The organism is Haloarcula sp. CBA1129, assembly GCF_008729015.1.
GTDB lineage: Archaea > Halobacteriota > Halobacteria > Halobacteriales > Haloarculaceae > Haloarcula.
The window spans coordinates 1,409,341-1,466,197 of the sequence record NZ_RKSM01000001.1 but is presented as its reverse complement, the minus strand read 5'-3'; the positions used below and the strand labels follow the sequence as shown (position 1 = coordinate 1,466,197).

Genomic DNA, 56,857 nt, shown 5'->3' with positions numbered 1-56,857 from the left:
AGGCACCGCCACCCGACGTTCCGAAACAGCAACTGAACGACGGCGGCTGGACGCGAACGGACCAGTCCGCAGAAACGGTGTTCGACAGAAACTATGGCCCGGTATCAGTCGAAGCCGTCTCCAGTACGGTCCAGTACGTCGACGAACAGTTACAGGCGCGTGTCGCCGACCGAACCCTCGATCAGGTGCAGACTGCGCTTTCGGTGTTTTTCGCCACGCGGGTGGATTTCAGCCCCAATCTGGACAACCTTCCAGCCGGCGTGGGCCGCAAAGAACTGCTGGCCGAAGTCAGAACAAATGCCCGCGACAGCTTCGAACAGCAGATGGAGGCACAGGGGCTGACCGACATCGAGAAATCCGGCGAGGGCACAATCGATATCGATACCGGTGAGACAGCCGAGACGGTGGCACTGTCTGCCGTGTACCCATTCGAGGGGATTTCCTTCGACGTGACGGAGAACGAGGTCGTCGAGATTCCGGCAAGTGACATCGATATCTCGGCGATGTTTGCCGTCTGGCACCACGGCGACTTCGTCATCATCTCCGGCGGTGCGTACCCGGCACAGAACTTCGCACAGACCGTCGAAACCGACCTGAGCGACGGGATTACAGTCACCGTCGATGTCGACCTCGGCCTCCAGCCAGACACCTACCAGACCGAAGTTCGGAGTCTCGTCGCTGGCGTCCAGTAACCGTTCCGTACGCTCTTACTCAGGGGCAGCATCGTCGGGGACGCGACCCTCAACGAGTGATTCGTCGGCGTACTCGTCACGGAGCGACTTCTTGTCGAACTTGCCGGTCGCCGTCTTCGGGACCTCGTCGATGGTAATGAAGTTGTCCGGGACCCACCACTTGGGGTAGGAATCGAGGATGTGCTCCCGGAGCTCATCACCGAGCGTGTCTTCGTCGGCGTCGGCTGCCGGAACGATCATCGCGAGGGGGCGCTCCTGCCAGCGCTCGTGTGGGACACCGATGACTGCCGCTTCGTTCACGCCGTCATGTGCTATCAGCTCGTTTTCCAGTTCGAGCGAGGAGATCCACTCTCCGCCGCTCTTGATAACGTCTTTTGCCCGGTCGACGATCTTGATGTAACCGTCCTCGTCGACGGAGACCACATCACCAGTTTTCAGATACCCGTCCTCGAACTCCTGTTCGTTCGCTTCCGGCCGCTTGAAGTACTCCGTCGTCACCCACGGCCCGCGGATGTGTAGCTCACCGAAGTCCTCGCCGTTGTGTGGGACCTCGTTGCCGTCGTCGTCAATGACACGGAACTCCAGCCCGGGCGTGATAAGCCCCTGTTTCGAGCGCTTGTCCAGTTGCGTCTGGTAGTCGGCGTCCTCTAAATCACTTCGCAGGGACGCTACCGCACCCACCGGTGCCGTCTCGGTCATCCCCCACGCATGGACGAGCTCCACGTCGTGGTCATCGAAGAACCGGATCATCGCCTCTGGGGCGGCACTTCCGCCGACAATCAGCCGCTCAAGCGAAGAGAGGTCGACGTCGTTCTCTTTGATGTACTCCATTAGCCCCAACCAGACGGTCGGGACGCCAGCGGTAACGGTGACGTTCTCCTCCTCGATGAGCTTCGCGAGGTCTGCGGGCTCGGGCTGTGGGCCGGGGTAGACGTGTTTGGCCCCGCCTGCAGTTGTCGAAAACGGGAGGCCCCACGCGTTGACGTGGAACATCGGGACGACGGGCATTACAACGTCGTCGTCGTCGACTGGGATGCCCTGTGGCGACTGAATGCCCATCGTGTGGCTCCACAGCATCTGCTGGGTGTACTCGACGCCTTTCGGTCGCCCAGTCGTGCCCGATGTGTAACAGAGGCCTGCAGGGCGGTCCCCCTCCAGTTCGGGCCAGTCGTACTCCGTCGGCTGGTCGGCGATGAACGACTCGTAGGCGACGGCGTCAAGGTCCGTCTCCGGGACGGACTCGCTCATCACGATGAACTGCTCGACCGTCTCGAAGGACTCCGGATCTTCTGTCGCCGCGCCCTCGAGCTTCGGCAGGAGCGATTCGTCGACGAAAATGAGCTCGTCCTGTGCGTCGCTGACGATGTACTGGATGTGTTCGTCGGGCAGGAGCGGGTTGATAGTGTGTAACTGCGCCCCGGTTCCCGGTATCCCGAAGTAGGTCTCGAAGTGACGGCTATGGTTCCAGCAGAACGTCCCGAGCCGCTCGCCGTCGCCGTAGCCGGCCTCCTCGACTGCGTTCGCTAACTGCGCCGTCCGCTCGGCATATTCCGCGTAGTCGTGACGGACGATACCCTCGTGGGTACGAGAGACGACTTCTGTGTCCGGATACAGTGTCTCTGCACGCCACAGGAACGGTCGTAGAGTTTGCGGGCTTCCTCCTGGCATATCATGACGCAGGGGCTCACGGTACAAGAAACACTGCTAAATCTTTCATGAGGGAAAAGGAGTTCATCAGCAGTGCTCGCCGCCCTTCTCTCGTAATACTGCTTACACTTCGATTTCCTGCATCAGGTCGACCAGTTCTTCGAGTTCCGGGAACGTGTACACTTTCACGTTGATGTCGGATTCCAGTGCGTGGACGCGGGAGTCGAACATCAGTGCCATCTCGTTGTCGCGGTCGCCGACGAGCTGGTCCACCATCCCACTTCCGGGGCCGAACGTGAAGTTCGGCGTGGAGATGTCGATTGTCGTATCGAGGACGTTCGCCCAGCCGTCGATGAAGCCACTGGTCATGATGTTCCCGATCTCCTGAATCGCCGAGCGCTCCATGTCGGTGAAGCCGCTCGCGTTCGGGTCCGTTTCACCCATATCCCCGATCATCCCGGTGGCGAGGTCCTTCGCACTGGCGGCGTTGAACAGGAACAGGATGTGACCGTGAGGCTTTTCGACCATTTCGATACTGATACCGATCTGTTTCTCGTCGCCGACGTGTGTCTTGATATCCGGGATATCGATGAAGTTGATCTTCGTGATCTCCATCTCCGTCTCCATCCCCGTCATCTGGCTGAGGTGGTTCGCAACGGTGTTTCCGCCCTCTTTAGCCATCTGATTGAACAACCCGAGCTTCCGAATATCTATCATCAGACTCATTCGTTAGGACCAGCGTTGCCGCTGAGTTGTGCGTCCTCATACATAAGCTATGCACCCGCATTTTCGTCGGCGAGAATCAGAGCGTGTCGGTACTGCTTTGCTTACTCCACACGGACGCTCACAGCGACACCCTCACCGAGCGGCAGCAGTCCGGTCTCGAACGCCGGGTCGTCGCCGACGCGTTCGAGATAGGTGGCGATCCCGCGACTCGTCTTGTTGGCGTCGATGTCGTCGCCCTCCAGCAACGCCTGTACCGCCTCGAACTCCAGCGGCCCGGCCTCGATCATGTTATCGGCGACTACGGCTCCACCGACTGGCACCTTCTCACGGACGGCCTCGAACGCCTCCGCGTACCGGTGCTTCTCGTTGTCGATGAGCACCACGTCGAACGGGCCGTCGTAGCGTTCGATGGTCTCGATTGCGTCCCCATGCTCGAAGGCGGCCCGGTCGGCGAACCCGCCGCGGTCAAGGAACTCGCGGGCTTCCGCCAGTTCGTCGGCATCGATCTCCGTCAGGACGATCTGACCGTTGTCGGGCACAGCGGGTGCCATCCAGTACGCCGAGTAGCCAAACCCCGAGCCGAACTCGAAGACACGGTCGGCGTCGACCATCCGGGTGACGAGGCGGAGCCACCCGCCGACTGCGGGGCCGACCGTCGGGAACCCTTCTCGGTCGGCTTTGGCGTCCATCTCCTCGATGATTGCATCGCTGGCCGGCGCCAGTGTCCGGGCGAACTGTTCTGTCACTCCCGGGAGCGGGGTTTCGTCCATATCGGGCTATGCCGGTAGCGGTGACATAAATGAGTGGGTCCGGGCCGGAGCTACCCGAGTTCGAGGCGTTCGACGTACTGAATCACTGATTCCAGCGCGGGATTGGGGTAGTACTCGACGGTGTTTCCCGCTGTCTCGTATGAGAGAATTCCGAGATCGTCCAGCCGCGGCAGGTGATTGTGTGCCAGCGACACGCCAACTTCGTCGCGTGACTTGGGCGTCGCCCTAGCCGGGATGGCCTTCTCGCGTTCGTAGACCCGGTCGACGAGGTCGTCCAGCGGGACTTCGGCTTCCGAGCGGTCTTTCAAGTGATACAGGAGACTGCGGCGCCGTGGGGCGGAGATCAGTTCCAGAACTTGGTCAAACGAGTAGGGAATCGGAATCGTTTCGGGCTCCTCCGGGTCGCCCTTCTTGACGCCGCCGGGTGGGGTGACGGTGTTCCGGAACGTCGGTGTCTCGTCCGTGTCCTTCGACCCCGTGACGGTCCAGCCGTGGTCCGGGAGGTACTCGTACACGACATCATACAGCGGTCGGAACATCTCGACTGTCTCTTCCGTGTGGGCCTCTGGGTCCATGTGGTGATGGCTCGAGACATCCATTTCGGCACATTGTCGGTTCAACGCAGTCACCAGCGCGATGACGCGGTTACGTTCCCATGACTCAAGTAGTCCAGTTAGCGAATGCAGGCATAGAAGTAGCGGCGCATCTGCCTGTTCCAGTCGACCGAGATGGCGAGAGACAGTCGCGCCGATGTCTATCGGTTCCACTGTCGCGGGAAGGGTATCAAGCGTTAATGAGGGAAATGCGCCAGACGCCGCTGCCTGTGAGTTAGCCGGTAACTCGCTGCCGGCATCGATGATGATCGCCTCTTCGGGCATCTCGTCGTCGAGGTGCTGTTGCCACAGGGAGAGGCGTGAATCGGGGGACTCAGACATCGTGACACAGATCGCCTTCGACTCACTGACCCCCTGCTCAGCCAAGAAGCCGGCACATCCCTCTCGTTCGGCGTCGCTTGAACCGCGTGCAAGCACCAATACCGACGCAGCTTCTTTCAGAGGCTGGTCTACTGTCCCACTCCCGGAGTTCATTGCGTACTGTATCGTATCAGGAACCATAAAGCCATCAACAAATAAGCGTTCCCTTGACACATGATAACATCCACTGGCAAACGCTTGATCTGAGACCGTGCCTGTATCGCCTTCCACGGTGTGGCCCGTTCCCAGTGTGTGACAGACAGCCTCGAGTCCGAGGATTTTTGCAGTACTACGCCGTATTACTGTCCATGCCCATTATGGCGAGTGGCGACTTTTCTATCCACATCGAAGAGTGTGATGAATTTGACGACGGGATGCCGATAAGTTCGCTTCCGGACGAGGTCACATCCATCGACGACCTCGACTGTGAGTGCTGGAGTGGGTTCGAGTCGCTAGACGATATCTGACACTGCTTCTCACTGTCCGGGTTTCGGGTGCGGGTCCTGTCACTCCCAGATAGCTGCTATCCACATCACGTTCACACAACCACGAGCTCGTTTTCAGCTAAAAACGCTGTTCACTCTGGACGCCCCACTCAGACGTCCCAGTACGCCGGTTCGTTACCGGATTTCCACTTTATCGAGCAGCCTCTGGACGGTTTCTCGACGGCCGTTATCTGGTCGCCAGTCAGTAACGTCTCGACGTGTCCGGCCATCTCCCGCTCGCTTGGTTCGTCATCGGGGTTCGGGGCGTCATCGAGGCGGCCGTGGTATGCCAGCTTGAACGTCTCATCGTCGTTTCGGAACAGGAACGGATCGGGGGTACAGCGGGCGCCGTACGCGGCTGCGACATCTTGTGACTCGTCGAACAGGTACGCGTCGTACTGTACCTCTCCGCGCTCGACGAGCTCCTGCATTCGATCGAAAGAGTCGTCGGGGTACTCCTCGGGGTCGTTGGCATTGACACCGACGACGGCGAGATCGTTGTACTCCGTTGCGAGGCGATTCAATTCATCAACCTTCGCCTTCGCGTACGGACAGTGGTTACACGTAAATACGAGCAGCAGTGCGTCCTTGTCCGCAAAATCCGACAGTGAGTACGTCGCCCCGTCCGCTCCCGGGAGTTCGAACGTCGGTGCTTCGTCCCCACGCCCGAGCACGTCGGATTCCGAATCGAGTGAAACCATCGACCTTCACTACGACTGTCGGCGCTAAAAGTCCACGGACGCGCTAGGCTCCCTTTACAATCGCTACTTTCTGCTCACCTGTCGACTTCGCTCGACGTCGCTGCCGCCGTATCGAAGGCTTTCGCTGCCTCGAACGCTGCGCTCCCATCATCGACCGAGAACAACGTCTCTTCCCCCTCCGCTTCGTGTTTTTCCAGTAGCCCGACCGTCACCAGCTCTTCGAGCGTCCCGTCGAGATACAACGTCTTCAGCGGCACGCCGGCCGCTTCACTCAGGGCTGTTTTCGTATACCTCTCGTCCGCATCCAGACGGAGTAGCGTGTTAATAACTGTCGCCGCCTTGTCGTGGTTCGCGACGTGTGCCCATCCTGTGTCAGAATCAGCCCGCTGGCCACCCTCTTCGAACATTAGTCGACACCTAACCGGCAGAGATACTAAAACTGTCTGGTGTATCTCGGTCCCAATGATGTGACGCTCTCTCACTATTGAGCAAGGCTTTTGTCCGCGTCACTCTGCTGGCACTGTATGAGCAGTCGCCGCGAGATACTCGACCTGCTACGGGAGAACGCCCGCTACACGACCGAGGACATCGCTCGGTTGACCGATTACTCTGAAACCGAGGTAGCTGAGATCATCGATGAGTTCGAGGAGGCAGGCATCATCCGCGGCTACCAAGCAGTCGTCGACTGGAATGCGGTCGAAAGCGACGAAGAGCGCGTCCGCGCCACCGTTGAACTCAACGTTACGCTGGACCGTGAGACCAGCTACGACGACATCTCCGACCGAATCGCGAAGTTCCCCGAAGTGACGTCACTTCGACTCGTCAGTGGTGACTACGACTTCGATCTGGAGGTCGAGGGCGATTCGATGCGTGAAGTGTCACACTTCATCAGCGACAAAATCGCGCCGATTCCCGAGATCACACAGACGGTCACCCACTACATCATGGAGTCGTACAAGGAGCAGGGGATGGAGTTCGACGACCACGACGACGACGACCGGCTGTCCGTCTCACCATGACGTTCGAACCAGCAGACAGGGTCGACAGCGTGCCGCCCTCGGGCATCCGACGGTTCTTCGAACTGGCCGAAGAGATGGACGACATCATCTCGCTCGGGGTCGGCGAACCGGATTTCTCAGCTCCATGGGCGGCCCGTGAAGCGGCTATCGCGTCGCTCGAACGCGGCCAGACCTCCTACACCGCCAACCGCGGCAAGCGGGAGCTCAGGGAACGCATCGCGGACTACGAGGCCGCCACGCACAGTCTACAGTACGACCCCGACGAGGAGATTCTCGTCACTGCGGGCGCGAGCGAGGGCCTCGATCTCGCCTTTCGAGCGCTGCTGAACCCCGGTGACTCCATCGCGATAGCCCAACCCTGTTACGTCTCCTATGTCCCCGGTGCGACGTTCGCCGGCATCGACGTCATCGACGTGCCGACGCGCGCAGAAGACGAGTTCAAACTCACCCGGGAGGTACTAGAATCGTCCGGTGCGGCCGACGCCGACGCCCTCGTGTACTGCTATCCGAACAACCCCACCGGAGCGACGATGACGGCCGAAGAGATGGCGTCTGTTGCGGCTTTCTGTCGCGAAAACGACCTTCTCGTCTTCGCCGACGAAATCTACGCCGACCTCACGTACGAACACGACCACACGTCTATCGCTACCCTTCCCGGGATGCGTGAGCGGACCGTCGTCTTCAACGGCTTCTCGAAGGCCTTTGCGATGACTGGGTTCAGGCTGGGGTACGCGATGGCCCCGCCGAAAGCCATTGAAGCGATGAATCGCATCCATCAGTACTCGATGCTTTCGGCCCCGACGACGGCCCAACACGCCGCCATCGAGGCACTCGACAACTGCCGCGACGAGGTAACCGAGATGGCCGCCCAGTATGACCGCCGCCGGAAGTACGTCCTCACACGGTTCGACGAGATGGGGCTGGACTGCTTCCCGGCGGCTGGGGCGTTCTACGCATTCCCGGAATGTCCATGGGATGATGCCGGTGAGTTTGCCGAGAGTCTGCTTCAGGAAAAGCGGGTCGCAGTCGTGCCCGGAACCGCTTTCGGTGAGGGCGGGTCGGGCCACCTTCGAGTGTCGTACGCGACTGGTCTCGATGATCTCAAAGAAGCGATGGCCCGGATAGAATCGTTCCTTAATTGATAATTACCCTCGGCGAAACATTCAGTATGGTCCACTTACTACCGTAACGAGACCGTGGTACAAACAGCCGAAAACTCTTTTTCAGTGATAATTGGTGGGGGTAAAGTTTTTTCCTGCCTAACGGGAGATGAATAACAATGGCTATCGATGAGACTGGGGGAGGTGAGTCAGAGCAGGTCAACAGTGGGGGACACCTGACTGACGAGCCTGTACGGGTCGGCGAATACACATGGGATGATCTCCGCCGGGAGATACACGATGGGGGGCGGTTCGACCGGAGCGCATACCTCGGCTTCGAGCCGAGAGAACTCAGTCAGCGACTCGAAGACGCGGCGAGTGCCGGCAAAACGCTGCAAGCGCCGTTCGAAGAGTATCTTGACCCAACCACGACGCCGGTTGCGAAAGATATCTACACATGGGAGCATTTCAAACAGGAGTACTACTACGAGGACGGCAGTCTCCCCCGTGACAGTGACGGCGAAGTTATTCCCTTTGATGAGAGTGAGTATCTGAACTTCGAGCCCGAACACACGGCAAACAACCTGTCTGCCGCCGAAGACATTGCGAGTGAACTCCACGAGTATGTCGATCAAAACACCGTCGACGTGAACTCGGAACTGGACGAAGACGAATTCTTCTCGACGCGAGACGGCCACACGACGGTCGTCAACCGCTACGACCTCGAAAAAGCCGTTCCGCAGTCGAAGAAGTCTCATTTCAACGAACTGGAACGGTACTGGGTCAACAAGCCCTACGCCTGCGTCATCATCTTCCACTCTCGGAAAGAGAACGAGAAGAAGTACTACGTCATCGAGCCGTATCTCACCGATATCGAGATCGACCTTCGGGAGTTCCTCTCGGGCAAACTCAAGACAGCGATCAAGTATTCCGAGGATGACGTGATCGTTCAGGGGACCGACGCCGACCGGGCACAGGTCATCCAGCGAGAGGCCGAACAACTCCTCTCGCGGTACGACCTCTACAACGGCTCAGTCACCAGTAGCGGTGAAGAGAGCGTTCTCGGACAAGTCAAGGAACTGTTCGGACTGGACGAGGAAACACAAAGTGAAACTGCGGGACAACTCTCCGGAATTTCGACACGTCCTGAGCCGGCTATTCTCGAAGACGATGACCCGAAACTGAACGAGTATCAGGTCGAGAAGCTGCTGTACATGCTCAAGCGGGATTTCGTCGGCTACGCCCGCATCGACGGCGTCAAACATGATATCAACGTTGAGGACATCTCCTGTGACGGGTACAATTCCCGGGTGTTCGTCTATCACACCGACTACGAGCAGATAATTTCGAACGTCGAACACGGCGAAGGTGAACTCGACGACTTCGTCGTGAAACTCGCCCAGCGTTCCGGAAAGGGCATCTCGAAGCGCCAGCCACAGGTCGACGCGACGCTGCCAGACGGGTCGCGTGCTCAGTTGACACTGGGCCGAGAAGTGTCCGACCACGGGACCAACTACACTATCCGGCAGTTCAAGGACGTCCCCTTTACGCCAATTGACCTCATCAACTGGAATACCTTCTCACTGGACGAGATGGCGTTCCTCTGGCTCTGTATCGAGAACAACAAGAGCCTCATCTTCGCTGGCGGTACTGCCTCGGGGAAGACGACGAGCCTGAACGCCGTTTCACTGTTCATCCCGTCGAATTCCAAGATTGTCTCCATCGAGGACACGCGTGAGGTCGAATTGCCACAGCGGAACTGGGTGGCAAGTGTCACGCGGCCATCCTTTGGTGAAGACGACAAGGGTGATGTCGACGAGTTCGATCTGCTTGAGGCCGCACTCCGTCAGCGCCCGGACTACATCGTTATGGGTGAGATCCGTGGTGAGGAGGGCCGGACGCTGTTTCAGGTCATGTCGACGGGCCACACCACCTACACCACGTTCCACGCCGACTCCGTCGGCGAGGTCATCAAGCGGTTCACCACCGAACCGATCAACGTCTCGAAGACGCTGTTTACGGCACTCGACCTAGTGTCGATTCAGACCCAGACGCGGGTCGACGGCAACAAGGTCCGCCGGAACAAGTCCCTGACTGAAATCAACGAGTACTCCGCCGAGAACGACGAGATCAACGTTCGGGACGTGTATGAGTGGCGCGCCGAGACGGACGAGTACATTCAGATGGGGAACTCGAACACGCTCGAAGAGATCAAGTTCGACCGCGGGTGGACGCAGGATAAACTCGACGAGGAACTGTTCAAGCGAAAGGTCGTTCTCGCGTATCTCATCGAAAAGGGGCTGAACACCTACACGCAGGTCGCGGCAACCATCCAAGCCTTCATCAACGATCCCGACACCATCCTCACGCTCATCGCGAACGACCAGCTCGAACTGTCACTCGAGGACCTCCGGGAGATGGAATCTGTCAAAATCGACATCGACCCGGAGAAAGAGGAGATGGTGCCCCGGCCGGACGCGCCACCGGAAATGGTCGAGGAGACCAAGCAGGTGCTCGATAACGCCCAGCCGCTGTTTAATACCTACAAGAGCCGCGAAACGCCGGATATCGTCTCAGCGCTGATGGACGACTCCGAGGAGAGTGCTGACGAAGACAGCATCGACTTCGGCCAGTTCGTTCCAAAAGCCGGGGCGGAGGCAGATAGCGAATGAGCCTCGATACACCGAGTCAGCAACAGGTGGGCAGCGGCGGTGCGCTCGGTGACACGTTCTACCCTGCGTACCAGATGGTGTTCGACGACGAGGGGGACTTCGTCAGCAGCGTCGAGAACAAGCTCGCGGAGGCCCGGATGGCCGACAACGTTGAAATGTTCCTCGCACGCGCACTCGCGGTCGGCGTCATTGCGGGACTCGCGCTGTGGCTCGTCGGCACGTTCCTCGGGTATCTGCTGGTCCAGTTGCTGTTTGCCGGTGGAGAAGCGCCGACGCTTATCGGGATTCCAGTGTCCGAAAGCGTCTCAGAGATTCTCGCCGTACTGAAACTCCCCTTCCTCGTCATCGTGACTGGCCTCGTCTTCGGTGCCATCGGGTTTGGTATCGGGTTCGGGTCGCTGGTCTCGATTCCGTACTTCCGTGCGAGCGCGCGCGAGCGCGAGATTAATGTTCTGTTGTCCGACTCGATTTCTTTTATGTATGCGCTGTCCGTGGGCGGGCTCAATCAACTCGAAATCCTGCAGTCGATGGGGAAGGCCGAAGACACGTACGGCGAGGTCGCAAAGGAGTTCCAGTCCATCGTGCTGGAGACGGAGTATTTCGACACTGACTACCGGACCGCCGTCCGTAACCAAGCGCTCCAGACGCCGTCTGACGAACTGTCGCAGTTCCTGACTGATATGCTCTCTATCATCAACTCCGGCGGTGACATGACCTCCTTCCTTGAAGACCAGAAGGAAAAACACATGCGGACCGCCCGACAGGAACAGGAGAAGATGCTGGAGACGCTGGAGTTGTTCGGCGAGATGTACATGACGCTCTCGCTGTTCCCACTGCTTCTCATCATCATTCTGGTCATCATGTCGATGATGGGGAACGCCCAGAAGTCACTTATTTACGGCACCGTGTACGGGCTGATTCCCCTGACCGGCCTCGGTTTTCTCGTCCTCGTCTCGACTGTCACGCAGGACTCCATTGGGGACGGGTATCTGCGTTCGAGCCCCGGTGAGAAGGAGCTCGTCGTCGACGAGGGTGTCGGCGTGTTCAACCTCGGGCTCATCGAGAGCTACACGGGGACCTACAGCGTCTTCGACCGGATCAAGAGCCGGGAGGGGACCCACGAACTCCTCGCGATCCTCACACGGCCCGACCTGTTCTTCCGTGACCACCCGCTGTTGGTGCTGTGGCTGACGGTCCCGCTGTCGATTCTCGCCATCGTCGCAGCTATCGTCATCGGTTGGGCCCCGTTATCTTTGGATGGGATGATTGCAGTCCCGGTTCGCTCGACGTTTTTCTGGGTGTACGTCCCGATGTACATCAACTTCATCCCACTGATGATCTTCTACGAGTGGAACCAGCGTTCACGGAAAGCTATCATCGGGAAACTCTCCGAGAACCTCCGCAAACTTGCATCCGCCAACGACACCGGCATGACGTTGCTAGAGTCCGTCAAGGTGGTCTCGGAAACGTCCTCCGGAAAGCTCTCCGAGGAGTTCGAGACCATCCACGCAAAGGTCAACTACGGGACGAGCCTGAAAGACGCGCTCCGGGAATTTAACAACAAGTACAACGTCCCGCGACTGGCGCGGACGGTCAAGCTTATCGCGGAGGCACAGGAGGCCTCCAGCCAGATTCAGGACGTGCTCTCGACGGCCGCTCAGGCCTCGGAGAATCAGGACGACATCGAACGGGAGCGTAAATCCCGGACGCGGATGCAGACGGTCATCATCTTGATGACGTACCTGACGTTGCTGGGCGTGATGGCGTTGCTGAAGACGCAGTTCCTCGATGTGATGTCGGGGCTGGCGACGCAGGCCTCCGGGTCGAGCAGTTCGAGCGCGCCCGGTGGCGGCTTCGGGGGCAGCGTCGACACGGAGCTGCTGTCGATGCTGTTCTTCCACGCGGTGACGCTGCAGGCGCTGCTGTCGTCGTTCATCGCCGGATACATTCGGGAAGTGAAACTCGTTGCCGGCGTGAAGTTCGCCGTCGTCCTGTCGACGATTGCACTGGTGGTGTGGATCGCCGTGGGATAACAGTCTCCCCGCGGCTCGACAGTGGACGTATCAGACAGACAATAGGGTGTGTGGGACATGGATACAAGAGCACAAACACCGCAGGACTTCGCCGTGGGGGTGAGCGTCCTGCTCGTGACGATAATCGGGGTGTTAGCGTTCGTACAAGGCAGTGCGGTCGGCGTGTACGAATCCCCAGACGTACAGCGTAACCAACCAATTGCGGATAGGGCGGCGACGCATCTCGTCGAGAACTATTCCGTCAACGGGACGCGGAATCATATCCGCTACAACACGAGCGGTGGGATCAATGCGTCCCTCAACGCGGACACAGACGACCTCCGTGGTCTCAAGGAGAAAGCCGGCCTCATCGTTGCGACAGAGCGCCGTGTGAACCCACGGGTGAACGTCACGGTTGTCAACGCATCCTCGCTCAAAACAGGGACACGGAACCCGGCAGTCGATGGCCACGGACAGCGGCTCGCTTGGGGGCCGTCGGCTGACGGTCGGACGAACATCGCGACGACGTCCCGCGTGGTGAAGCTGACTAACGCAACTGGCCAGTGCGATCCGGTCTGCTGGCTCGTCGTGAGGGTGTGGTAACGATGCGTGGCCAAGCCTACACCTTGGAAGGCGTCCTCGCGGCGATTGTCGTCGTGACGGCGACCGTCTACGGCCTGTCGGCAGTCGACACCGGCCCGTTCCAGACCGGCACTCAACAGCGGATAGAGACACTGGAAACTCGCGCGAGCGACACGCTATCATTGGCAGCAGAAACCGGAGCGCTGCACAACGCGACGGCGTGTTACAGCGTTGGAACGCCGACGCTCAACGGCAATCAGACGGGCAGCTCCACTGAGTTCGAGTTGATGTTGAACCGGACTTTTGACCGCCAAGGCGACCAGTACAATCTCTACTTCAGTTACTCGGATTCGGGTGCGCGCCAGACAACTCTCGTCTCGCAAGATTCACCTGAGAATGTCGCTGAGAGACCGGCCGACGCGGCTGTCGCGACTGAAACGGTAACGCTGACTGACGATATGCCCGCTCGAATCGGTGACTGCAGCGGCACCGGCCCGTCCCTCTCGGCCGTCGACGGGTATTTCGCTCCCGATGCGGAACCGGACTCTCTCGTCTACAACGTTGTGGAGGTGCGTCTGGTCGTATGGTAGCCAACGACCGCGGACAACTGCTGTTGATCGGCGGCATCGCCGTCGCTATCGTTGTGTTCAGCACAATACTGTTTGCACATAGTCTCGCCGTCACTGACGGCATCACGACCACCGGGAGCGCCGATACTATCGAACGCTCGGCCGACCGCGAGGCCTCCGTTGAACGGGACCTCAGGCGGCTTGCAACTGAAACGCGCGGTGACGATCTCGATGGATTCGAGGAGCGATACGGACATGCGCTGCGGAACTACACGCGGACACACAACCGCGTCGTCGGGTCACGTGAAGGGACCTACCTTAATGCAACGCTGAACGAGTCGGCGTCGCTCGGGACTACAGTGAATCAGACTGACACCCCTGCGGAGAAATTCAAGAAGCCGGGTGGTGGTGGCGGAAACAAGTGGAGTCTGGTAAACGAAAGTACCCGTATAGCGGTATTCAACGTCACGTACGTTAATCTCGACGGTGGTGGGAACCCAACGACGATCGTCGTCGAGAATGAAACGGACCGATGGACCATGACACTCGCCGGGACGCCACCGGGACCGAACAAAGAGATACTGGTCAATGGCGTCACGCGATGCTCTGGGAGTGCGAATATCGACGCTGACTTGCTGGCTGGGACGTGTGAGACTCCGGGCACCAGTCAAACCTACCCGACCTTTCTCGACGAACTTGAAGGCCCATACAATATCACGATAAAACACGGCCCGCAATCACGTGTCACGTATCTATTTGCTGCCGTCGGGGACTTCTCAGACATCGATTCCAGCGAAAAAACCTCATACCCTGTCGTCCCTGCCGTCGACACCACCTATGACACCCCGTCTGCGAGCTACAACCGAACAGTACTCGTGGAGGTGGGCGACGGATGAGCCTCGACCATCTCCTGTCTGATCGCCGCGGCGTCTCGCCGGCAGTCACGCAGGCACTCACTATCGGAATCACGTCGCTACTGGTGACCGGTCTCCTCATCGGCGGGAGCCAGATGGTCGACTCACAGCGCGAACGTGTGACGGAAGAAGCTCTGGAGAATGTCGGCGACGGTATCGCGCGTGACCTGATTCGTTTAGATGCGTTCGACACTGAGACTCTCAACTCGACAGTATCGTTCCGCGCGACGTATCCCGAACGGATCGCCGATCAGTCGTACAACGTCGAGGTAGCCGCCAGTACTTCACACACGCGCGTATACGTGAATGCGTCAGGATTGGATCGCTACGCAGTCGTCCAGTTCAGAAACGAGACCAGCGTCTGTTCCTCGGTCGTATCCAGCGGTCCACTGGCAGTCTCGTACAACGCGACAGCCGACTGTATGGAGGTGACACGTGGATGAGAGCCAACCTATTCGACCGCCGCAGTCGCGACCGCGGCGTGTCCGACTTGCTCGCGTTTACGCTCACGTTCAGTATCATCATCACTGGCATTGCGCTGGTGACACTCGGTGGGCTTGGGGCGTTTGACGCCATTCAAGAGGGAGCGACAACCGACGTCGCCGAAACGTCGATGATTGGGTTTGCGGAGACCACGGACGACCACATTCAGGGCGATGCCCCGCGACGGACTACGAGTATGAAACTTCAGGGCCATGGACTCTCCATCCGCTCGTCAACACTGAATGTAACTGTTGACGGGCAGTCAACGAATATCTCGACCGGAGCGTTTGTTCGGGAGACTGATTCGGGGACTGATATCGTCTACACCAGTGGTGCTGTGTACCGGGTCCAGCAGGAAGGACTGGTCGCCTCACGGAAGCCCAGCTTTCGGTGTACCCCTAGCAGTGACAGTGCATATCTCTCTGTCCTTTCGCTTGACGGACAGACGGATTTCTCGTCGTCTGGCCGTGTCACAATCGAGACTACCATCCAGAACAAGACGCTTATTTCGCCACAGGCTGGCAAGTCACCATCCGCGACAACCGTCTCCGTCAATGTTTCGGAGACTGCGTACCCGGATGCGTGGCACCGTCTGTTTGAGCAGGAACTGTCGAACTGGTCGGATCACTCGGAACCGCATACATACCAGTGTACTGGTATTAGCCGCGCTGTCGTCCACAATACGACGGTCAGCATCCGTACTGTCTCTTAACCGCCCTGTCTGCAGTGTCTATACCTGCCGCTGTAGAGTTCAATCCTGAACGGTGAGAAAGCCGTTATGCAGCAGTCATCAGCGCCGCGATGAATGACCACTCTGTCCCGCTGTTTGCTTCCTCTTGTTTTGCCATAGCTGCGAGGGTGTCATAGAACTCTTGTCACACCGTGATGATCGTGCTTCCCGGATTGTCTCCGCGTTCGTAGTTGGTGATAGCGACGACGAGGCGAAGGCACAGAGCAAGAAACACCTGCGATCGTGCGTGGACGCGGCCTCGGGCGTGCGTTCGCCCGAGGCCGCAGTCCTTCACTGATTCGTTGGTTCGTTCGACGCCAGTACGGCGGTTGTACGTCTCGTCTAGGATTGATTGCTTCAGCTGGACGCCCTCACTGTGTTCCTCGATGCGGTCTTCGATCCTGTACTCGATGTCTTTCGGGTCATCAGTGTTTCGCGCGTTGTACGGAGCGACTGGCACGACCCCTGCGGTCAGCAGGTGGTCGTGCCAGTCGAGCGTGTCGTAGGCGCTGTCACCAACCATCCAGATTGGTTGCTCAACGGCGAGCGCGTCACGTGTGACGCGCATCGCCGTCTCTTCCGGTGCTTGTTTGCTCTCGGTGAACTCGGCTGCAATCGGGATCTTTTGCCCGGTCGAGACGATCGTGCAACCGTAGCCGTAGTAGTACTCGTCGTCGGTTGGATCGTAGCACTTCGACGCGTCTGGATCGGTGGGCATCGCCCTCACGTCGGTTGAATCGATACAGTAGGTCAAGTCGAGCAGGCCGCGTCGGGCGGCCTGCTCGACGAGTCGGTCAAAGACCTCGTTGACGACGTGTTCGAGGTCGGTGAGAAAGCGATCGACCGCGTCTCTCGACGGCGGTCGATCGAAGCCACAGCTCAGCCAAACAACCGTGTTCCGAAGCTCCCGCTCAACCGGACGAATGCCGTAAATGTCCTTGTAGTAGCAGTGGAGAAAGCCACGCATCAGCTCTGGTGGTTCGTGGTCTCGTGTTCGCCCCGTCTTTGCCGGGGCGAACACGTCGAACCCTTCGAGAAACTCGAAGGAGAGGTGCTCAAACAACGCTAACGTTTCCGTCTCCACGACATTGAAGAACGACTCTACCGAAGGATCATCTTGCAGGGTCGCTGGACTCATCCACCTCAGCGTTCACCCTGCTCTTTGGTGTGCTACTCGTTCTATGACACCCTCATAGCTGCAGTTTTGTCTCGTGGGTGTTTCCAGTTCATCACGGTCATAGGTATGTGCTCAGCAGGTATGAAGTATCCGAAAACTAATATATTGTCGTGGTCTTTCATGATTGAGAGCGTTTCGCAGGTCAGTAACCCGCTAAATTCCTTCTGGGCATTCGTGATTTATTACTGTCATGACTACCGTCTCTAACTCGTTTAATAGTATAGCGCACAAACCGAATATTACGGACTGTCGGCGAAACTCTGGATAAAAGCGATTATACGCCCGGAATCGGCTCTATATCTGCATGTGAGATTGGGTCGGGTTGTCTCTGTGCGGGAGGTATGTGTGAGTGGTTAGCAAGGTAGTACTATTACCCTCCACTCCATAAGATTGGATACTAATGAAGAAGCAAGAACTCATTCACCTTCACAGTCTTCTCGCACAGGTACAACACCACTACGAGCACGAAGCAGACACAAGCGTCGAGCACGATTTGTACGCTGATCTCGGTGTTAAACCGACATCGATCCACAAATCGAAGACAGACCACAAGGAAGCGGTGTTTGCGCTTGCTTCCGGACTGACGGAGACGATGGCCGAAGAAGCCGACGAGCCACAGGCCCTGACTGCTGACTGACCTGACGTACTGTCCTCAGTCCGTTTTCATCGTTTCACTGTTCCCGGTAGCTACTGGTCCGCTCCTGCTGTGGCACGGCCGCTGTGTTGGCCGCATGGTACACGCTATCTCGCCTCTCAAACGACTTATACGGGAGGCGACCGTATTTATGTTGTGAGCGACGATTCAGGGCGGCGGAATCTCCGCATGCCTACAAACGACGAGATGTTTGCAGTGGTAACAGAACACCTTGGCGGAAACCACGTCCGCATCCGCTGTGAGGACGGCGAAACCCGTCTTGGCCGGATCCCGGGCCGGATGAAGTTCCGAACTTGGATTAACGAGGACGATATCGTTCTCGCTGAACCGTGGGACTGGCAAGACGAGAAGGCCAACATCGAATGGCGCTACAAGGGGCAGGATGCCGACCAGCTCCGTTCGGAAGGCCACATTGACTCGCTGACCGCCTAATTTTACCACTGTACCGCGTCCTGGTTCACAACGACCTGAGATAGCTCTCTGGCGAAATCTATCGTACCCCGGATCGGTTCTGACAGACCCAGCGTAGCGACTGCGTTCTCACCATCGTTCTCGGTACGCCATGGCTGTGAACCGATGAGTTTGTACTCCTACTTATTGATATATAATGGATGAGCGGGTTTCCACCGAATAGCCGTATGACAGAAAGCAAATACAAGTACCCGTTGGATCGTCTACATACCGATGCTGTCTGGCGGTTATGCATGTCACGCAATCACGTTACGTATGCGTCGTGTGTGTTCTACACAGGGCAAGTGTGAGACGATTCATTTATATGTTCCCCCGTCTTCTGAATTAATGCGAAGGTCGCACCGGGCAGCGAGCCCGGGTCGACACGCTCGGGTGGCCACCTAGGTCGGCCGAGTTACGAGAAATTCTCGTCTTCCCTTCTGGGGTTGGCGAGATTTCATCCCATGAGGATTCCACCCCTGCGGTCCGCCGTCAAGATGGAATCTGATGTGAGCCCACGGACCCATGCAGTAGTCAACACTGGTGTAGGAACCAGTGTGTTAGCTTCCGACGGAGTGCAACCACTTCCGCCGCTGATGTATATCAGCACATTCCGGTTGATCCTGCCGGAGGCCATTGCTATCGGAGTCCGATTTAGCCATGCTAGTTGCACGAGTTTAGACTCGTAGCATATAGCTCAGTAACACGTGGCCAAACTACCCTACAGACCGCGATAACCTCGGGAAACTGAGGCCAATAGCGGATATTACTCTCAGGCTGGAGTGCCGAGAGTGAGAAACGTTCCGGCGCTGTAGGATGTGGCTGCGGCCGATTAGGTAGATGGTGGGGTAACGGCCCACCATGCCGATAATCGGTACAGGTTGTGAGAGCAAGAGCCTGGAGACGGTATCTGAGACAAGATACCGGGCCCTACGGGGCGCAGCAGGCGCGAAACCTTTACACTGCACGACAGTGCGATAGGGGGACTCCGAGTGTGAGGGCATATAGCCCTCGCTTTTCTGAACCGTAAGGTGGTTCAGGAACAAGGACTGGGCAAGACCGGTGCCAGCCGCCGCGGTAATACCGGCAGTCCAAGTGATGGCCGATATTATTGGGCCTAAAGCGTCCGTAGCTTGCTGTGTAAGTCCATTGGGAAATCGACCAGCTCAACTGGTCGGCGTCCGGTGGAAACTACACAGCTTGGGGCCGAGAGACTCAACGGGTACGTCCGGGGTAGGAGTGAAATCCTGTAATCCTGGACGGACCACCAATGGGGAAACCACGTTGAGAGACCGGACCCGACAGTGAGGGACGAAAGCCAGGGTCTCGAACCGGATTAGATACCCGGGTAGTCCTGGCTGTAAACAATGCTCGCTAGGTATGTCACGCGCCATGAGCACGTGATGTGCCGTAGTGAAGACGATAAGCGAGCCGCCTGGGAAGTACGTCCGCAAGGATGAAACTTAAAGGAATTGGCGGGGGAGCACCACAACCGGAGGAGCCTGCGGTTTAATTGGACTCAACGCCGGACATCTCACCGGTCCCGACAGTAGTAATGACAGTCAGGTTGACGACTTTACTCGACGCTACTGAGAGGAGGTGCATGGCCGCCGTCAGCTCGTACCGTGAGGCGTCCTGTTAAGTCAGGCAACGAGCGAGACCCACACTTCTAGTTGCCAGCAACACCCCTGCGGTGGTTGGGTACACTAGGAGGACTGCCATTGCTAAAATGGAGGAAGGAATGGGCAACGGTAGGTCAGTATGCCCCGAATGGACCGGGCAACACGCGGGCTACAATGGCTATGACAGTGGGATGCGACGCCGAGAGGCGGAGCTAATCTCCAAACGTAGTCGTAGTTCGGATTGCGGGCTGAAACCCGCCCGCATGAAGCTGGATTCGGTAGTAATCGCGTGTCAGAAGCGCGCGGTGAATACGTCCCTGCTCCTTGCACACACCGCCCGTCAAAGCACCCGAGTGGGGTCCGGATGAGGCCGTCATGCGACGGTCGAATCTGGGCTCCGCAAGGGGGCTTAAGTCGTAACAAGGTAGCCGTAGAGGAATCTGCGGCTGGATCACCTCCTACTGACCGGGATCAGGGCTTTGCCCTGACCCACCTACATTGACTGGTGACCACAAGTCACCGCGAGTCGGCAAGCGCCGACTACTGCATGGGCCCGCTGGGCTCACACGACCTATCCGAGGCGGATATCCCTTCACGGGGATGTCGGGTGCAACTCCCGACGGGTCCGTACTTCGTACCGCCTCCGAATCCGTCCCCTTAAGTGTGGGACGGCGTTCGAGTGTGGTACGACGACAGATGCACCAAGCCGGGTGAAACCGCGCTTGGGAAGGGTCGATTCGCCCACCATCTCCACCTTGGGGGCGAGAATGAAACCGTGTGTACGTGCGATCCAGGCGTCCACTGGACTCGTTCAGTTGAACGAGTCACAACGACGTTGGCTACTATGCCAGCTGGTGGATTGCTCGGCTCAGGCGCTGATGAAGGACGTGCCAAGCTGCGATAAGCCATGGGGAGCCGCACGGAGGCGAAGAACCATGGATTTCCGAATGAGAATCTCTCTAACAATTGCTTCGCGCAATGAGGAACCCCGAGAACTGAAACATCTCAGTATCGGGAGGAAAAGAAAACGCAATGTGATGTCGTCAGTAACCGCGAGTGAACGCGATACAGCCCAAACCGAAGCCCTCACGGGCAATGTGGTGTCAGGGCTACCTCTCATCAGCCGACCGTCTCGAGGAAGTCTCTTGGAACAGAGCGTGATACAGGGTGACAACCCCGTACTTGAGACCAGTAGGCTGTGCGGTAGTGCCAGAGTAGCGGGGGTTGGATATCCCTCGCGAATAACGCAGGCATCGACTGCGAAGGCTAAACACAACCTGAGACCGATAGTGAACAAGTAGTGTGAACGAACGCTGCAAAGTACCCTCAGAAGGGAGGCGAAATAGAGCATGAAATCAGTTGGCGATCGAGCGACAGGGCATACAAGGTCCTGTAACGAATGAGCGAGACGCGAGTCTCTAGTAAGACTTACAGGAAGCCGATGTTCTGTCGTACGTTTTGAAAAACGAGCCAGGGAGTGTGTCTGTATGGCAAGTCTAACCGGAGTATCCGGGGAGGCACAGGGAAACCGACATGGCCGCAGGGCTTTGCCCGAGGGCCGCCGTCTTCAAGGGCGGGGAGCCATGTGGACACGACCCGAATCCGGACGATCTACGCATGGACAAGATGAAGCGTGCCGAAAGGCACGTGGAAGTCTGTTAGAGTTGGTGTCCTACAATACCCTCTCGTGATCTATGTGTAGGGGTGAAAGGCCCATCGAGTCCGGCAACAGCTGGTTCCAATCGAAACATGTCGAAGCATGACCTCCGCCGAGGTAGTCTGTGGGGTAGAGCGACCGATTGGTGTGTCCGCCTCCGAGAGGAGTCGGCACACCTGTCAAACTCCAAACCTACAGACGCTGTTTGACGCGGGGATTCCGGTGCGCGGGGTAAGCCTGTGTACCAGGAGGGGAACAACCCAGAGATAGGTTAAGGTCCCCAAGTGTGGATTAAGTGTAATCCTCTGAAGGTGGTCTCGAGCCCTAGACAGCCGGGAGGTGAGCTTAGAAGCAGCTACCCTCTAAGAAAAGCGTAACAGCTTACCGGCCGAGGTTTGAGGCGCCCAAAATGATCGGGACTCAAATCCACCACCGAGACCTGTCCGTACCACTGATACTGGTAATCGAGTAGATTGGCGCTCCAATTGGGTGGAAGCAGGGATGAGAATTCCTGTGGACCGATTGGTGACGAAAATCCTGGCCATAGTAGCAGCGATAGTCGGGTGAGAACCCCGACGGCCTAATGGATAAGGGTTCCTCAGCACTGCTGATCAGCTGAGGGTTAGCCGGTCCTAAGTCATACCGCAACTCGACTATGACGAAATGGGAAACGGGTTAATATTCCCGTGCCATCATGCAGTGAAAGTCGACGCCCTGGGGTCGATCACGCCGGGCTTTCGCCCGGTCGAACCGTCAAACTCCGTGGAAACCGTAATGGTACGAAGCGGACGAACGGCGGCATAGGGAAACGTGATTCAACCTGGGGCCCATGAAAAGACGAGCATGATGTCCGTACCGAGAACCGACACAGGTGTCCATGGCGGCGAAAGCCAAGGCCTGTCGGGAGCAACCAACGTTAGGGAATTCGGCAAGTTAGTCCCGTACCTTCGGAAGAAGGGATGCCTGCTCCGGAACGGAGCAGGTCGCAGTGACTCGGAAGCTCGGACTGTCTAGTAACAACATAGGTGACCGCAAATCCGCAAGGACTCGTACGGTCACTGAATCCTGCCCAGTGCAGGTATCTGAACACCTCGTACAAGAGGACGAAGGACCTGTCAACGGCGGGGGTAACTATGACCCTCTTAAGGTAGCGTAGTACCTTGCCGCATCAGTAGCGGCTTGCATGAATGGATTAACCAGAGCTTCACTGTCCCAACGTTGGGCCCGGTGAACTGTACATTCCAGTGCGGAGTCTGGAGACACCCAGGGGGAAGCGAAGACCCTATGGAGCTTTACTGCAGGCTGTCGCTGAGACGTGGTCGCCGATGTGCAGCATAGGTAGGAGACATTACACAGGTACCCGCGCTAGCGGGCCACCGAGTCAACAGTGAAATACTACCCGTCGGTGACTGCGACTCTCACTCCGGGAGGAGGACACCGATAGCCGGGCAGTTTGACTGGGGCGGTACGCGCTCGAAAAGATATCGAGCGCGCCCTATGGCTATCTCAGCCGGGACAGAGACCCGGCGAAGAGTGCAAGAGCAAAAGATAGCTTGACAGTGTTCTTCCCAACGAGGAACGCTGACGCGAAAGCGTGGTCTAGCGAACCAATTAGCCTGCTTGATGCGGGCAATTGATGACAGAAAAGCTACCCTAGGGATAACAGAGTCGTCACTCGCAAGAGCACATATCGACCGAGTGGCTTGCTACCTCGATGTCGGTTCCCTCCATCCTGCCCGTGCAGAAGCGGGCAAGGGTGAGGTTGTTCGCCTATTAAAGGAGGTCGTGAGCTGGGTTTAGACCGTCGTGAGACAGGTCGGCTGCTATCTACTGGGTGTGTAATGGTGTCTGACAAGAACGACCGTATAGTACGAGAGGAACTACGGTTGGTGGCCACTGGTGTACCGGTTGTTCGAGAGAGCACGTGCCGGGTAGCCACGCCACACGGGGTAAGAGCTGAACGCATCTAAGCTCGAAACCCACTTGGAAAAGAGACACCGCAGAGGTCCCGCGTACAAGACGCGGTCGATAGACTCGGGGTGTGCGCGTCGAGGTAACGAGACGTTAAGCCCACGAGCACTAACAGACCAAAGCCATCATTCATACGCACTGTGACTCATTCACCGACGATTTAACTCGTCGCTGAACGAGTCCAGGCGCAAACTGGATCGCACGTAATCACACGGTGGAGAGTTGATCGAGACTGGTACTTTCGCGGTTCGACTCCGCGACTCGACGTTAGGCGGCCACAGCGGTGGGGTTGCCTCCCGTACCCATCCCGAACACGGAAGATAAGCCCACCAGCGTTCCGGGGAGTACTGGAGTGCGCGAGCCTCTGGGAAACGCGGTTCGCCGCCACCATTCATACCTATCATAGCTCACTCAGGAGAGTCATCTCTCCCGAGTGGGCTTTCTGTATTCACACAGAGCGACAGTTCTCAACGAGCTAGTCACACAGGAGACACGAGCCAGCGGCAGTATTAGCCGCGGTCGCTCCGGTATCTGCTAGCGGATATGAACTATTAATACTCCAACGGCGCCGAGTTAATACATGGGCGTTGTAAGTATCTCGATGCCGGATGAACTGGAAGAGCGAATCGACACGTTCGCCGACGAACACGGGTACACGGGTCGCAGTGAGGTTGTACGGGAAGCGGTCCGGAATCTGATGGGGGAGTTCGAGGACAAGCGACTGGAGGACCGCGAATTGATGGCCATCGTCACAGTGCTGTTCGACTACGAGACGACGACCGTCGAGGAGAAGATGATGCATCTCCGCCACGATCACGAGTCTATCGTCGCGTCGAACTTCCACAGCCACGTCGGCGACCGGTACTGCATGGAACTGTTCGTGCTGGAGGGCCAACTGGAGGACATCTCAGCGTTCGTCGGCAAAGTTCGAGCCACGAAGGACACGCTGTCGGTGGATTACTCGGTGCTGCCGGTCGACGACATCAACATGTTCTCATGAAACGGCGTCGACGGCGGAAAACCCTGCCGCGTGTCGGGAGTCCACGAACCGTTTGGGACCTTCAGTAGGCGTTTAAGTCGGGCCCACGTAGCCGACGGCGATGAAAGACTCTATTCTCGATACGATCGGGTCCCCGCTGGTGTCGGTTCGCGCGCCGGAAGGGGCGACGGTCGCAGCGAAGATCGAGTCGTTCAACCCTGGTGGGTCTGCCAAGGACCGACCGGCGAAGTACATGATCGACGACGCCGAGCGAAACGGATCGCTCGAACCGGGAGATACGCTCGTCGAACCGACGAGTGGGAACACCGGCATCGGAATGGCGATGGTCGGGGCGACGAAAGGGTACGATGTGGTACTGGTGATGCCATCCTCGAAGTCGCCCGAGCGCCGCCAGATAATGAAGGGATACGGTGCAGAGATCGAACTGGTCGAGGGCGATATTTCTGACGCGAAAGAGCGCGCGGACGAGCTGTGCGACCGTGACGACTACGTCCAGCTGCGGCAGTTCGAGAACCCAGCGAACCCGAAGGCACACTACGAGACGACGGGGCAGGAGATACGCGAACAGGTGGGCGACCGGACTGTCGACGCGCTGGTCGCGGGCGTCGGTACCGGTGGCACACTCACCGGGACCGGCCGTCGGCTGCGTGAGGCGTTCCCTGAGATGGATATTGTCGCGGTCGAACCGGCGGACAACGCCGTCCTTTCCGGGATGGAACCGGGCACTGGCGAGGACAGCTTCCAAGGGATGGGGCCGGGGTTCGTCAGCGACAATCTGGATACCGACCTGCTGGACGACGTGCTGACGGTCGAGCTCTCGGATGCGGAAGACGAGTGCCGTCGACTCGCTCACGAGGAGGGCATCCTCGTCGGCCAGTCCTCTGGCGCGTCGAACCTCGCTGCGCGCGAGGTAGCTGAGCGCCTCGTCGCGGACGGCGTCGAGGACCCGCTTGTTGTCACAGTCTACTGGGACAGCGGCGAGCGGTATATGTCGACCGGAATGTTCGACTGATACAGACTGTTCTGGGCGCGGCGTAACCGAATCAGGCGCCGAACTCCGATTCAGTTACTCTGACGATGAGCGTGTCGTCTACTTCCTGAAGGTCGTACTCCGGAATAGTGTCGCCGGTCCGGGTCAGCAACATCGGGTCGACAAGTTCCGGTGGGCTGTCAGCTTCCATCGTCGCGCCCGGTCCGGGTTCAGATGTGGGTTCTGTGGCCGCTTCCGGCACGTCATCGTCGGTAGCGTCGCTGGTATCGTCTGGTTCGACAATGCCGTACACCGTGAGAAACCGACCGGTATCCTCGGGAGCAACGTCGTCGTCCCGGATCGCCGCGGCGAGGTCCCGCGAAAGCCACTCCGTCTCACTAATCGATGGGTCACGGATGAACGCGGTGTCGGCGAAGCGGACGAGATACCAGTTCAGGTCGTTCAGCAGCGCCACCGCCGCGCCGAGGCTCACAGTGTCGACGGCGATGGTGTTTTCGAATGGCTCCTGCAGGTCGTAGGTTGCGAGTGCGTTCCGTGCGGTCTCGCGAGAGAGAAGTTCGTACCGGAGATTCACGTCCTCGCTCCCGACGAGACAGACCTGCGTCATGGCTCAACCCTGACCCGCCCCGGAAATTTAGCTTTCGATGGGGACGACGACGCGGTCTTGGGCACAGGCTTCGGCGCGCTCAAACAGATCATCGGGTTCGGCCGCCCGAACTGCTTCCAGCGAGGCATTAGTTTCCGGATGTGATGGCGCGACACGGTTGCAACCGGTGTCGATTGTCGAGTCCTCGAAGGTCCCGATGGTTCGCGCGTGATTGGTTATCTCGGACTTATCGACGGTGAGGTTCGGGCGGTACACCGGAAGCGTGGCCGCGGCATCCGTGACCGCGATGTTGGCGCTCGTTTGGCTGGACTTCTGCCCGATAGCTTCGCCGGTGACGATGCCGACGGCGTCCCGGTCCCGCGCGATAGCCTCGGCGGTTGCAAGCATGAATCGGCGGAGGACGAGCATTCGGAGCGACCCGAGGTTCTGAGACAGGTCGGCGACGATGTCACCGGCGTCGATCACAGTAAGCGACAAGTCGTGCCCAGACGCGTACGAGGCGAGCGTTTCGACAGTCGAGACGGCTCGCGCCCGGTGGTCGGAGCCGCCGTAGTCACCGAGGTCGACGTAGACGGGGAGTACGGGCGCACCCCGCTTCATCACCTTCCAAGCGGCGACGGGCGAGTCGATACCCCCGCTGACGAGGGCGACGACGGGCCGCTGGGTTCCGAGCGGGAGTCCGCCCGGGCCCGGGCGTTTCTCACAAAAGACGTACGCCTCGTCAGCTCGACATTCGACGAACAGTTCGAAATCAGGGTTATCGAGGTCGACGGCGGGCTCGCCGCCCAACTCCTCGATTGCCTCCCAGACAGCGGTCCCGCCGTCGGATTCGATATCCGTGCTCGAAAAGGGGTGTGCTTCCGCCGGCCCAGCCCGCCGAGCGTCGACAGCGAAGGCGCCGCCGTCGTACTGTTCTCGCGCGGTCGCGGCCAGTGCCGTTTCGATTGCAGACAGCGTCGGTTCGACGGTCGCGACTGCCGAGGCGGAGGTGACGCCGAACGTGTCGGCAGCGGCCGCGGTCACGCCCTCTGGGTGGTCAGTGTGGATGAACAGTCGGTTCCGGTGCTGTTCGATGTTTCCCGATAGGTCCCGCGCGTCGAGCATCGCGCGGAGGTTGTCAGCCAACTGCTGCTCCATCTTCCGGCGGACTTGGTCGCTCTTGACGCCGAGCTCGCCGTGGCGGACGAGCACGCTATCGGCGTCTGGTGGATGCATACCCGCGAATTGACCACTGGCGAGTAAAGGGGTGTCGCCTCGCCGTCTCAGAACGTCGAGAGGTTGCCCTCGATGACCTGTCGCGTGACGTCGGTCACATCGGCTAGTTCAGCGTCGATTGTGGCCTGAATGTCTGATTCGACGTCGCCGACCGCGACGCCGTCTTCGGTGACGACTGTCGCGTCAGCGACGTGGGGCTCGTCAATCGGTGACCCGATCTGTGAGAGCAGACGCATCTGGACCTGTCGGATACCGTCGACCTCGCTCGCGACAGACTGTGCGATCTCCGTCGAGAGGAGATTGTAGATCTTCCCGATGTGGTTGACAGGGTTCTTCCCGGATGTCGCCTCCATGCTCATCGGGCGGTTCGGCGTGATGAGGCCGTTCGCGCGGTTCCCGCGCCCGACGGAGCCGTCGTCGCCCTGCTCGGCGCTGGTCCCGGTCGTTGTGAGATAGATCGACTCGGCGTCGTAGTCGTCGGCCGTGTTGACGTGGACCGTCACGTCCCGGTCGGTGTACTCCTCGGCGAGGTCGGTGACGAAGGCTCTCACGTCCGAGACAGCAGTCTTGTACGCATCGAGGTCCGGAACGTGTTCGTCCACCATCGCAACGGCGACGGTCACATCGATGTGGTCACCCTCGCGCTTGCCCATTACTTTCACGTCTTGGCCGACGACCGGATTGGACTCGGCGTACTCGCCGGTCAGTTTCTGCTCAGTGTTACGGACGATCTGTTCGGTTTCTGTCAGCGGAGCGTGACCGACGCCGTAGCTGGTGTCGTTTGCCATCGGAATCGCTGCTTCCTCACCGAACACTGTCTGGAGGTCGCCTGACCCTTCGCCGAACTGAACGTCGACGATGACGTCGGAGCCGAGGTCGAGGTGGGGGAACTGCTCGTCGAGGTAGTCGCGCGCGGCTTGGAGGGCGATGCTTTCGGCCGGGATACGCTCGCCGTCGAACTTCTTCGTCGCTCGACCGACGACCAGAATGTAGATCGGCTCGAGGACTTCGCCGCCGCCGTACGCGGGGGCGGCAGTGCCGGCGACGAGTTGTGTCTCGTCGGTGTTATAGTGTAGGACTGTGCCGAACCGGTCGATGTACGTCTGCGCCAGCGCTCGTGACACCGTCTCTGCGATACCGTCACAGATTGAGTCCGGATGGCCGATACCCTTGCGCTCTACGACTTCGATGTCCTGATCTTCTACGGCAAGCCCGCTTGCAGGTTGGACGTGGATGTTCCGCTCGGTCATTGCTTCGACTTCGTCTGGCCGGGTTCTATAACTTACGGGAACAGATAATAGCGGAATGATTACTCGTTCGCATCGCTGAGTAGCATGCCGAGATAGGAGGTTCGTTGCTGGTCGTTCGGATCCAGACCGATATCCCGAAGCACCTCGTAGGCACCCTCTCGCACGGGTTCGATGTCACCGTCGGTCTCTCGTTCGACTTCGACGAACTCGCCGACATCGTCGACAGCGTCGAGCGTGACATGGTACTCCCGGACCTCGTACACCCGGCGGTTCTTCCGGACGGTCGCCGCGGGCTCGAAGCCGAGGTGCTGGACGATCGCGTCGAGGTCGTCACCGTTCTCGACGCCTGTTTCGAACTCTTCTCGGCTCTTCGACTCCGCTTCGAGGAGTGGCCCCTTGTAGGTAATCTTCGCGTTCGTCTCCCCTTTTCTGGTTTCACGACGGACCCGGAACGCCTCGTCTGTCTCGGCGAAATCTCGGTGGGGCGCATCGTAGTACGTGTCCGTCTGTATCACTGTATCGACCTGCTCGGCCCCGAGGTCGTCAAGCCGATCCGCGACAGCCTCGATGTCCGCTGGCACTTTCACCTCGACTTCGTACATACTCTGGGACTGGGCCGGGCAGCTAAAAAACGCTCCCGTCGACCGCGCCATTTACTGTGTCGGCTCTCCCGGATAGTAGTATGGCCGGCCGCTACGAACCGATCGACTCCCCGGACGAGACGACCCTCTTTCCGTACCATGACCTGACGCCGCCGACAGTTGCAACGGTCGCGCGCGCCCGGCAACGCATCCGGCAGCACCTCCCCGAGACGCCCTTGGTCCGAAGCGAAGCCCTCTCCGACGCCCTCGACGCAGAGGTCCTGCTCAAGCGAGAGGATACGCTCCCGACGGGCGCGTTCAAAGTCCGCGGTGGCGTGAACCTCGTCGCGTCCCTCGACGAGGAGTTCCGCGAGGGCGGACTGCTCGCTGCGAGCACGGGGAACCACGGCCAGTCTATCGCTTGGGCCGGCCGTGAGTTTGACGTGCCCGTCACTATTGGCGTCCCGAAAGAGGCCAACGCCGGAAAGGTCGACGCGCTGGAACAACTCGGCGCAGAAGTCATCCAACACGGCGAGGACTACGACGAGGCCCGCGAACACATCGAGGAGCTGGCGATTCAGCGCGAGGCGCGCTATGTCCACTCGGGCAACGAACCGAAGTTGCTCGCTGGTGTCGGCACAGCTGGCCTCGAAATCCTCGACGAGCGCCCTGACGTTGACCGCGTGTTCTGTCCCGTCGGCGGCGGCACCGCCGCGGCCGGGTACTGCATCACACTCGGTGCGATGACCGACGCTGCTGTCGTTGGCGTGCAGGCCGCGGGCGCGCCCGCAGTGTACCGCGCTTGGCACGAGGAGACACTGGACGCCCTCGACAGCGTCGACACGATCGCCGAGGGCGTCGCAACCCGAGTGCCGTTCGCGCTCCCGACGGGAATATTGCAGGACGGGCTCGCCGATTTCCGGCTCGTCTCCGAAGACGCCATCGCTGACGTCGTGGCGCGCCTGTTCGAGACGGACCGCATCGTCATGGAAGGGGCCTGCGCGACGGCTGTCGCCGCAGCGATACAGGCCGGCGACGAACTACGCGGTGAGACGGTTGTCCTCCCCGTTTCGGGGCGGAACATCGACCGCGAGAAGTTCGACCGGCTGTTGACTGAGAGTGAGTACTAGCCGGTCACTTCCGAAGTTGCTCGGCCGCTACTGACCGGGAAACGTTGTCCTTAAGAGTGCCACGACTGACGAACAGGGTATGAGCAACGAGTCTGAGACTGAAGTCGATGCGGAAACCGCAGACGAGGAAGAACAGGCGGAGGGACTCCAGAAGGGCGATGTCGTCAAGCTCGCCTACACCGCCCGCACCGTCGACGGCGGCCAGCTTGTCGACACGACTGATGAAGAAGTCGCCGAAGACGACGGTATCGACACCGAACAGCAGGAGTTCGGCCCGCGGACCATCGTGCTGGGCGAGAACCACATCTTCCCGGATGTCGAGCAGGACATCTACGGGAAGGAGGTCGGCGACGAGGGCAACGTGACCGTTGCGGCCGCCGACGCCTTCGGCGAGTATGACGAGGAAGAGGTCCGGACGGTTTCGAAGGACAAGATTCCCGAGGACGATCGCTACCCCGGCGCGCACGTCGACATCGAGGGCGAGCACGGTCACATCGAGACTATCATCGGCGGCCGCGCGCGAGTGGACTTCAACCACCCGCTTGCCGGCGAGGACGTCGAGTACGACTACGAAATCCTCGAAGAAGTCACTGACCGCGAGGAGAAGGCGCAGGGCATCATCCAGATGATGCTCGACATGGAGCTCGACGTCTGGTTCGAGACCGACACCGTCGAGGAAGAACAGCTCGTCGAGAGCGAAGACGACGAAGCGGAAGACGAGGAGTCTGAGCCCGAGTACGAAACCGTCGAAGTCGAGAAGGAAACGCTCTACATCGAGGCGACGCCGCAGCTGACGATGAACCAGCAGTGGATGATGGGCAAACAGCAGATCGCCCAGCAGCTCACTCAGCTACTCGACATCGACCGCATCATCGTGCAAGAGGAGATCGGTGGCGGCGGCATGGGTATGCCCGGTATGATGGGTGGAATGGGCGGTGCCGGCGGCGCTGACATCGAAGACGCGCTGGAAGACGCCGACGTTGACGCCGAAGAGATCGTCGAAGAGATCGAAGGCGCGGAAGAGTAACTGCCTCGCGAGCGCGTCGAACTGTTTTGCAGTATTGGTGCCGGAAGCGGCTTTGCGGGTCCGAGCGATAGCGCTACCATTTTTTGACGGCCAATGCGGGAGAACCATTATACGCACGTCACGTCATCACTACCCATGCGAGTATCGCTGGTGTACCCGTCACTGCTCGCGTTCCCGCCGGGAATCGCGTTCGGCGTCGGGACCTTCGTGTTGACTGGACGCACCGGGACCGGGCTGGTCGCGGGCGTCGGCGTCGGGCTCGGACTGTTCCTGTTGATACTCGTCGGAACAGAGTTCGGCGCGACGGATCGAGAGCTACAGCCCGGTGGCGAATAGAATCAGGCGATATCGCGGCTAGTATCGATGCTGACCTCTTCGACGAGGTTGAGCTTGATAATGTCGGTGGGGGCCCGTCCGCCGCGGAACTTCGGAATCGCGAGGCGGTTCTCCACCTCGTCACCGGTCGTCGTGGTGTTGAGCTGGAACACCACATCGGCGAAGTGCTCGGTCGTATCCCGTAGCGGTGGCACGTCACGGCCATCGAGACAGTGGACGATAGCGAGGCTGCCAGTGTTGACGATGTGGTTCTGCAAATCGTTCATGAACGCGCGAAAACGCGAGTGTGGCTCTTGGGCTTCCAGCACGTCGAGGGGGTCGACGATGAGGTTCGACGTCTCCGGGAGCGCCGAGACGAGTTTGCCGGCGTTGTCGAGCGGTGCTTCGCCAGAGATGTGGCGCACCGTCGGGTCGCCGGTGTTGGCCGGCGTCTGCTCGATGCTTGCGATGACCGACTCGGCGGTCCGGTCGAGTGACAGCCACAGAGTCCCGCGCGTGGCGGTGAGTTCGTAGAGGAACAGCTCCGCTTGGCTGGCCGGCTGGGCAGAGAGCGCGACGATACTCCCGGCAGGGATGCCACCGTCGAGCTTTCTGTCGAGGACATCGATGCCCGTTCGCAACCGGTTGACCATACCACTGAGAAGTTATTTAGCCACGAGATTAAGTATTCCGCTTGGTGAGAGTGTTCGCTATCTCGACGTATTTGGCCGTAGCGCGGGCCGATTCCAGCGGCTTCGACACCGACGGAACGTGGACTGTTGCCGGACAGGACAGCAGGTCAGACGGGTCTACCGACCCGCCGCTGCCGACCAGTACAGCGAGGGCGGGTGGCGCGTCGAGTGCCCGGGCCATCGCCGCGGTTTTGGCCGTGTCGGTGAGGCTCTGGCGGGTCGGTGTACTCACGAGCACTGTCCTGTCAGCCACCCGTAGCGGGCGGGCGGCGTCCGGGCCGGCGCCGGCCGGACAGTCGAGTATTACGGGGCGACCACTCCGAGGAAGACTGCCGATAGCAGTGTCGACAGCGGCTTCGGTTGCGGCCTGACAGGGGACCACGTCGACGTTTTCGACGGCTATGGCGGACTGGGAAACCGTTGCCGGCTCGGCCGCGGCTGTGATATCAGCGATTCCGGGTGTCGGATTTACGCCGGCGCGACGGTGGAGGTTCGGCATATCGCGATCGGTGTCCACGACCAGCGACCGTCTGGCCGGCGTCCCCAGTGCTTGACCGACTCCGAGAGCGATGGTCGTTTTCCCACAGCCACCCTTGCCGCCAGCGATTGCGAGCATACGGTGGATGGACCGTCTATCGGTTTTGAATCCTTGTGTAGCCGGTCACGAACATCGACCACCGAACTGGACGAAAGGACTGACTTACGCCGGTTGGCCGTTGCCTACTTTTATACGGCGGTCAGATGCTGTCCCCTCCTGTCCGTAACAGGTCTGTACTTTCGGCGGCGATGGGCAAACCGATTGAGTCCGTTTTGAATGAGGTCTGCTAGCGTTTGTGTACCGATAAGAATGCCCGGAAATCGAAGCCGCGCTGGGCGGAGAGTCAGATCTGCTGGGCCGGTGTCGAACAGTGGGGTGTGACACGCTCGTTATCCCACATCTCTCAGCGTCCGAGCTTCGAACCCGGAGCCCTACCCGGACGCCCGCTACGAGTTCGTGACAGCTGTCGGTCGGTGTTAGCCCGGTTATAACAATACCGCTGTACCCGAACGGCTGGGATATGAATCTCCACCACGAGCGCATCGAAGCCTCGCCGCCAGCGAGTACGATGAGCTTCTGTCTCACGACCGACCTCACGGGGAACGGCCGGCCGGATGTCATTGTTGGGGCGCTCGGTGACGAGCACGAGGTCCAACTCCCACTTGTCGACAAGTCGGTCGACCTGCTATCTGTGTTCGGCATGGGGCCGCTGGCTCGCTGGCTCCAGACGAACGTGTTCTGGTACGAGAACCCGGGCTGGGAGCGCCACGACGTTGCCAGCGCACCAGAGCTCTCCGTCGGTGGTTCGATCGGCGACATCACGGGGAACGGCCGCCCGGACATGGTGGCCGGCCAGAACATCCACCAGCACAAACTGTGGTGGTTCGAGATACCGAACGACCCGCGAAAGCAGTGGACACGCCGGCTCATCACTGACGATTTCGAGAAGTACCATGACACCGCGGTGGCGGATGTTGACGGTGACGGCCAGAACGAGGTTGTCGGACTGTCACAGGAATCCCAAACCGTGTTCTACTACGATATTCCCACAGACCCGACCCGAGAGCCGTGGCCGGTGGCGAACCGCCACGTCGTCGCCGAGGACCTCGACGTCGAGGGTGTCGCTGTCGAGGATGTCGACGGTGACGGTGAAGCCGAAATCGTCGCTGGCCCCAACGTCTTCCATCGAACGGCCGACGGGTGGGATCGGGAGCCGATTGCCGAGGACTGGCAGTGTACCCGCGTCGCTATTGAGGATGTCGACGGCGACGGTGATTTGGAGATAATCTTGGTCGAGGGCGATGAACCGTATCTCGACGATCGCCCGGCCAGACTGGGCGTGTTCGACCCGCCCGAGTGGGACCTGACACTGCTGCACGACGACCTCTCGAACCCGCACAGCCTCGACGTAGCGGACTTCGACGGCGACGGTAACCCCGACATTTTCGTCGCGGAGATGGGGCTGGAAACAGGCCACGAACCCCGACAGTTCGTGTTCCACAACGATGGGGCGGGGAACTTCGAGCGGAAACAACTGAATGCCGGTGTACCCACCCACGAAGCGAAAGTCGTCGACCTCGATGGCGACGGCGTCCCCGACATCGTCGGCAAGGCCTACACCGAGCCACGCGTCGATGTCTGGCAGAGCAATCCTTGACTGGTCGCCTCGTACTGCTATTCCGGCTGCTACACCTTTCCTGACCCCGATTTCGAACCCAGTGCCGCTGTTCTCGAAACCGGGCCTGATGATGTAAGCGACAGGTCAATTCCCGTGTCGGGGGATTCAAGACGGTCCGGAGCGCGATACCGAGTGAAATGCGGCACGACCACATCATCAGCGCGAAACAACTCTCGCGGGCCGACATCGAGACGGTGCTCGACCACGCGGCCGACATCGCGGCTGACCCGGGGGCGTTTGCGGACCGGCACAGCGACACGCTGCTTGGCATGCTCTTTTTCGAGCCGAGCACCCGGACGAAAATGAGCTTCACCACGGCGATGAAGCGCCTCGGCGGCGACATCGTCGACATGGGCTCGGTGGAGTCCTCAAGCGTGAAGAAAGGCGAGTCACTGGCCGATACCGTCCGCGTCGTCGAGGGCTACACCGACGCGCTCGTGCTCCGGCACCCCATGGAGGGATCGGCAAAGATGGCGAGTGAGTTCGTCGACGTGCCGCTCGTCAACGCCGGGGACGGGGCCGGTCAGCACCCGACACAGACGCTGCTCGACCTCTATACGATCCGTGAGAACGCGGGCTTTGAGGACCTGACTATCGGCATCATGGGCGACCTGAAGTACGGCCGGACGGTCCACTCACTGGCTCACGCGCTCACGACTGTCGATGCCAGACAGCACTTCATCAGTCCCGAGTCGCTCCAGCTTCCGCGCTCGGTCCGCTACGACCTCCATGAGGCCGGCGCGGGTATCCGCGAGCACACCGAACTCGACGAGATTCTTCCCGATCTGGACGTGCTCTACGTGACGCGTATTCAGGCCGAGCGCTTCCCCGACGAAAGTGAGTACCGCGAAGTCGCGGGCCAGTACCAGATCGACGCCGAGACGCTGGAAGCAGCCAAGGACGACCTGACCGTGATGCACCCGCTCCCGCGCGTCGACGAGATCGCCCACGATGTCGACGAGACCATCCACGCACAGTACTTCCAGCAGGCCCACAACGGCGTCCCGGTGCGAATGGCTCTGCTTGACCTGATGCTCGGAGGCGACCAATGAGCGACAACGACCAACAACTCCGCGTCTCGAAGATCCGCAACGGCACCGTCATCGACCACATCGCGGGCGGACAGGCGCTGAACGTTCTGGCGATTCTCGGCATCGACGGGACCAGCGGCGACTCTGTCTCTGTTGCGATGAATATGCCCTCCGACCGTCTGGGCCACAAGGACGTGGTCAAAGTCGAAGGCCGCGAACTTTCCCAAGACGAGGTCGACGTGCTCTCGCTCATCGCCCCCGCGGCGACGATCAACATCATCCGCGACTACGATGTTATCGAAAAGCGCCGTGTCGAGCGCCCGTCGGTCGTCGAAGGTGTCCTCGAATGTCCGAACCACAACTGCATCACCACCGAGAACGAGCCCGTCGACTCGCGCTTTGCCGTCGGCGACGACGGCGTCCGCTGTGAGTACTGCGATACGATTATCCGCGACGACCTGCCAGCACATATCCTCGCAGAGTAAGCTGACCCTGCCGCAATCTGCCTACTGCAGCCAGATGCTTGCAAAGGAGTCGAAGTAGTCTTCGCCGGTATCGACCAGCACATGGTCTGCGCCGAGTGCTGTGACGCGATTCGAGACCGAATCGACGTGTGCGTCGAGCCGCGATTGGTACGTCTCGGCCAGTGAGCCGCTGAAATACGACCGGCGTGTCTCATCGCTTTCGGGGTCGGCAAACAGCACGTCACCGACGACGCCGGGGTCCCGTTCTGCTGGGGCGACCACCCGGACCAGTAGCACGTCAGCGTCGTTGCGTGCGAGCGCGGCGACGCCGGACTCGAGTGCCTCCGGTTCGGTCAGGCAGTCGCTGAACACGACGACGAGCGAGCGCGAGCGGATGCGTTCGGCGTAGGCCTCCAGTGCGGATTCGAAATCGGCCGTCCCGTCGGGTGTCATTTCGTTCAGCTGGTCGATGAGCGAGAGGAGTTCTCCACGGTTCGACTGGCCCGTGTCGATACGTTCCACCCGGTCACGGAAGGTACAGAACTGGAAGTCGTTGTTCTCCTCGGCCGTGAGGTACGCGAAGCCGAGTCCGAGTTTGGCGGCGTACTCGAACTTGTGACTCAACTCGTCACCGTAGTCCATCGATGCGCTCGTGTCGACGAGCAGATGGACGGTCAGACTCCGCTCTTCCTCGTACTGCTTGATGAAGTACTCCTCTGTGCGGGCGAACAGCTTCCAGTCGATCCGCCGCGTGTCGTCACCCGGCGAGTAGCGGCGGTAGTCGCTGAACGTGAGCCCCTCACCGACCCGCGGGGACTGCTGGTCGCCCTGTCGAATCGAGGTCGTCTGGCGGTTCAAGGCCGCAGTGAACCGACCGAGTTCGTCGAGGAAGTCCGGTTCGATGGTCACGGCTATCTCTCCCCCTCCTGCTGGGCCGCCCGCCAAACCGCAGTCACTAGGTGGCTCATTCCAGCAGCGATGCGATGAGGTCGTCCGCTGTCCGGCCCTCACGCTCGGCCCGGAAGTCCACGATGATCCGGTGCCGGAGGACGGGCGCGGCGAGCGCCTCGATGTCCTCGCCCGTGACGTGCGAGCGGCCGTGGAGGAACGCCCGCGCTTTCGCCGTCTGGACCAGTGCCATGCTCGCTCGCGGGCTGGCCCCGAACTCGATGTCGTCGGCCTCGCGGGTCCGGCGGACGAGCTGGACCGCCCGGTCGCGCAGGTTGTCGGCGATGGGCATCTCGCGGACGAGCTGCTGGACCTCCTGAATCTCCGAACGGGTCAGCGAGCGCTCGACAGGCACCTGCTCTGCCCCGGCGGTGTACATATCGACGATGGTCCGTTCCTCGTCGTAGTCGGGGTAGTCGACCAGCAGCTTCAGCATGAAGCGGTCGGTCTGGGCCTCCGGGAGCGCGTAGGTCCCTGACTGGTCGATGGGGTTCTGGGTCGCCAGAATGAAGAAGGGGCGTGGCAGTTCGTAGGTCTCGCCCGCGGCGGTCACCTGTTTCTCCTGCATCGCTTCCAGCAGGGCGGCCTGTGTCTTCGGTGTCGCCCGGTTGATCTCGTCGGCCAGCACGACGTTTGCGAACACCGGCCCCTTCTCGAAGACGAACTCGCGGCCGCTGTCGGTCTCGCGGATAATCTCGGTCCCAGTGATGTCGGAGGGCATCAGGTCGGGTGTGTTCTGTATCCGGGAGAACTGGAGGTCGGTCACCTCCGCGACGGTACGGACCATCGTCGTCTTCCCCAGTCCCGGGTTTGATTCGAGCAGCGCGTTCCCGTCGGCCAAGATACAGATGAGCAACTGCTCCAGTACCTCCTCTTGGCCGACGATCCGCGTGGCGATCTGTTCACGTGCGTTCGCGATCTTCTGCTGTAGCGCGTCGATGTCTTGCTCTGAGCTCATGGGTCGGTGTCCTCGTCGTCCGTCTCTTGGTCTCGAATCCGCAGATTGTACTCGCGGATGAGGTCCGCGTCCTCGACGTCTTCCTGTCCGGCGAATCCGGCCTGCTGGCTGTCGACTGTGCCGCTGGTGCTCCCCGGTCCACCGGTGTCCGACGACGGGAACGACTGGCTCCGGTCGATCTCCTCGTCGCCGCCTGTCGAATCGATCTCGGCGGTAAGGTTCTCGTCGCCGGCCTGCACGTCCTCGCTGTCGCCGAGTATCGCGTCGCCGTCTTCGAGCCCCTCGTACTCGCTGGGCCGGTCGTTCGGCGATTCTGTCTCGACTGGGTCGCGGTCGAGGAGAGCGATATCGACGACGGCCACCTGCACTGTCGCCAGACTCAGCAGGATGACGACGACGAGCGTTCCGATAAGCCGCCGGCTGTCGACGAGTGCGACGCTCGAACTCTGCTTCAGGCCGTCGAGCACGTCCTCGTAGAGCCGGGCCGCCATCCGCGTCTCGGCCCCGTCCTCGACCGCGTCCCGCGCCGTTCGGAGCGCGTCGGTGACGCCCGCGTTCGCCGCCTCGAACTGCTCGACGAGCGGCTGGCGGACCCGGTACAGATACTCGCCGACGAACCAGACCGCTCCGACGACGATGCCGACGACTGCGCCCGTGGGGAAGGACAGCCCCGATATCGAGCGGCCGACGGTCGTGCCGACCGGGTCCGTCACTGCTGCGGGAACCGACACCTGTGTCGGCAGTTCGGCCGGCGAGAGGACAGTCAGACAGATGTTCACTAGGAGAAAGATCAGTACCGAATCGACGATGGCGTAGACGAACGCCGCCTTCTTGCCCTCGCGTCTGATTTCGTTGAGCGCGCTTGCCATCTGACGGCGCGAGTCCGACCTGTCGGCTTCCTCCATAGACGCTGTCTCACTCCCGCTGCTAGCTGAGCCAGACGTGTCAGATGTGGTTTCGTCTCTCACTGTCAGACCCCCTCACAAGCGCTTGTGGTCTCGTTTGTGCTGTCAAGCGCGCCACAGGCCCGGTTGAGGCGGTTCCTGAGCTCCTGATTCTCCGATTCGAGAGTCTCTATCTTTTCGTTGAGGGTATCGATCTCGTTCTCTAGGTCACCAATCTCATCGTTGAGGTCCGACACCTGTTCTTCAAGGTCTTCATTCTCGCCTTCGAGGTCGTCGATTGTCGACTCGAGGTCATCGACCTCATTTTCGAGCGTGTCGCGCTCGTCTTGCAGGTCATCGACTGTCCCCTCCAGTTCTTCGACGCGGTCCTCGCTCTCGCGGAGCGACTGCCGGGTCTCCGCAAGTTGGCCCTCTGTGGCATTCAGCTGTTCTTCCGTCTGGTTCAGATTGGTCGCGACCTGATCGACGTCTTCTGACCGGGTCTCCAACTGGTCTTCGAGATCGTCGACACGGGTCTGGGTGGAGTCGAGCTTACTCCGGGTCTCGTCGAGGTTTCCTCGGAGGTCGGCGTTTTGCTGGCGGAGCTCTTGGTTCTGCGAACGCAGTTCGCTCGCGGAGTCCTGATACAGTACTGTCGTGCCGCCAGTGCCGACCATAGAGAGAACGACGAACACCACGAGTCCGAGGTTGATCCGGCGGCCGATTGCGCTCACGGGAGACCACTCTCCAGAGAGGTGCGGCCGCGGTACACTTGAACACGCCGGGCGACCACCTCGCCGGTGAAAAGCAGGAGCGCGCCGAGCAGGGCGACCCAGTCCCAAGTGTCTCGAACGGTGCGGACCCGGGTGGATTTCTGGCGTGCCTCACTGGCTATCTGCTCGCCTTGGTCCGGACTGAAGGTCTGTCCCTCCGTTGTTTCGACGAGCGCATCGAGGCCCTCACTCGGGCCGAAAGCACCGTACTCGACGGGATAGTTCGCCGCGTATTCCGTGTTGAGAACAGTCTGGAACCCCGCCTCCCGGGGCGTGAACTCACCGCGATATCGACCGTCGCCGACCTGCCGGACGGACACGTTTTCGGCGTCCGGTCGGGAGTCTCCTTGGTAGGTCAGCGTCGTCGGACTCCCCACTCGGGCGTCGCTGACCGCCGTAACACCGGTCTGTGTTCGCATCGGGTCACCTACGGCATAGTTGACCGATTTCGTGACGACCAGCGAGTCCGGCCGGCCGAGCAGGCCGCCCAGCGTGTTGTCAGAATCGTAGGCGGTAATAGAGACCACGCGACCCAACCCGAACCGCCAAGAGGCGATGGCCGGCTTCCCGTCAGCCGTGGCGACCTGATAGTCGGCTCCGGGCTTGACCCGGACGTTGTTGGCCTGACCGAGGTTCGCCGTCAGCTCGACACCGGAGGTGATGAACGTGTCCTCCGTGACGATGGTGAGGTTCTCCCCTTGATAGCGCCGTGACGAGCCGCCAAAGAGCAGCCGCAGCCGCTCGGTCTCGTCGGCGGCGAAGTACGAGCCACCGGACTCGCTGGCTATCTGGCGCATCGTCGCGACGCCGACCCGCTTGCCGACGCCGACGGAGACGACGCGCGTCCCCTCACGGCCCAGTTGGTTGGCGACGGCCGCCGGGGGGCCGAGCTGGTCCTGACCGTCGCTGAGCAGGATTATTGTCCCTTCGCGGTCACCAAGCAGTTCGTCGGCCCCCTGAAGGCCGACAGCGATATCGGTTGCACCACCGCTTTCCAGCCGGCGTATCTTGTCGGCGGTCTCCGCTCGGTTCTGTCCGAGCGGTTGCATCTCCGAGACGCGGTACGCGTTGTGGTTGAACGCGACGACGCCGACCTGATTCTCGTCGCCGAGCTGGTCGAGCACGTCTAAGGCGACGGCCTTCTGTATCGAAAGGCCGCTCTCAGCGCTGCCGGACACGTCGACGAGGATGACGATGTTCGACTCGCCGCCGGTGGCGTTCCCGACGCGGACCGGGAGCATCGAGGCCACTTGCGACGTTTCGTAGCCGCCGTTCTCGTAGGCGTTGTCACCGCCCGCAACGACCAGTCCGCCGCCGTTGATGACGAAGTCCTGCAGCGCGGTTGCGTTCCCGATGTTTCCCGACGGCGTGTCTTGCATGACGACAGCGGCGTACTCATCGAGGTCCGCCGGCACCGAGGAGGCTGTCGAGACGTTGTACAGCGAGTCGAGGTAGTTCCGGAGCGGGTACTCGCCCTGTGAGACGTACAGTACGTCGGGCTGTTCGACGACGCGGACGCTCTTGTAGAACACGTCGTTTCGGGCGTACTCGTCGTCGCCGGACAGCGTCGCGGTCATGCGGTGTGACCCGATTTCCTCGAACGTGTGGTCGACGGTGAGCGTGCCGTCCGGCCGGAGTTCACCCTCGGTGACCGTCTCGCCGTCGATGGTCACCTCCACGGGCACGGGTTCGAGGACGTTCACGCCGTCCATCGAGACGGTGTACTGTGACTGGACGCCGCGGCTCACCGTCGATGGTCCCGTTATCGCCACAGCGCGCTCGGTGCGTGGCGACTGGGGCGTGACGCTGTGGACCGTCGCGTTGAGCGAGGTGGCTTGCTCCGCTGCCATCGACAGACTCCGTCCTTCCGTGACGCGGCCGTCAGAGATGACGACGACCGTGCCGTTCTCCTGCAGGTTCGCCGCCACGCCGTCGCCGATACGCGAGTTCGACCCGCTGCCGATTGTCGCCCTCGTCACTGGCACGCCCTCGCTTTCGATGTCCTGTACCAGCGCGTCGGTCGTGTTCGGATAGACACCCATGCTCGCGGAGTCATCTGTCAGCAGTGTCACGCCCGGCTCACCCGGTGTCTCGCGGGTCTGGACGGTGTACGGTTCCATCGCGCCCAGCACGAGCAGGCAGACGATGAGCACGCGGCTGGCAAGCAGGAGCCGGCGGCTCCGGTTCGAGGCCGACCGCGGTCCGCCGTCGCCACGCCGGATGAGATACGTGAGGACGACGACGGCGACCGGAAGGACCAACAGCGGCCAGAGGTGTTCGACGCCGACGGTGAGCCCCTCCGCGAGAGTGTAGGACACCGCCATCAGAGGTCACCCCGTCGGCGCAGATAGCCGACCTCGGCCAGTGCAAGCACCAGCCCGCCCAGTGCGAAGTACTCGGTCAGCGGCTGTGGCACCGACCGCTGCTCGGTTCGGGTCAGATTCCCGGCCGTTCCGGAGCGGTCATCGAGCGCTTCGGCGTCGGTGTTTGACTCGCCTTCGTCCAGCAGCGAGGCGCTCACCTGCCGGCTCTCGCTGCGATAGAAGCCGGCCCGCTGGAGCGGGACCGAGTTCCCGGAGACGGAGCCGGCCGGCCCTTCGACGGTGGTGTTCCCGAACCGGACGGCCTCACCGGTCTCGTGGTTCAGAGCCGAGAGCTGTTCCCTGTCCGCGAGGTAGTACACTGCCCGCTTCCAGAACACGGGGTACTGGTAGTTGAATTTGAAGCTGGATCGGTCCTCGATGTAACCGTAGTACATGATTCGTCCGCCGTTTCGAGATTCGGTCGCGATGAGTGGCGTCCCGTCGCCCAGTTGCACCTGTGCCGACCCGGAACGAAGCGAGCCGACAATGTACTCGTCCGGGGGCTGAAAGTCGATGCCGCGAGTGAGCTGTGTCTGTGCCGTCTGGCCAACTGTCGCGCCCGTTCGAATCTCGCCGGGCTCGATGAGCAGGATGTTTTGATACCGCTGTGGCAGGTCGTCCTGTGCGAGTACCGCTACACCACCGCCGTCCTCGACCAGCTCGCGCCCGCTTTCGACGTTCCCGGGGAGCAGTGACCGCTTGTCGATGTTGCTGTACAGAATCACGTCGTAGCCGCCCTGAATCGTCGTCGGCGGTTGCCTGACCGTCACGTTCACCCGGTCGACGACCGACAGCGCGGTGGTCAGATACCGGTTCCGGTCGTTTGTCAGCACCAGTACGTCGACGGCCGCGTCCTCCGGCGCGGCAATGTAGACGCTGTCGTCGGCCGCGAAACTATCGCCCGGGCTGAGCCGGGCTTCGCTCCCGCCGGCTGGGACCGGCAGCGTCACCGACCCCACGTCATCGGGACCGAGCCGAATCTCCTGCTGGGTAGTGCCGAGCTGAACGGTCCGAGTGACGGCCGAGTCGCCGTAGTTTTTCACCGAGAGCGTCACCGCCGAACCGGAGAACCGGCGGTCGATGAAGCCGACGTTCGCGTCCCCGCCGCCGTTGAGCTGTCGGAGGTCGACGGAGAGCCCGCGCCCGCGAGCTGTCGTGACCGCGGTGGCCCACTCCTCGCCCGCGAAGTCACTCAGCACGACGACTCTGGCGTTCTCTCCGGCGAGTGAGGCCGCCTGCGAGATAGCGCCGCTGAGGTCACCCGGCGCGTCCGTCGGGCTGAGCCCGTCTAGCGTTCCCTGAGCCGATGTCGGTGTGCCACGCTGGAGCACCACTTCACCGCCGTTAGTCGTCGTAACGACGGACGTCGTCCCCGTCACCTCCTCCCGAGCGGTTGCGACGGCCTGCTGGAAGCGTGTCTGACCATCTGCGTCGGTCTGCATGGACGCGCTCGTGTCGACGACGATGACCGTCTCCTCGACCGTCGCTCGTTCGGAGACGGTGATGTACGGTGTCGCAAGTCCGACCGCGAGTACCAGCACGACCAGCACCTGCAACAGCAGGAGAAGGCTGCGGGAAATCCGTTCGAGAAACGGTGTCGCTGATTGCTGGCGTTCTCCGGCGACGAGAAACTGGAACGTCGGCAGCGTGAGTTCCTGCGGGTCCGGCCGGATGAGATACAGCACCACTATCGGCACCGCAAGGAGGAGGGCCACCAGTCCTAGGGGGGCGAGCAAAACGTCCGAGAGGACCATTATCTGTGTATCAGGCGGAGGCGGCATTTATCTTGTGAATGTGGTGACACCACTGCGCGGGCCTCTGACAACGCTCTCTCTCTCGGGCAGCCTCCGCCGGTTACGGCCAAACGGAGTCGTGCAGTCGGTTCTCCGACAGCAGAACGAACGCTGTCACCGAGACGTGAGGACCGCCGCTGTGACTCCGAGGAGAGATATTCTAAACATAGAAAAACAGGCACAATCTGGCCGTAATCTGCGGATTTCAACGAGAATGACAAAATGCATTTAACTGACGATGGATGACGAGCAGGCAGGATGGACCAATCCGAAAGCGGGCTCACAGGGGGGGCATCGGGGACTGCGAAAGAACGAACCCTCAAAGTGCTGTTCGAAATTGAACTGCCCGATGACTGTTCGTGTCCGCTTTCGGAGCCGGATTCAGCCATCGAAAACGCGCAGAACCAGATCAACGACGGGGTCTGTCACGCGGAGATGACTGTCACTGACGAGGCCGGTTCTGAACGGGTTCTCCATTCGACAAATCAGGTCGGGGACGCCTGCCTCTGTCTCGCGTTTAGCGAGGTCGGGTGTGTTCCACGAACCCGGCGCGTAGACGGTGACTCGCTTTTTATCGAGACGTACGTCTCAGACCGGAGCGTCATCAGTGAGCTAGTCGACCAGTTGCAATCGGCCGCTGACCGAGTGCGTCTGCGACGGCTGACATCCCGACAGGACGACGCGACCGAATCGGACCCTGCTACAGTTGACCTCTCTTGTCTCACGGCAAAACAACGGGAAGCAGCGATACTTGCGGTCGACGAAGGCTACTATCAGACGCCACGACAGACGACCCTTGATGAACTCGCAGCTACGCTTGGCATCTCGAAGTCCGCACTCTCTCAACGCCTGAACGCCGTCGAATCGAAACTCACGACGGCTGCTTTTGACCCGTAGACTTTCCTTTTGACCGAGGTGTACTGATAGCGGTAGTGACTGCCTTCGGTTGCTGACCGACTTGAGCGTGCACAGGTGTTCCTTGGTGGGATAGGGTCGTGACGATGATCCTATATGTCTCATGCTCTTCGCCGCTATTGGCGTCTGAATGGCCCACCTGCGCCACTTTTCGGTTCCTCTGAGTGGCCTGCTGATGTTCTACCCCCATTTAAACCACTTCATAATACAGCGCGCTTCCTACCGAACTCCGAGAGGAACCGATAACTAGAGCCATGAATGACCCACAGCAGCCGAGATTGACGCCGATTGATGAGTGGGAAGACGAAGCAGCAGCGATGCTTGACGGCGTCGAGTACGACACTGATTTGGGACTACGGATGGCTCGTGACGCGATTCGTGTCTCGAACGGGGAACTGAGCGACGCCGAATTCCACGAAAAGTACCACGAGGAGATACTGGCAGAGTTCGGTGAAGACGAGCGGCCGACCAAACCTGAGGGATTCGACGATGACTGACGACGATGGCGTTTACCGACGTGACGTACTGAAAGCCAGCGGAGCAGCCGCTGCCCTCGGTCTTGGCGGGGGCGAGTTCTTCCAGACGCTGGTCGAAAGCGAAGACGGAACTGGGACAGCCAAGCGAAACGCCGGCATCGAGAGCTATGTCGGGCAAAACGATGTCATCCAGACCGTCTGTTCGCCGAACTGTCGCGGGAAGTGCCCCATCGACGTTCACGTCCGTGACGGACAGGTGAAGAAGGTCGAGCCACACCCGCCCGAAGACGAGCAGTACAAGCGGGCCTGCGTCCTCGGCCTCTCGCACACTCAGCGCGTGTACGACCCGACCAGACTGAAGTATCCGATGAAGCGCACAGACTGGTCGCCCGACGAGCCTAACCCCGACGGACGCGGTCCGGACGCCGAGTTCGAGCGGGTCTCTTGGGACGAGGCACTCGATTTAGTCGCCGACAAAATGCAGTCGCTGAAAGCGGCCCACGGCGCAGAGAGCGTGCTCTTCCACGAAGGGTCGGGGAACTACGGGCAGTCGGGTAAGTCGTTCAAGCGCCTCGCCTCTCTCTTCGGCGCGACCCAGTCCGCTTGGGGTATCGATACCAACGTCGGCCGCGGCTTCAACCGCGTCACTGGCGTCGGTGCCTTCCTTCCACCGACGAACGAGGCCGAAGACTGGGAGAACGCGAACACCATCATCGTGTGGGGGTCGGATATCTTCTCCAGTCAGTTCCAGATGGACGCCTCGAAGATTCTCGACGCCGTCGAGAGCGGGGCGAAACTCGTCGTGGTCGACCCGGTGTACACGACGACGGCGTCGAAGGCGGACCTGTGGCTCCCTGTCGAGCCCGGCAAAGACGTGCACCTCGCGCTCGCGATGATGCACACCGTCTTCGAGGAGGAGACGTACGACGAGGATTTCCTCCGGAAACGGACGACCGCACCGGCGCTGATCCGGAAGGACACCGGGGAGTTGCTCAAGGCGAGCGATGTCTTCGAAGACGGCGGCGAGAAACAGGTCGTCGCCGTGGAACGCGGTAGCGGTAGCCCGGTCCCATTGGAACCCGAAACCGGCGGTGCGTACGCGCTCTTTGGAGAGTTCACCATCGACGGCGTCGCGTGCGAGACGGCACTGACGCGGCTTCGAGACCACGTGGCGGACTACGCGCCCGAGGATGTCGCAGAGACGACCGGTGTCGACGCTGCGAACATCCGGACTGCGATCCGGTGGCTGGCAACCCGTGGTCCCGGCGGTATCGCCCCGAGTTACGCAATCGGCCGATACAAACACGGGCACGTCTTCGGACAGGCCTACGCCATGTTGATGGGGCTGACCGGCGACTACGGTCGGCACGGGAACATCCACGCCCACCACTCGGGCGGGGCAACGCTCGCCGCCGGCGACTGGGCCAACCCGAGCGACGCCGACCCCGGCCCGTCGCTGACCTTCCCCGAGTACCCCGACGCGATGATCGAGGGCGACCCGCACAAAATCAGAGCCGTCTACTCCATCGAGTCGAACATGATGGGGAACCAGTTCCCGGACCGACAGCGGTTCAGAGAGGCTATCAGAAGCCTCGATATGTACGTGGTCGCGGACATGCACCACACAGACACGGTCCAGCACGCCGACATCATCCTCCCGGTTCCCCACTGGTTCGAACAGGAGGATATCACTTCCGGCTGGGGGTCCCATCCGCATCTCGGTTACCGCCACAAGGTGCAGGAACCGCTGTGGGAGACCAAAGACGACTACCACGCCATCCGCGGACTCGCGGAGCGATTCGGGTACGGCGATCGCTTCCCGGAGACGAAACGCGATATGCTCCGGAAACTCGCCGGGCGAGACGACGATATCGACTTCGAGACGCTGTTCGAACAGGGGACCCAGAAGAAAGAGAGCGTCCCGATCGTCAAGTACACCGATGCGTTCCCCACCGAAACGGGACGCATCAAGATGTACGACGACGACGCCCCGAGTGAAGAGGGCGTCACGTTCGACGTTCCGCGACCGCTCGAAGACCGGACTGCCGACGACTACGAGAAGGCCGACGAGTACCCGCTGATGTTCATGCAGAAGCACAGTCGGTTCCGCATCCACTCGCAGTACGAGATGCTGAACTGGGTGCGCGAAATCAACCCCGAACCGCAGCTCGACATCCATCCGTCGGATGCGAAGGCTCGCGGCATCGAGGACGGCGAGTACGTCCGGGTGTACAACGACCGGGGCGAGATGGTGGTGAAGGCGAAGTACAACGACGCGTTCCAGCCCGGTCTGGTCAACACCGATCAGGGGTGGTGGAGCCGCGACTTCGTCAAGGGTCACCTCCAAGACCTCACGCACAACGAGGTCAGTGAGGTCGGCCAGACGATGGCGTTCTACGACGTCCGTGTCGCGGTCGAACCGGCCCCAGATGACGTCGACACGGACAGGTACGAAGCCGATACCCCGCGCGGGGCTGGCGCCGACGCACGCGCAGGAGGTGACTGACAATGACGAACTATGGTCTAGTAATCGATCAGGAGCGGTGTATCGGCTGTCAGGCATGCGCAGTGTCGTGTAAACAGGAGAACAACGTCCCGATGGGGCAGTTCTGGAACCGCGTCCTGACGGAGGGCGGCGACAAGATTGACACCCCATCCGGTGGCTACCCCGACGACGGCGGTAGCGGGTCGCTGGATATGCAGTATCAGCCGACGGCGTGCCAACACTGCGAAAACGCCCCCTGTGTGAAGGTCTGCCCGGTCAACGCGACGTACACCCGGGAAGACGGCATCGTCGAGATCGACTACGACAAGTGCATCGGCTGTCGCTACTGTATGGCCGCCTGTCCGTACAACGCACGGGTGTTCAACTGGGACGACCCCGAACACATGCCCGAGGAAGGAACAGGCGACGTTGCCGCCCGGCCACAGGGCGTCGTCGAGAAGTGTACGTTCTGTAGCCACCGCGTCGACGAAGGACTCGACCCGGCCTGTGTCGTCAACTGCCCGGCCGACGCACGCATCTTCGGCGACCTCGACGACGAGGGCAGCACCGTCTCGAAATACATCAACGAGTACGAGACGAACCAGCTCCTCGAAGACCGCGGGACGGACCCGAAGACGCACTACATCAGCGGCGAGATGAGTCCCGGTCGGCCGCAAACGTCAGATAAACTGGAGAGCGAACTCGACGATGTTTCTCCGTGGTCCGACGGGGCCGAGGACGTGCCATCTGACGACGGAGGAAGCGACAGCAGCGAATCGGGTGGAAGCCATCACTCTATCGAGGGTGATGCCGTTCCACACGTCCCAGCAGTGGGGTCCGGAGGTGACGACTGATGGCCGCTGACTCATCCCGGATCGCAATCCCTGCCTTCGGGACGAAAGGCAAGCTGTGGCTGGGTCTACTTGCGACCCTCATGGTCGCTGGACTGGGAGCTTGGGGCTACCAACTTACCACGGGCCTTGTCGCCACGGGGATGCGAAACGTCTTCTCGTGGGGGCTGTACATCATGATGTTCGTCCTGTTCGTTGGGCTGTCTGCCGGGGGGCTCATCATCTCCAGTGCACCGAAGTTCTTCCACTCACACCGCTACGAAGGGTTCGCACGGCTCGGCGTGCTGGTCAGCCTCGCGTGTATCACCGTCGCCGGACTTCTCATCCTGCCGGATATCGGGCGGCCCGAGCGACTCTACCAGTTCTTCACCTCGCCGGACTTCCGCTCGCCGATGGTGTGGGACTTCGGCATCGTCATCCTCTATGGCGTGTTAAACCTCTGGTATCTGTGGCTTCTGACCCGCCGCGATTTGGCCGCACGCGGGTCGCGACTCGCACTGGGTGTCCCCGACACCGATGCTGGACGCGAGCGTGACCGCACGCTCATGTTCTGGACCGCAGCAGTCGCACTCCCGACCGCAGTCGCGCTCCACTCGGTGACCGGGTGGATTTTCGCGACGCAGATCGGGCGGGGCGACTGGTTCAGCCCCCTCGTCGCACCGGTGTTCATCGCCAAGGCGCTCGTCTCCGGACTCGGGCTGTTGCTCGTCGTGTCGGTACTCGCGGACCGGCTCACGAACTACGAGGTCGACCGGGAGGAACTCACGAGTCTCGGCAAGATACTCGGTATCTTCCTCGCGCTCCACGTGGTGTACCTGCTCGCGGCCGAACGACTCCCACACGCTTGGGCGAACCACTTCGAGTTCTGGGCCATCACCAGTAGCTTCCTCATTGGCGAGTCCGTCTACTTCTGGCTCTGGACGGTCCTCGGTGGGGCGGTCCCGCTCGTCATGCTGATGATTCCATCGCTCCGGAAGCGCGTGTCGGTCATCTTCACTGCGAGCCTGCTTGCGGTCTTCGGCACGATGTTCGAAGGGATCCGGCTGGTGTTTACGGGGTACGAGGTTGCCAACATCGACCTCCCGCCGGGCATCTCGATTGGCGGCGAATACGCTGGCATCACGACAGACATCTGGGCGACTGCGGGAGCCTACACCCCGACGCTGGTCGAAGTGGCTGTCACCCTCGGTATCGTCGCCTTCGGCGCATTCATCGTCACGCTCGGCCTGAAATACGTGCCGATTCAGCGAGTCGGTAGACAGGAATCGTACGCGACTGACGGTGGGAGACAGGAGCGACAATGACCAGACAGACTGATGCCCCCGCCAAGCGCGAGCAAGCAGCCGAACACGATACTGGCAGTGACGGATTTCGGTCGGATGCCGCGGCGACCTACGCCGTCCTCGCCGAATGCTGGCGGGAACCGACCGAACAGCTGATCGACGCCATTGAGACCGGCGAACTGGTCCCGGTGGTCGGCGACATCGACTCGGTCGACTTGCGCCGTCTTCGCGCCGAGTACACCCGCCTGTTTATCGGTCCAGCGGGCCCACCGTGTCCACCCTACGAAAGCGTCCACCGCGACGGTGACGACCCGGACGAACTCGGTCCGGTTAATGGGCCAGCCACGATGGCTGTCGTGCGCTGGTACAGCGAGTTCGGCGTCCAGCCCGCGGCTGACCATCCGGACCTCCCAGACCACATTGCCACGGAACTGGAGTTCGCCGCCTATCTGGCAGAAGCGGGTCTCAACGAACAGCTTGACCAGTTCCTCTCGGAGCACCTCGCTGCGTGGGCTGACGCGTTTCTCAGGCAAGTCGAGGCAGAGACACGCGAAGCGTTCTACGCGTCGCTGGCAGCGACGACCCGGGAGGTACTATCTCAGTCGCAGACCGCAGGGCACTGACCGAGTTCGTCGCGGCGACCGACTGTCTCTTCACCCGTTTTCGCCGCCGGGACGTGTCCGACGCCGCGTGCGATATCAGTGAGCAGTATCGAGACAAACATGAGATACAGCTCTTGCAGACGGCTGCACAGCAACGAAGCGTAGCGGCTGCAAAAGCGCAGGGTGCGATAGACGAGCACCCAGAGATGGGCACCGCTTACTGCGCGTCGCGTCGTTCCCACGCCTGTACCGTCGGGAGCGACCACCCACGGCCGATGCCGAGTCCCCGAGCCAACAGTACTGCAAGCGCGCACCCGGCCGATGCTACGGTGAGCGCCACGCCCATCTGTGCCAGCGCCCAGAAGGCGAGGCCGCCGATAACGGCACAGGACGCATAGAAGTCCTCGCGGAGGATAAACGGTGTTCGGCCCAGCAGCAGGTCCGATATCGCGCCGCCGCCGGCCGCGTTGACCGTCGCAAGCGCGACGACGGCAAACACCGGAAGCCCGGCCTGCTGACCCAGCAGTGCGCCGGTGGTCGTAAACGCCGCCAGCCCGATTGCGTCGGCCGTCAGGACGACTGGGTGCTGATGGCCGTCGTCGAGGAAATGCACGAGCAAAACGGCGGCGGCGACGCCGAGGAGCGACAGCGCGACTTCGCCGGGCGACTGCAGGGAGTTCGGAACCCTGTTCAACAGTAGGTCCCGCGTCGTCCCGCCACCCAGCGCCGTCATCACGCCGACGACCGTGACGCCGAACACGTCGTAGCGTTCTTCGATGGCTTTCGCCGCGCCGACGAACGCGAACCCGACCAGCCCGATAGCGTTCATCACCGCAAACGCGTCGGTCACGCTTCCCCTCCGGCCCGCCGAGGCCTGACACGTAAGCGACCGCGAGCGAACCGACCCGCTGTCACGAGTATAGCGGTCATTATCGTACTACTACGGGTGCGGACAATTATGCCTTTAGTCCTGCCTGCGAGCCATGTGGCTGGCTGTCACTGTCGGCTGCAGGCGACCGTACTCACGGCTTGACTGTCTCCAGCACCCACGCTTCGGGTGTTTCCCGCCGGACCTCGAACGGGTCGAAGGCTTCCCGCGGGGCCTCCGCAAGCCGGCCAAGGAACTGCCCGACCGGGGTCGGGTCGCGGTCGCTGACGAGGACGAACGACTCGCCGCTGTCCAGTGCGGTGAACCGTTCGCGAACCACATCTTTGCGCTCCTGTGGCGGCAGCTCCCGGATATCGGCGGTCGGGTCGACGCCGACCTCGCCGGCGGTGTCAAGGGCATCTGAAACGGCGGCTCCGAGGTCGCGGACCGGATCGGGCACGTCGCCGGGCGCTGGCGTCCCCTGCAGATCGTGTGAGAACGGCAGCTCAGCGAGGGCCTCGGCGTCGAGGTCCGCCAGCGCGTCCCCGGTAAACAGGTCGTTCGGTTCGCCACAGCAGTCACAGACGTACTCTGCCATGTTGACGACGGTTCCAAGTACCGGCACGTCGTTGTCTCGGAACAGTTCGACTGTCCTGCTGGTGTCGCTGACGCTCGCGTGAAACGGCGTCGTCACGACGACCACGCCGTCGACCGGGACCTCCTGCAGCGTCGTCAGCACTACGTCACCGGTCCCCGGCGGTAGGTCAAGCACCAGAATCTCGTCGTTTCGCCAAGCAGTGTTCTCGAACAGGTCTTCGAGCGCGTCGTGGGCCATCGCGCCGCGCCAAGCCAGCGGCGCGCCGGACTCCATCAGGCCAACGCTCATCACGTCCATCCCACCCACTCGGACCGGGAGCGGGTTCCCCTCCTCGCTGGAGTGGACCGGCCCGCTCACGTCAAGAAGTTCGGGAACGTTCGGCCCGTGGATGTCGGCGTCGAACAGCGCCACGTCGTTCTCGGCCGCCAGCGCGCAGGCCAGATGCGTGGCGACTGTCGACTTGCCGACGCCGCCTTTCGCGCTGGCGACAGCTACGACGTGGTCGAACGACGCGACGCCGGTGTCGCCCTCGCTCGTGGGTGTCGTCCGTTCGACGTGGACGCTGTCGACGCCGTCCACGTCGTCGACCGCGTGGAGCATCGCCTGAACGACCTGCGTGCTTGTCTGTCCGTCCAGCGCGGTCAGGTCGGCCTCGATTGTCACCTCGCCGTCGGCCACGTCGATGTTTTCGACGAAGCCCGCGTCGAACACGGAGAGGTCGGCGTTCGGGTCGCGCACGTCTCGCAGTGCGGCTTCGATGCGGTCGGTCAGTGTGGTGGGCGTTCCATCAGTCATCGTCAGAGGTCGGGCATCCGATTGAGTCTGTCTTCGCCGGGCAACAGTCGGGCGTCGTTCTCCAGCGCGCCGCCGAACTGTCGGCGGAACCGCCCGGGGTCCGCTTCGAGGGACCGCTCAGCAGTCTGGCGAACAACGGTCGCCGGGTCATCGGTGAGTGCTTGCAGCCGCTCGCGGGCACGGTCCTCGTCGACACCGCCGAGCATGTGGGCGGCCCACTCGCGGACCCGCTCGCTGTCGTCACGGCTCTGTTCCAGCAGCAGGTCGGCCATCGACTCGCCGCGGAGCTTGAACAGCGAGATGGCCGCGTTGCGCCGCACGGCGTGGTGGTCGTCGCGGATGACGCTCTCGATGTCGTCCTCGTGGGCCTCGCGATCGACGTTGTCGAGCGTGACGACGGCCTCGGCCCGGACCCACGGGTCGGGGTCGTCCAGCAGTTCCACCGCGACCGCTGCGGCCCTCTCGCCCCCGTGTGCCGTCAGCGCTTCGACGGCGAACTGGCGCACGTCGCTGTCGTCGTCGGTCGTTGCGGCGCGTGCAAGGCCCGCCACGATTTCGTCGGTGGACGCGCGGTCCTTGAGTTCGAGGGCGGCGCGCCGGCGGTCGGTCTTCGCGCCGTGCTCGATGTCCGACAGCAGCGACGCCACCGCGTCGTCCTCGACGGGCTCGGTGTCGCTGGCGGCCAGTTCTTCCGGTGTGGCCTCGCCGATGGTCACGTCCTCGCGGGATACCTCGATGTCTTCGAGCGCTTCGATATCGGTGTGCAGGCCCGGGCTGCGCTCCGGGTCGAGTTGCGGGTCCGGGTCCTCTTCGAGGTGCTTCTCGAACTCGTCGTCGTCGTGACAGCCGGTCATCGTCGGCCCTCCTGAGCGAACGCAGCGATACCGAGCGCGAACGGGAGCGCCCGCGGGAGCGACGCCGGGACGCCCGCGAACGCGACCAGCGCGACGCCGGCGAGCAGCGGCCACCGCCGGGTCCGACTGGCCGCGCTGGCCGTCGTCACCGCGCCGGCGGCGGCCAGTGCAACGACCGGCACGCTCGTCCCGACGACGCCGGTGCCGGTGAGCGTGACCGCGCCGGTGACGAACGGGACGGTGCGACCGACGGCGACGACGACCGAAAACGCGGCAACACCGCCGATGATCGCGCCCCAGTCCGCCATCGACAGCGACCGCCAGTCCGTCGCCGCAAAGGCCGGCGTCGATGCGATGGCGAGCAGTGCGACGGTCGAGGCCACCGGTCGGAGGCTGGTCCAGTCCCCGACGCCACTCGCGAGGCCGATACTCAGCGCTGCGACGAGCAGCGCGGTTGCGCTGGCCGAGACGAGGTCCAGTCGGCGTCCTGCGACGGCCGCGACGGTCGCCGTCCCGAGAACGATTGCGACGGCCGCCGGGAGCGCTGCCGCGCTACTGAAAAGCGACAGCAGGCCGAACACGCCGACGAACAGCAGCCCGATGCCGGTGAGCGGGTCGGCGTCGGTGACGGCGACGGCAATCGCTGCAGCGGCGACGACGGCCGTAGACGCGGCCGTCGTCAGGTCGGGCGCGACCGGGACGCCGCCGTATCCCGGCGCGTTGACGAACATGACAGCGAAGTAGCGGGCGGCGACTGCGACGGCCGCAACGCCCACAGCCAGATCTGCGAGCGAGTGGCGTCCGTCGGAAAGCAACGGTCTGACCCGCTGCTGGAACGTGGCGGTCATCGCTGCCCCTCCAGACGTGCCGCGAGACCGTTGCGGTCGGCCCGGACGAACGCGTCGAGTAGTTCGCCGAAGCCGCCGTAGATGTCGGTTCCCGGTTCGTCGGCCAGTCGGTCCGCGACGCCAGCCGCCGCGTGGCCGAGGTGGCGGTCGTGGAAGTCCAGCCGAGCGATTGCGGCGTCGTCCCCGACGGCGGCCTCCCGGCGGGCGAGGTAGCCGGCGAACTCCAGTTCGTAGGTCAGGGCGTCGTGGTTGTCACGCTCGTCCTGATCGATTTCGAGGCCGTAGTGGCTGTAGGCCCGCGAGAGGTCGAGGTTCACGTCGTTCCAAGAGTGGTCCGGCCGGTACTTTGACTCGTACAGCGGGACCGGCGGTCCCTCCGCCTCCAGCGAGCCGTCGGTGCGGTCCGTGTACTCGCTGTAGCCGAGTTCGAAGATGTCGTTGTAGCGGGCCGCGAGCGTCTCGTAGTCGTCGTCGGTGGTCAGCGACGGGACGGACACATCCAGCGCGGTGCGGTCGAGACAGGCCCGGAGGTCGGCTTCGAGCGAGCCGTTCGCGGCGGCCTCGTGGAACGACTCCTCGGGATACTCGAACGCCTTCGCCAGCGTGGCGTACACCGTACCCCGTGCGGCCGCGTCCTCGTCGAGGTCATCCATGGGGTCAGTGGGCGTGGTCGCCATTACTCGGCCCCCCGTGTGCGGTAGATACCGAAGCTGGTGACGCCGACGACGGCGACGATGGCGATGCCGGCGAGGGTCCACAGCAGCGTCTCGTAGGGCGGGCCTTCCGGGCCGCCACTGAACGGGTAGTAGTGCCACTCACTGACGGCCTTCTGTCCGGACCGCTCGCCGTTGGAGCCGTTCCAGACCGCGAAGGCCACGTCGAGGTCGCCGTCGGTCCGCAGGTCGGTCCGGTTCTCCCCCGACACGTCGAGCGGACGCGAGTAGACGACCGTCCAAGTAGCGTTCTCGCCCGTGCCAGCGTGGCTCGCGGTCGCCTGTACGGTCGGGTTCTCGAATGCTGTGGTCGAGCCAGCGCCCCCGGCGAGCAGTTCCTGCGTCCCGGTCGCCCCGCTCCAGTACCAGACGTTGACTCGGTTGTCTGGGCCGCCCATCGCTATCGGCGGCCGGGAACTCGTGTTGGCCGGGAACTGGACCGCGACCGCGTCGGCGAACGCCCGCGTGGTATTCGCATCCACGTCTCGGGTCGCGTCCTGCCACTGCAGGCGGACGTACAGGCGTTCGCCGGTCCGGGCCGCCTGCACGTCGACCGTCTCGACGGACGTGTCATCGGCGTTGGGGACGCTACTCGGGGCGCTCGAAAGCGGCACGTCAGAGGCTGGGACTTCCTCCCAGCCGTCAGCGTCCGGTTCGGCGAGGTTGGCGTCCGAGACGTCCGAAACCGGGATCTCGTGGGCTGGCCGAGCAGTCGCCATCGGTGCGGCCACCGTCGAGACGAGGACGAGCGCCGCAAGTACCGCCGTGAGTGCGAGTGTGCGTCGGTGGTCAGTCATCGTTGACCACCCCCTGCGCGCTCCGGCGTGGCCAACTGGGGCCGCTCGCGGGCATCCCCGCTCGCGTTTCCGAGCCGCTCGCGCTACTCGCGGGCGCGGCCCGCTCGTAAATTCGAGCCGCTTTACGGCTCGCAACGCTACTCATCGTCAAAGACCTCCAATCGGTACTGTTTGGCCGGGTTTTTGTCCTGCAGCAGTTCCATCAGCTCGCTGTCACCACCCTGACGAACGCGCTGTCGGTGGGCGGCGATGGTGTCGAGCGCCTGATCGACGCCGTCACCGAACAGGTTCCGGAGGTACTGTCGGGGAATCCGGTCGATGTCGACCGTCTCCCCGTCCTCCGTATGCTGGCCGGGCGCGAAGGGCGGAATGTAGTAGACGTTGGGCTGGGTCTGGAACTCCGGGTGAAGCGGCAGCGCCACCTCGTATTCGTTGACGAGCTTGTGGATCGGCCCTTCCTCGTCGTCGAGGAAGCCGACCATCCGGAGCTGGGGCGGACACTCCTCGGCACAGGCCGGGGCGAACGTCTCCCCGTCCGGGCCTTCGCCCTCGATGCGGGGGTAGCAGAAGATGCACTTCTCGGATTTCTTCGAGACGGTGTTGTAGTACACCTTCTTGTACGGACACCCCTCGACGCAGTAGCGGTAGCCTCGACAGCGGTCTTGGTCGACGAGGACGATGCCGTCCTCCTCGCGCTTGTACAGCGCCGAGCGCGGACAGGCCTCCACACAGGAGGGGTGGGTGCAGTGGTTGCAGATGCGCGGGAGGTAGAAGTAGTAGCTGTTGGGGTACTCTCCGGCACCTTGGTCCTCGTCCCAGTTGGGGCCCCACTCCGCGCCGTCGCGGGGACGCAACGGTTCGTCACTGCCCTCGTACATGATTTCCTCGTGGTTGAACTCCCAAGCGCGGCCGTAGTCCTCCTCGTC

The 56,857-nt window shown here is 61.4% G+C and carries 54 protein-coding genes and 3 rRNA genes (2 of these 57 running past the window's edge); 30 read left to right on the top strand and 27 right to left on the bottom strand.

The window, feature by feature from the left end; all coding sequences use genetic code 11:
• Positions 1-692, top strand: the 3' portion of a protein-coding gene (locus Har1129_RS07245) for a DUF6517 family protein (protein ID WP_151100050.1). 82 nt of this gene lie to the left of the window's left edge; only the last 692 of its 774 coding nucleotides appear in the window; the start codon falls outside the window, past its left edge; it ends in the stop codon at positions 690-692.
• A gap of 15 nt (positions 693-707) precedes the next feature.
• Here the strand turns inward: Har1129_RS07245 and Har1129_RS07240 are convergent, their stop codons facing one another.
• The 4 genes from Har1129_RS07240 to Har1129_RS07225 all read right to left on the bottom strand — a co-directional run bounded on the left by Har1129_RS07240 (position 708) and on the right by Har1129_RS07225 (position 4,923).
• Positions 708-2,360: a long-chain fatty acid--CoA ligase gene (locus Har1129_RS07240; RefSeq protein WP_151100049.1), complete on the bottom strand. Its 1,653-nt coding sequence runs from the start codon at positions 2,358-2,360 to the stop codon at positions 708-710.
• 102 nt (positions 2,361-2,462) lie between these two features.
• Positions 2,463-3,065, bottom strand: coding sequence for a chemotaxis protein CheC (locus Har1129_RS07235; RefSeq protein WP_049944153.1), 603 nt, complete (start codon positions 3,063-3,065; stop codon positions 2,463-2,465).
• 101 nt (positions 3,066-3,166) lie between these two features.
• Positions 3,167-3,835 carry an O-methyltransferase gene (locus Har1129_RS07230; protein WP_151100048.1) on the bottom strand — a complete coding sequence of 223 codons (669 nt, stop codon included), beginning with the start codon at positions 3,833-3,835 and terminating at the stop codon, positions 3,167-3,169.
• 50 nt (positions 3,836-3,885) lie between these two features.
• Positions 3,886-4,923 carry a hypothetical protein gene (locus tag Har1129_RS07225; protein WP_151100047.1) on the bottom strand — a complete coding sequence of 346 codons (1,038 nt, stop codon included), beginning with the start codon at positions 4,921-4,923 and terminating at the stop codon, positions 3,886-3,888.
• Positions 4,924-5,117: 194 nt separating this feature from the next.
• Here Har1129_RS07225 and Har1129_RS20505 point away from each other — a divergent pair, with 194 nt between their 5' ends.
• On the top strand, positions 5,118-5,276 hold the full coding sequence (locus Har1129_RS20505) for a hypothetical protein (protein ID WP_191906127.1): 159 nt from the start codon (positions 5,118-5,120) through the stop codon (positions 5,274-5,276).
• 128 nt (positions 5,277-5,404) lie between these two features.
• Here the strand turns inward: Har1129_RS20505 and Har1129_RS07220 are convergent, their stop codons facing one another.
• Together Har1129_RS07220 and Har1129_RS07215 are read right to left on the bottom strand one after the other, a co-directional pair.
• Positions 5,405-5,995, bottom strand: a complete 591-nt coding sequence (locus Har1129_RS07220) for a thioredoxin family protein (protein WP_151100046.1) — start codon at positions 5,993-5,995, stop codon at positions 5,405-5,407.
• 74 nt (positions 5,996-6,069) lie between these two features.
• Positions 6,070-6,402 carry a hypothetical protein gene (locus Har1129_RS07215; RefSeq protein WP_151100045.1) on the bottom strand — a complete coding sequence of 111 codons (333 nt, stop codon included), beginning with the start codon at positions 6,400-6,402 and terminating at the stop codon, positions 6,070-6,072.
• A 117-nt stretch (positions 6,403-6,519) separates the two neighbouring features.
• Between Har1129_RS07215 and Har1129_RS07210 the strand changes: the two genes are divergently transcribed.
• The 9 genes from Har1129_RS07210 (at position 6,520) to Har1129_RS07170 (ending at position 16,058) form a co-directional block, all read left to right on the top strand.
• Positions 6,520-7,014: an Lrp/AsnC family transcriptional regulator gene (locus Har1129_RS07210; RefSeq protein ID WP_151100044.1), complete on the top strand. Its 495-nt coding sequence runs from the start codon at positions 6,520-6,522 to the stop codon at positions 7,012-7,014.
• Positions 7,011-8,156: a pyridoxal phosphate-dependent aminotransferase gene (locus Har1129_RS07205; RefSeq protein ID WP_151100043.1), complete on the top strand. Its 1,146-nt coding sequence runs from the start codon at positions 7,011-7,013 to the stop codon at positions 8,154-8,156. Before Har1129_RS07210 ends, Har1129_RS07205 begins: the two co-directional genes overlap by 4 nt.
• Before the next feature lie 137 nt (positions 8,157-8,293).
• Positions 8,294-10,786 (top strand): type II/IV secretion system ATPase subunit, encoded by a 2,493-nt coding sequence (locus Har1129_RS07200; protein WP_151100042.1) that lies wholly within the window; start codon positions 8,294-8,296, stop codon positions 10,784-10,786.
• Complete coding sequence (locus tag Har1129_RS07195; RefSeq protein ID WP_151100041.1) at positions 10,783-12,819, top strand: type II secretion system F family protein; 2,037 nt, start codon at positions 10,783-10,785, stop codon at positions 12,817-12,819. Before Har1129_RS07200 ends, Har1129_RS07195 begins: the two co-directional genes overlap by 4 nt.
• Positions 12,820-12,876: 57 nt before the next feature.
• Positions 12,877-13,401, top strand: coding sequence for a hypothetical protein (locus Har1129_RS07190; RefSeq protein ID WP_151100040.1), 525 nt, complete (start codon positions 12,877-12,879; stop codon positions 13,399-13,401).
• Between the two features lie 2 nt (positions 13,402-13,403).
• Positions 13,404-13,970, top strand: a complete 567-nt coding sequence (locus tag Har1129_RS07185) for a hypothetical protein (RefSeq protein WP_151100039.1) — start codon at positions 13,404-13,406, stop codon at positions 13,968-13,970.
• Positions 13,964-14,845, top strand: coding sequence for a hypothetical protein (locus Har1129_RS07180; RefSeq protein ID WP_151100038.1), 882 nt, complete (start codon positions 13,964-13,966; stop codon positions 14,843-14,845). Before Har1129_RS07185 ends, Har1129_RS07180 begins: the two co-directional genes overlap by 7 nt.
• Positions 14,842-15,306, top strand: coding sequence for a hypothetical protein (locus Har1129_RS07175; RefSeq protein ID WP_151100037.1), 465 nt, complete (start codon positions 14,842-14,844; stop codon positions 15,304-15,306). Before Har1129_RS07180 ends, Har1129_RS07175 begins: the two co-directional genes overlap by 4 nt.
• Positions 15,303-16,058, top strand: coding sequence for a hypothetical protein (locus Har1129_RS07170; RefSeq protein ID WP_191906128.1), 756 nt, complete (start codon positions 15,303-15,305; stop codon positions 16,056-16,058). Before Har1129_RS07175 ends, Har1129_RS07170 begins: the two co-directional genes overlap by 4 nt.
• 163 nt (positions 16,059-16,221) lie before the next feature.
• Here the strand turns inward: Har1129_RS07170 and Har1129_RS07165 are convergent, their stop codons facing one another.
• Positions 16,222-17,214 carry a transposase gene (locus Har1129_RS07165; protein WP_151098964.1) on the bottom strand — a complete coding sequence of 331 codons (993 nt, stop codon included), beginning with the start codon at positions 17,212-17,214 and terminating at the stop codon, positions 16,222-16,224.
• A 439-nt stretch (positions 17,215-17,653) separates the two neighbouring features.
• Here Har1129_RS07165 and Har1129_RS07160 point away from each other — a divergent pair, with 439 nt between their 5' ends.
• The 7 genes from Har1129_RS07160 (at position 17,654) to Har1129_RS07130 (ending at position 25,620) form a co-directional block, all read left to right on the top strand.
• Positions 17,654-17,890: a UPF0058 family protein gene (locus Har1129_RS07160; RefSeq protein WP_151100036.1), complete on the top strand. Its 237-nt coding sequence runs from the start codon at positions 17,654-17,656 to the stop codon at positions 17,888-17,890.
• A 153-nt stretch (positions 17,891-18,043) separates the two neighbouring features.
• The gene (locus Har1129_RS07155) at positions 18,044-18,340 is read left to right on the top strand and encodes a translation initiation factor eIF-1A (protein WP_049909223.1); all 297 of its coding nucleotides are present in this window, start codon (positions 18,044-18,046) and stop codon (positions 18,338-18,340) included.
• A gap of 628 nt (positions 18,341-18,968) precedes the next feature.
• A 16S ribosomal RNA gene (locus tag Har1129_RS07150) occupies positions 18,969-20,440 on the top strand.
• 369 nt (positions 20,441-20,809) lie between these two features.
• Positions 20,810-23,740 (top strand): 23S ribosomal RNA (locus Har1129_RS07145).
• A gap of 135 nt (positions 23,741-23,875) precedes the next feature.
• A 5S ribosomal RNA gene (gene rrf / locus Har1129_RS07140) occupies positions 23,876-23,998 on the top strand.
• The 16S, 23S and 5S rRNA genes sit together here, the layout of an rRNA operon.
• Before the next feature lie 190 nt (positions 23,999-24,188).
• Positions 24,189-24,608, top strand: coding sequence for a CopG family ribbon-helix-helix protein (locus tag Har1129_RS07135; RefSeq protein ID WP_004592383.1), 420 nt, complete (start codon positions 24,189-24,191; stop codon positions 24,606-24,608).
• A 100-nt stretch (positions 24,609-24,708) separates the two neighbouring features.
• Positions 24,709-25,620, top strand: a complete 912-nt coding sequence (locus tag Har1129_RS07130; protein WP_151100035.1) for a PLP-dependent cysteine synthase family protein — start codon at positions 24,709-24,711, stop codon at positions 25,618-25,620.
• Positions 25,621-25,651: 31 nt separating this feature from the next.
• Here Har1129_RS07130 and Har1129_RS07125 read toward each other — a convergent pair whose 3' ends face one another.
• Genes Har1129_RS07125 through cyaB form a run of 4 tightly spaced genes read right to left on the bottom strand, consistent with a single transcriptional unit; the run spans position 25,652 to position 29,273 of the window.
• Positions 25,652-26,206, bottom strand: coding sequence for a DUF5804 family protein (locus tag Har1129_RS07125; protein ID WP_151100034.1), 555 nt, complete (start codon positions 26,204-26,206; stop codon positions 25,652-25,654).
• A 27-nt stretch (positions 26,207-26,233) separates the two neighbouring features.
• Positions 26,234-27,421 carry a tRNA sulfurtransferase gene (locus Har1129_RS07120; protein ID WP_151100033.1) on the bottom strand — a complete coding sequence of 396 codons (1,188 nt, stop codon included), beginning with the start codon at positions 27,419-27,421 and terminating at the stop codon, positions 26,234-26,236.
• 47 nt (positions 27,422-27,468) lie between these two features.
• Positions 27,469-28,671, bottom strand: coding sequence for a methionine adenosyltransferase (locus tag Har1129_RS07115; protein WP_151100032.1), 1,203 nt, complete (start codon positions 28,669-28,671; stop codon positions 27,469-27,471).
• A gap of 59 nt (positions 28,672-28,730) precedes the next feature.
• Positions 28,731-29,273: a class IV adenylate cyclase gene (gene cyaB, locus Har1129_RS07110; RefSeq protein WP_191906129.1), complete on the bottom strand. Its 543-nt coding sequence runs from the start codon at positions 29,271-29,273 to the stop codon at positions 28,731-28,733.
• An 80-nt stretch (positions 29,274-29,353) separates the two neighbouring features.
• Between cyaB and Har1129_RS07105 the strand changes: the two genes are divergently transcribed.
• From Har1129_RS07105 to Har1129_RS07095, 3 genes are all read left to right on the top strand, one after another.
• A complete protein-coding gene (locus tag Har1129_RS07105) occupies positions 29,354-30,382 on the top strand; it encodes a threonine/serine dehydratase (RefSeq protein WP_151100030.1) in 1,029 nt (342 codons plus the stop codon).
• A gap of 79 nt (positions 30,383-30,461) precedes the next feature.
• Positions 30,462-31,409: a peptidylprolyl isomerase gene (locus tag Har1129_RS07100; protein ID WP_151100029.1), complete on the top strand. Its 948-nt coding sequence runs from the start codon at positions 30,462-30,464 to the stop codon at positions 31,407-31,409.
• Between the two features lie 135 nt (positions 31,410-31,544).
• On the top strand, positions 31,545-31,745 hold the full coding sequence (locus Har1129_RS07095; RefSeq protein ID WP_151100028.1) for a hypothetical protein: 201 nt from the start codon (positions 31,545-31,547) through the stop codon (positions 31,743-31,745).
• Positions 31,746-31,747: 2 nt separating this feature from the next.
• Here the strand turns inward: Har1129_RS07095 and Har1129_RS07090 are convergent, their stop codons facing one another.
• Together Har1129_RS07090 and Har1129_RS07085 are read right to left on the bottom strand one after the other, a co-directional pair.
• Entirely contained in the window at positions 31,748-32,377 is a 630-nt protein-coding gene (locus tag Har1129_RS07090; protein ID WP_151100027.1) for a transcriptional regulator, read from the bottom strand.
• Positions 32,378-32,405: 28 nt separating this feature from the next.
• Entirely contained in the window at positions 32,406-33,032 is a 627-nt protein-coding gene (locus Har1129_RS07085; protein WP_151100026.1) for a CDP-4-dehydro-6-deoxy-D-gulose 4-reductase, read from the bottom strand.
• Positions 33,033-33,474: 442 nt separating this feature from the next.
• On the opposite strand from Har1129_RS07085, the gene Har1129_RS07075 reads away from it, so the two are divergent.
• From Har1129_RS07075 to pyrI, 3 genes are all read left to right on the top strand, one after another.
• Positions 33,475-34,611, top strand: coding sequence for a VCBS repeat-containing protein (locus Har1129_RS07075; RefSeq protein WP_225307778.1), 1,137 nt, complete (start codon positions 33,475-33,477; stop codon positions 34,609-34,611).
• Between the two features lie 158 nt (positions 34,612-34,769).
• The gene (gene pyrB / locus Har1129_RS07070; protein ID WP_151100024.1) at positions 34,770-35,684 is read left to right on the top strand and encodes an aspartate carbamoyltransferase; all 915 of its coding nucleotides are present in this window, start codon (positions 34,770-34,772) and stop codon (positions 35,682-35,684) included.
• Entirely contained in the window at positions 35,681-36,148 is a 468-nt protein-coding gene (gene pyrI, locus Har1129_RS07065; protein WP_151100023.1) for an aspartate carbamoyltransferase regulatory subunit, read from the top strand. The genes pyrB and pyrI overlap by 4 nt, the downstream gene beginning before the upstream one ends.
• A 21-nt stretch (positions 36,149-36,169) precedes the next feature.
• Here pyrI and Har1129_RS07060 read toward each other — a convergent pair whose 3' ends face one another.
• The 6 genes from Har1129_RS07060 to Har1129_RS07035 form a co-directional block, all read right to left on the bottom strand.
• Positions 36,170-37,036 (bottom strand): DUF58 domain-containing protein, encoded by an 867-nt coding sequence (locus Har1129_RS07060; RefSeq protein WP_151100022.1) that lies wholly within the window; start codon positions 37,034-37,036, stop codon positions 36,170-36,172.
• Positions 37,037-37,091: 55 nt separating this feature from the next.
• A complete protein-coding gene (locus Har1129_RS07055) occupies positions 37,092-38,033 on the bottom strand; it encodes a MoxR family ATPase (RefSeq protein WP_151100021.1) in 942 nt (313 codons plus the stop codon).
• A complete protein-coding gene (locus Har1129_RS07050; protein ID WP_151100020.1) occupies positions 38,030-38,938 on the bottom strand; it encodes a hypothetical protein in 909 nt (302 codons plus the stop codon). The genes Har1129_RS07055 and Har1129_RS07050 overlap by 4 nt, the downstream gene beginning before the upstream one ends.
• A gap of 65 nt (positions 38,939-39,003) precedes the next feature.
• Positions 39,004-39,651, bottom strand: a complete 648-nt coding sequence (locus tag Har1129_RS07045) for an AAA family ATPase (protein ID WP_151100019.1) — start codon at positions 39,649-39,651, stop codon at positions 39,004-39,006.
• Positions 39,648-42,014: a vWA domain-containing protein gene (locus Har1129_RS07040; RefSeq protein ID WP_151100018.1), complete on the bottom strand. Its 2,367-nt coding sequence runs from the start codon at positions 42,012-42,014 to the stop codon at positions 39,648-39,650. Before Har1129_RS07040 ends, Har1129_RS07045 begins: the two co-directional genes overlap by 4 nt.
• The gene (locus tag Har1129_RS07035) at positions 42,014-43,807 is read right to left on the bottom strand and encodes a VWA domain-containing protein (protein ID WP_151100017.1); all 1,794 of its coding nucleotides are present in this window, start codon (positions 43,805-43,807) and stop codon (positions 42,014-42,016) included. Before Har1129_RS07035 ends, Har1129_RS07040 begins: the two co-directional genes overlap by 1 nt.
• A 297-nt stretch (positions 43,808-44,104) precedes the next feature.
• On the opposite strand from Har1129_RS07035, the gene Har1129_RS07030 reads away from it, so the two are divergent.
• The 6 genes from Har1129_RS07030 to Har1129_RS07005 all read left to right on the top strand — a co-directional run bounded on the left by Har1129_RS07030 (position 44,105) and on the right by Har1129_RS07005 (position 50,479).
• Positions 44,105-44,743, top strand: coding sequence for a helix-turn-helix domain-containing protein (locus Har1129_RS07030; RefSeq protein WP_151100016.1), 639 nt, complete (start codon positions 44,105-44,107; stop codon positions 44,741-44,743).
• Positions 44,744-45,015: 272 nt separating this feature from the next.
• A complete protein-coding gene (locus tag Har1129_RS07025) occupies positions 45,016-45,258 on the top strand; it encodes a 4Fe-4S ferredoxin N-terminal domain-containing protein (protein WP_151100015.1) in 243 nt (80 codons plus the stop codon).
• The gene (locus Har1129_RS07020) at positions 45,251-47,743 is read left to right on the top strand and encodes a molybdopterin-dependent oxidoreductase (protein ID WP_151100014.1); all 2,493 of its coding nucleotides are present in this window, start codon (positions 45,251-45,253) and stop codon (positions 47,741-47,743) included. The genes Har1129_RS07025 and Har1129_RS07020 overlap by 8 nt, the downstream gene beginning before the upstream one ends.
• Positions 47,744-47,745: 2 nt before the next feature.
• The gene (locus Har1129_RS07015) at positions 47,746-48,576 is read left to right on the top strand and encodes a 4Fe-4S dicluster domain-containing protein (RefSeq protein ID WP_151100013.1); all 831 of its coding nucleotides are present in this window, start codon (positions 47,746-47,748) and stop codon (positions 48,574-48,576) included.
• Positions 48,576-49,877, top strand: coding sequence for an NrfD/PsrC family molybdoenzyme membrane anchor subunit (gene nrfD / locus Har1129_RS07010; protein ID WP_151100012.1), 1,302 nt, complete (start codon positions 48,576-48,578; stop codon positions 49,875-49,877). Before Har1129_RS07015 ends, nrfD begins: the two co-directional genes overlap by 1 nt.
• Positions 49,874-50,479, top strand: coding sequence for a molecular chaperone (locus Har1129_RS07005; protein ID WP_151100011.1), 606 nt, complete (start codon positions 49,874-49,876; stop codon positions 50,477-50,479). Before nrfD ends, Har1129_RS07005 begins: the two co-directional genes overlap by 4 nt.
• Positions 50,480-50,675: 196 nt before the next feature.
• Here the strand turns inward: Har1129_RS07005 and Har1129_RS07000 are convergent, their stop codons facing one another.
• The 8 genes from Har1129_RS07000 to Har1129_RS06970 all read right to left on the bottom strand — a co-directional run.
• The gene (locus tag Har1129_RS07000; RefSeq protein ID WP_305037543.1) at positions 50,676-51,308 is read right to left on the bottom strand and encodes a trimeric intracellular cation channel family protein; all 633 of its coding nucleotides are present in this window, start codon (positions 51,306-51,308) and stop codon (positions 50,676-50,678) included.
• Between the two features lie 172 nt (positions 51,309-51,480).
• Positions 51,481-52,719 (bottom strand): P-loop NTPase, encoded by a 1,239-nt coding sequence (locus Har1129_RS06995; protein ID WP_151100010.1) that lies wholly within the window; start codon positions 52,717-52,719, stop codon positions 51,481-51,483.
• Between the two features lie 2 nt (positions 52,720-52,721).
• Positions 52,722-53,573, bottom strand: coding sequence for a HEAT repeat domain-containing protein (locus Har1129_RS06990; RefSeq protein ID WP_151100009.1), 852 nt, complete (start codon positions 53,571-53,573; stop codon positions 52,722-52,724).
• The gene (locus tag Har1129_RS06985; RefSeq protein ID WP_151100008.1) at positions 53,570-54,421 is read right to left on the bottom strand and encodes a phosphate ABC transporter permease; all 852 of its coding nucleotides are present in this window, start codon (positions 54,419-54,421) and stop codon (positions 53,570-53,572) included. The genes Har1129_RS06990 and Har1129_RS06985 overlap by 4 nt, the downstream gene beginning before the upstream one ends.
• Complete coding sequence (locus Har1129_RS06980) at positions 54,418-55,098, bottom strand: molecular chaperone TorD family protein (RefSeq protein ID WP_151100007.1); 681 nt, start codon at positions 55,096-55,098, stop codon at positions 54,418-54,420. The genes Har1129_RS06985 and Har1129_RS06980 overlap by 4 nt, the downstream gene beginning before the upstream one ends.
• Positions 55,098-55,931 (bottom strand): ethylbenzene dehydrogenase-related protein, encoded by an 834-nt coding sequence (locus Har1129_RS06975; RefSeq protein ID WP_151100006.1) that lies wholly within the window; start codon positions 55,929-55,931, stop codon positions 55,098-55,100. Before Har1129_RS06975 ends, Har1129_RS06980 begins: the two co-directional genes overlap by 1 nt.
• Positions 55,924-56,076 (bottom strand): hypothetical protein, encoded by a 153-nt coding sequence (locus tag Har1129_RS20500; RefSeq protein WP_191906130.1) that lies wholly within the window; start codon positions 56,074-56,076, stop codon positions 55,924-55,926. Before Har1129_RS20500 ends, Har1129_RS06975 begins: the two co-directional genes overlap by 8 nt.
• Positions 56,069-56,857, bottom strand: partial view of a 4Fe-4S dicluster domain-containing protein gene (locus Har1129_RS06970; RefSeq protein WP_151100005.1) — the 3' portion only. 285 nt of this gene lie beyond the right edge of the window; 789 of the gene's 1,074 nt are visible here — the last part of the coding sequence; its start codon lies off the right edge, out of view; the stop codon is at positions 56,069-56,071. The genes Har1129_RS20500 and Har1129_RS06970 overlap by 8 nt, the downstream gene beginning before the upstream one ends.

Bases quoted from the DNA above. Each gene is read 5' to 3' on its own strand.
- Har1129_RS07240 (WP_151100049.1), bottom strand. From the start codon at position 2,360: ATGCCAGGAGGAAGCCCGCAAACTCTACGACCGTTCCTGTGGCGTGCA.
- Har1129_RS07235 (WP_049944153.1), bottom strand. From the start codon at position 3,065: ATGAGTCTGATGATAGATATTCGGAAGCTCGGGTTGTTCAATCAGATG.
- Har1129_RS07230 (WP_151100048.1), bottom strand. From the start codon at position 3,835: ATGGACGAAACCCCGCTCCCGGGAGTGACAGAACAGTTCGCCCGGACA.
- Har1129_RS07225 (WP_151100047.1), bottom strand. From the start codon at position 4,923: ATGAACTCCGGGAGTGGGACAGTAGACCAGCCTCTGAAAGAAGCTGCG.
- Har1129_RS20505 (WP_191906127.1), top strand. From the start codon at position 5,118: ATGCCCATTATGGCGAGTGGCGACTTTTCTATCCACATCGAAGAGTGT.
- Har1129_RS07220 (WP_151100046.1), bottom strand. From the start codon at position 5,995: ATGGTTTCACTCGATTCGGAATCCGACGTGCTCGGGCGTGGGGACGAA.
- Har1129_RS07215 (WP_151100045.1), bottom strand. From the start codon at position 6,402: ATGTTCGAAGAGGGTGGCCAGCGGGCTGATTCTGACACAGGATGGGCA.
- Har1129_RS07210 (WP_151100044.1), top strand. From the start codon at position 6,520: ATGAGCAGTCGCCGCGAGATACTCGACCTGCTACGGGAGAACGCCCGC.
- Har1129_RS07205 (WP_151100043.1), top strand. From the start codon at position 7,011: ATGACGTTCGAACCAGCAGACAGGGTCGACAGCGTGCCGCCCTCGGGC.
- Har1129_RS07200 (WP_151100042.1), top strand. From the start codon at position 8,294: ATGGCTATCGATGAGACTGGGGGAGGTGAGTCAGAGCAGGTCAACAGT.
- Har1129_RS07195 (WP_151100041.1), top strand. From the start codon at position 10,783: ATGAGCCTCGATACACCGAGTCAGCAACAGGTGGGCAGCGGCGGTGCG.
- Har1129_RS07190 (WP_151100040.1), top strand. From the start codon at position 12,877: ATGGATACAAGAGCACAAACACCGCAGGACTTCGCCGTGGGGGTGAGC.
- Har1129_RS07185 (WP_151100039.1), top strand. From the start codon at position 13,404: ATGCGTGGCCAAGCCTACACCTTGGAAGGCGTCCTCGCGGCGATTGTC.
- Har1129_RS07180 (WP_151100038.1), top strand. From the start codon at position 13,964: ATGGTAGCCAACGACCGCGGACAACTGCTGTTGATCGGCGGCATCGCC.
- Har1129_RS07175 (WP_151100037.1), top strand. From the start codon at position 14,842: ATGAGCCTCGACCATCTCCTGTCTGATCGCCGCGGCGTCTCGCCGGCA.
- Har1129_RS07170 (WP_191906128.1), top strand. From the start codon at position 15,303: ATGAGAGCCAACCTATTCGACCGCCGCAGTCGCGACCGCGGCGTGTCC.
- Har1129_RS07165 (WP_151098964.1), bottom strand. From the start codon at position 17,214: ATGAGTCCAGCGACCCTGCAAGATGATCCTTCGGTAGAGTCGTTCTTC.
- Har1129_RS07160 (WP_151100036.1), top strand. From the start codon at position 17,654: ATGAAGAAGCAAGAACTCATTCACCTTCACAGTCTTCTCGCACAGGTA.
- Har1129_RS07135 (WP_004592383.1), top strand. From the start codon at position 24,189: ATGGGCGTTGTAAGTATCTCGATGCCGGATGAACTGGAAGAGCGAATC.
- Har1129_RS07130 (WP_151100035.1), top strand. From the start codon at position 24,709: ATGAAAGACTCTATTCTCGATACGATCGGGTCCCCGCTGGTGTCGGTT.
- Har1129_RS07125 (WP_151100034.1), bottom strand. From the start codon at position 26,206: ATGACGCAGGTCTGTCTCGTCGGGAGCGAGGACGTGAATCTCCGGTAC.
- Har1129_RS07120 (WP_151100033.1), bottom strand. From the start codon at position 27,421: ATGCATCCACCAGACGCCGATAGCGTGCTCGTCCGCCACGGCGAGCTC.
- Har1129_RS07115 (WP_151100032.1), bottom strand. From the start codon at position 28,671: ATGACCGAGCGGAACATCCACGTCCAACCTGCAAGCGGGCTTGCCGTA.
- cyaB (WP_191906129.1), bottom strand. From the start codon at position 29,273: ATGTACGAAGTCGAGGTGAAAGTGCCAGCGGACATCGAGGCTGTCGCG.
- Har1129_RS07105 (WP_151100030.1), top strand. From the start codon at position 29,354: ATGGCCGGCCGCTACGAACCGATCGACTCCCCGGACGAGACGACCCTC.
- Har1129_RS07100 (WP_151100029.1), top strand. From the start codon at position 30,462: ATGAGCAACGAGTCTGAGACTGAAGTCGATGCGGAAACCGCAGACGAG.
- Har1129_RS07095 (WP_151100028.1), top strand. From the start codon at position 31,545: ATGCGAGTATCGCTGGTGTACCCGTCACTGCTCGCGTTCCCGCCGGGA.
- Har1129_RS07090 (WP_151100027.1), bottom strand. From the start codon at position 32,377: ATGGTCAACCGGTTGCGAACGGGCATCGATGTCCTCGACAGAAAGCTC.
- Har1129_RS07085 (WP_151100026.1), bottom strand. From the start codon at position 33,032: ATGCTCGCAATCGCTGGCGGCAAGGGTGGCTGTGGGAAAACGACCATC.
- Har1129_RS07075 (WP_225307778.1), top strand. From the start codon at position 33,475: ATGAATCTCCACCACGAGCGCATCGAAGCCTCGCCGCCAGCGAGTACG.
- pyrB (WP_151100024.1), top strand. From the start codon at position 34,770: ATGCGGCACGACCACATCATCAGCGCGAAACAACTCTCGCGGGCCGAC.
- pyrI (WP_151100023.1), top strand. From the start codon at position 35,681: ATGAGCGACAACGACCAACAACTCCGCGTCTCGAAGATCCGCAACGGC.
- Har1129_RS07055 (WP_151100021.1), bottom strand. From the start codon at position 38,033: ATGAGCTCAGAGCAAGACATCGACGCGCTACAGCAGAAGATCGCGAAC.
- Har1129_RS07050 (WP_151100020.1), bottom strand. From the start codon at position 38,938: ATGGAGGAAGCCGACAGGTCGGACTCGCGCCGTCAGATGGCAAGCGCG.
- Har1129_RS07040 (WP_151100018.1), bottom strand. From the start codon at position 42,014: ATGGCGGTGTCCTACACTCTCGCGGAGGGGCTCACCGTCGGCGTCGAA.
- Har1129_RS07035 (WP_151100017.1), bottom strand. From the start codon at position 43,807: ATGGTCCTCTCGGACGTTTTGCTCGCCCCCCTAGGACTGGTGGCCCTC.
- Har1129_RS07030 (WP_151100016.1), top strand. From the start codon at position 44,105: ATGGACCAATCCGAAAGCGGGCTCACAGGGGGGGCATCGGGGACTGCG.
- Har1129_RS07025 (WP_151100015.1), top strand. From the start codon at position 45,016: ATGAATGACCCACAGCAGCCGAGATTGACGCCGATTGATGAGTGGGAA.
- Har1129_RS07020 (WP_151100014.1), top strand. From the start codon at position 45,251: ATGACTGACGACGATGGCGTTTACCGACGTGACGTACTGAAAGCCAGC.
- Har1129_RS07015 (WP_151100013.1), top strand. From the start codon at position 47,746: ATGACGAACTATGGTCTAGTAATCGATCAGGAGCGGTGTATCGGCTGT.
- nrfD (WP_151100012.1), top strand. From the start codon at position 48,576: ATGGCCGCTGACTCATCCCGGATCGCAATCCCTGCCTTCGGGACGAAA.
- Har1129_RS07005 (WP_151100011.1), top strand. From the start codon at position 49,874: ATGACCAGACAGACTGATGCCCCCGCCAAGCGCGAGCAAGCAGCCGAA.
- Har1129_RS06995 (WP_151100010.1), bottom strand. From the start codon at position 52,719: ATGACTGATGGAACGCCCACCACACTGACCGACCGCATCGAAGCCGCA.
- Har1129_RS06990 (WP_151100009.1), bottom strand. From the start codon at position 53,573: ATGACCGGCTGTCACGACGACGACGAGTTCGAGAAGCACCTCGAAGAG.
- Har1129_RS06985 (WP_151100008.1), bottom strand. From the start codon at position 54,421: ATGACCGCCACGTTCCAGCAGCGGGTCAGACCGTTGCTTTCCGACGGA.
- Har1129_RS06980 (WP_151100007.1), bottom strand. From the start codon at position 55,098: ATGGCGACCACGCCCACTGACCCCATGGATGACCTCGACGAGGACGCG.
- Har1129_RS06975 (WP_151100006.1), bottom strand. From the start codon at position 55,931: ATGACTGACCACCGACGCACACTCGCACTCACGGCGGTACTTGCGGCG.
- Har1129_RS20500 (WP_191906130.1), bottom strand. From the start codon at position 56,076: ATGAGTAGCGTTGCGAGCCGTAAAGCGGCTCGAATTTACGAGCGGGCC.